The organism is Methylosinus sp. Sm6, from assembly GCF_019802345.1.
Classification (GTDB): Bacteria; Pseudomonadota; Alphaproteobacteria; order Rhizobiales; family Beijerinckiaceae; genus Methylosinus.
This window is the reverse complement of the sequence record NZ_JAINDZ010000034.1, coordinates 1-48,148: the sequence shown is the minus strand read 5'-3', so window position 1 is coordinate 48,148 and position 48,148 is coordinate 1. Positions and strand designations below refer to the sequence as shown.

51 protein-coding genes are annotated in these 48,148 nt (G+C 67.2%); 33 read left to right on the top strand and 18 right to left on the bottom strand.

Annotated elements, in window-relative coordinates:
- The first annotated feature begins 374 nt into the window (after positions 1-374).
- The 6 genes from K3F48_RS18955 to K3F48_RS18930 all read left to right on the top strand — a co-directional run bounded on the left by K3F48_RS18955 (position 375) and on the right by K3F48_RS18930 (position 7,737).
- The gene (locus K3F48_RS18955; RefSeq protein ID WP_222576999.1) at positions 375-923 is read left to right on the top strand and encodes a Dps family protein; all 549 of its coding nucleotides are present in this window, start codon (positions 375-377) and stop codon (positions 921-923) included.
- Positions 924-1,004: 81 nt separating this feature from the next.
- Positions 1,005-3,644, top strand: a complete 2,640-nt coding sequence (gene pepN / locus K3F48_RS18950) for an aminopeptidase N (protein ID WP_222576998.1) — start codon at positions 1,005-1,007, stop codon at positions 3,642-3,644.
- Positions 3,645-3,896: 252 nt separating this feature from the next.
- The gene (gene aroC, locus K3F48_RS18945) at positions 3,897-5,030 is read left to right on the top strand and encodes a chorismate synthase (RefSeq protein WP_222576997.1); all 1,134 of its coding nucleotides are present in this window, start codon (positions 3,897-3,899) and stop codon (positions 5,028-5,030) included.
- A 5-nt stretch (positions 5,031-5,035) separates the two neighbouring features.
- Positions 5,036-5,452 carry an ankyrin repeat domain-containing protein gene (locus K3F48_RS18940; RefSeq protein WP_222576996.1) on the top strand — a complete coding sequence of 139 codons (417 nt, stop codon included), beginning with the start codon at positions 5,036-5,038 and terminating at the stop codon, positions 5,450-5,452.
- A 267-nt stretch (positions 5,453-5,719) separates the two neighbouring features.
- Complete coding sequence (locus tag K3F48_RS18935; RefSeq protein WP_222576995.1) at positions 5,720-6,859, top strand: FIST N-terminal domain-containing protein; 1,140 nt, start codon at positions 5,720-5,722, stop codon at positions 6,857-6,859.
- Between the two features lie 11 nt (positions 6,860-6,870).
- The gene (locus K3F48_RS18930) at positions 6,871-7,737 is read left to right on the top strand and encodes an aldo/keto reductase (protein WP_222576994.1); all 867 of its coding nucleotides are present in this window, start codon (positions 6,871-6,873) and stop codon (positions 7,735-7,737) included.
- A 52-nt stretch (positions 7,738-7,789) separates the two neighbouring features.
- On the opposite strand, the gene K3F48_RS18925 is transcribed toward K3F48_RS18930, so the two are convergent.
- Positions 7,790-8,653, bottom strand: coding sequence for a formate/nitrite transporter family protein (locus K3F48_RS18925; protein WP_222576993.1), 864 nt, complete (start codon positions 8,651-8,653; stop codon positions 7,790-7,792).
- 39 nt (positions 8,654-8,692) lie between these two features.
- Between K3F48_RS18925 and K3F48_RS18920 the strand changes: the two genes are divergently transcribed.
- Both K3F48_RS18920 and K3F48_RS18915 read left to right on the top strand, forming a co-directional pair.
- On the top strand, positions 8,693-9,739 hold the full coding sequence (locus tag K3F48_RS18920) for a histone deacetylase family protein (protein ID WP_255609402.1): 1,047 nt from the start codon (positions 8,693-8,695) through the stop codon (positions 9,737-9,739).
- An 83-nt stretch (positions 9,740-9,822) separates the two neighbouring features.
- Positions 9,823-10,128 (top strand): hypothetical protein, encoded by a 306-nt coding sequence (locus tag K3F48_RS18915; protein WP_222576992.1) that lies wholly within the window; start codon positions 9,823-9,825, stop codon positions 10,126-10,128.
- Positions 10,129-10,137: 9 nt separating this feature from the next.
- On the opposite strand, the gene K3F48_RS18910 is transcribed toward K3F48_RS18915, so the two are convergent.
- On the bottom strand, positions 10,138-10,878 hold the full coding sequence (locus K3F48_RS18910; protein WP_222576991.1) for a phosphodiester glycosidase family protein: 741 nt from the start codon (positions 10,876-10,878) through the stop codon (positions 10,138-10,140).
- A 411-nt stretch (positions 10,879-11,289) separates the two neighbouring features.
- Between K3F48_RS18910 and K3F48_RS18905 the strand changes: the two genes are divergently transcribed.
- The 3 genes from K3F48_RS18905 (at position 11,290) to K3F48_RS18895 (ending at position 14,460) form a co-directional block, all read left to right on the top strand.
- The gene (locus tag K3F48_RS18905) at positions 11,290-13,167 is read left to right on the top strand and encodes a PQQ-dependent dehydrogenase, methanol/ethanol family (protein WP_222576990.1); all 1,878 of its coding nucleotides are present in this window, start codon (positions 11,290-11,292) and stop codon (positions 13,165-13,167) included.
- Between the two features lie 70 nt (positions 13,168-13,237).
- Complete coding sequence (locus K3F48_RS18900) at positions 13,238-14,107, top strand: quinoprotein dehydrogenase-associated putative ABC transporter substrate-binding protein (RefSeq protein ID WP_222576989.1); 870 nt, start codon at positions 13,238-13,240, stop codon at positions 14,105-14,107.
- An 11-nt stretch (positions 14,108-14,118) separates the two neighbouring features.
- A complete protein-coding gene (locus tag K3F48_RS18895; RefSeq protein ID WP_222576988.1) occupies positions 14,119-14,460 on the top strand; it encodes a c-type cytochrome in 342 nt (113 codons plus the stop codon).
- Positions 14,461-14,572: 112 nt separating this feature from the next.
- On the opposite strand, the gene K3F48_RS18890 is transcribed toward K3F48_RS18895, so the two are convergent.
- From K3F48_RS18890 to K3F48_RS18875, 4 genes are all read right to left on the bottom strand, one after another.
- Positions 14,573-14,992, bottom strand: coding sequence for a hypothetical protein (locus tag K3F48_RS18890; protein ID WP_222576987.1), 420 nt, complete (start codon positions 14,990-14,992; stop codon positions 14,573-14,575).
- Positions 14,993-15,137: 145 nt separating this feature from the next.
- Positions 15,138-16,964, bottom strand: a complete 1,827-nt coding sequence (gene glmS / locus K3F48_RS18885) for a glutamine--fructose-6-phosphate transaminase (isomerizing) (protein ID WP_222576986.1) — start codon at positions 16,962-16,964, stop codon at positions 15,138-15,140.
- Between the two features lie 115 nt (positions 16,965-17,079).
- Positions 17,080-17,607, bottom strand: a complete 528-nt coding sequence (locus K3F48_RS18880; protein ID WP_222576985.1) for a GNAT family N-acetyltransferase — start codon at positions 17,605-17,607, stop codon at positions 17,080-17,082.
- 4 nt (positions 17,608-17,611) lie between these two features.
- Positions 17,612-17,890, bottom strand: coding sequence for a DUF1778 domain-containing protein (locus K3F48_RS18875; RefSeq protein ID WP_222576984.1), 279 nt, complete (start codon positions 17,888-17,890; stop codon positions 17,612-17,614).
- A gap of 132 nt (positions 17,891-18,022) precedes the next feature.
- Between K3F48_RS18875 and K3F48_RS18870 the strand changes: the two genes are divergently transcribed.
- Positions 18,023-18,214: a twin transmembrane helix small protein gene (locus tag K3F48_RS18870; RefSeq protein ID WP_222576983.1), complete on the top strand. Its 192-nt coding sequence runs from the start codon at positions 18,023-18,025 to the stop codon at positions 18,212-18,214.
- A 15-nt stretch (positions 18,215-18,229) separates the two neighbouring features.
- Complete coding sequence (locus K3F48_RS18865; RefSeq protein WP_222576982.1) at positions 18,230-18,811, top strand: cob(I)yrinic acid a,c-diamide adenosyltransferase; 582 nt, start codon at positions 18,230-18,232, stop codon at positions 18,809-18,811.
- 38 nt (positions 18,812-18,849) lie between these two features.
- On the opposite strand, the gene K3F48_RS18860 is transcribed toward K3F48_RS18865, so the two are convergent.
- The 3 genes from K3F48_RS18860 to K3F48_RS18850 form a co-directional block, all read right to left on the bottom strand.
- Positions 18,850-19,347, bottom strand: coding sequence for a thiol-disulfide isomerase (locus tag K3F48_RS18860; protein ID WP_255609400.1), 498 nt, complete (start codon positions 19,345-19,347; stop codon positions 18,850-18,852).
- Positions 19,348-19,413: 66 nt separating this feature from the next.
- Entirely contained in the window at positions 19,414-20,637 is a 1,224-nt protein-coding gene (locus tag K3F48_RS18855) for a PepSY domain-containing protein (RefSeq protein WP_222576980.1), read from the bottom strand.
- 88 nt (positions 20,638-20,725) lie between these two features.
- Positions 20,726-20,908, bottom strand: coding sequence for a hypothetical protein (locus tag K3F48_RS18850; protein WP_222576979.1), 183 nt, complete (start codon positions 20,906-20,908; stop codon positions 20,726-20,728).
- Between K3F48_RS18850 and K3F48_RS18845 the strand changes: the two genes are divergently transcribed.
- Together K3F48_RS18845 and K3F48_RS18840 are read left to right on the top strand one after the other, a co-directional pair.
- Complete coding sequence (locus tag K3F48_RS18845) at positions 20,892-22,331, top strand: murein L,D-transpeptidase (protein WP_222576978.1); 1,440 nt, start codon at positions 20,892-20,894, stop codon at positions 22,329-22,331. The genes K3F48_RS18850 and K3F48_RS18845 overlap by 17 nt on opposite strands.
- 34 nt (positions 22,332-22,365) lie before the next feature.
- Complete coding sequence (locus tag K3F48_RS18840; protein ID WP_222576977.1) at positions 22,366-22,590, top strand: hypothetical protein; 225 nt, start codon at positions 22,366-22,368, stop codon at positions 22,588-22,590.
- A gap of 16 nt (positions 22,591-22,606) precedes the next feature.
- Here K3F48_RS18840 and K3F48_RS18835 read toward each other — a convergent pair whose 3' ends face one another.
- Genes K3F48_RS18835 through K3F48_RS18825 form a run of 3 tightly spaced genes read right to left on the bottom strand, consistent with a single transcriptional unit; the run spans position 22,607 to position 25,175 of the window.
- The gene (locus K3F48_RS18835) at positions 22,607-23,392 is read right to left on the bottom strand and encodes an ABC transporter permease subunit (RefSeq protein ID WP_222576976.1); all 786 of its coding nucleotides are present in this window, start codon (positions 23,390-23,392) and stop codon (positions 22,607-22,609) included.
- Positions 23,389-24,168 carry an ABC transporter ATP-binding protein gene (locus tag K3F48_RS18830; RefSeq protein ID WP_222576975.1) on the bottom strand — a complete coding sequence of 260 codons (780 nt, stop codon included), beginning with the start codon at positions 24,166-24,168 and terminating at the stop codon, positions 23,389-23,391. Before K3F48_RS18830 ends, K3F48_RS18835 begins: the two co-directional genes overlap by 4 nt.
- Positions 24,165-25,175, bottom strand: a complete 1,011-nt coding sequence (locus K3F48_RS18825; protein WP_222576974.1) for an ABC transporter substrate-binding protein — start codon at positions 25,173-25,175, stop codon at positions 24,165-24,167. Before K3F48_RS18825 ends, K3F48_RS18830 begins: the two co-directional genes overlap by 4 nt.
- A 76-nt stretch (positions 25,176-25,251) precedes the next feature.
- Between K3F48_RS18825 and K3F48_RS18820 the strand changes: the two genes are divergently transcribed.
- The 3 genes from K3F48_RS18820 to K3F48_RS24545 all read left to right on the top strand — a co-directional run bounded on the left by K3F48_RS18820 (position 25,252) and on the right by K3F48_RS24545 (position 27,480).
- Positions 25,252-26,049 (top strand): creatininase family protein, encoded by a 798-nt coding sequence (locus K3F48_RS18820; protein WP_222576973.1) that lies wholly within the window; start codon positions 25,252-25,254, stop codon positions 26,047-26,049.
- Between the two features lie 94 nt (positions 26,050-26,143).
- On the top strand, positions 26,144-27,148 hold the full coding sequence (locus tag K3F48_RS18815) for a tyrosine recombinase XerC (protein WP_222576972.1): 1,005 nt from the start codon (positions 26,144-26,146) through the stop codon (positions 27,146-27,148).
- Positions 27,149-27,345: 197 nt separating this feature from the next.
- Positions 27,346-27,480, top strand: coding sequence for a hypothetical protein (locus K3F48_RS24545; protein ID WP_003611363.1), 135 nt, complete (start codon positions 27,346-27,348; stop codon positions 27,478-27,480).
- A gap of 19 nt (positions 27,481-27,499) precedes the next feature.
- On the opposite strand, the gene K3F48_RS18810 is transcribed toward K3F48_RS24545, so the two are convergent.
- Positions 27,500-28,066 carry a hypothetical protein gene (locus tag K3F48_RS18810; protein ID WP_222576971.1) on the bottom strand — a complete coding sequence of 189 codons (567 nt, stop codon included), beginning with the start codon at positions 28,064-28,066 and terminating at the stop codon, positions 27,500-27,502.
- Between the two features lie 114 nt (positions 28,067-28,180).
- On the bottom strand, positions 28,181-28,642 hold the full coding sequence (locus K3F48_RS18805) for a helix-turn-helix domain-containing protein (RefSeq protein WP_222576970.1): 462 nt from the start codon (positions 28,640-28,642) through the stop codon (positions 28,181-28,183).
- 132 nt (positions 28,643-28,774) lie between these two features.
- Here K3F48_RS18805 and K3F48_RS18800 point away from each other — a divergent pair, with 132 nt between their 5' ends.
- Positions 28,775-29,692, top strand: a complete 918-nt coding sequence (locus tag K3F48_RS18800; protein ID WP_222576969.1) for an alpha/beta fold hydrolase — start codon at positions 28,775-28,777, stop codon at positions 29,690-29,692.
- Positions 29,693-29,712: 20 nt separating this feature from the next.
- Here K3F48_RS18800 and holA read toward each other — a convergent pair whose 3' ends face one another.
- A complete protein-coding gene (gene holA / locus K3F48_RS18795; protein WP_222576968.1) occupies positions 29,713-30,744 on the bottom strand; it encodes a DNA polymerase III subunit delta in 1,032 nt (343 codons plus the stop codon).
- A gap of 136 nt (positions 30,745-30,880) precedes the next feature.
- On the opposite strand from holA, the gene hemC reads away from it, so the two are divergent.
- The 13 genes from hemC to K3F48_RS18730 all read left to right on the top strand — a co-directional run bounded on the left by hemC (position 30,881) and on the right by K3F48_RS18730 (position 43,545).
- Positions 30,881-31,807 (top strand): hydroxymethylbilane synthase, encoded by a 927-nt coding sequence (gene hemC, locus K3F48_RS18790; RefSeq protein WP_222576967.1) that lies wholly within the window; start codon positions 30,881-30,883, stop codon positions 31,805-31,807.
- Entirely contained in the window at positions 31,804-32,511 is a 708-nt protein-coding gene (locus K3F48_RS18785; protein ID WP_222576966.1) for a uroporphyrinogen-III synthase, read from the top strand. The genes hemC and K3F48_RS18785 overlap by 4 nt, the downstream gene beginning before the upstream one ends.
- A 15-nt stretch (positions 32,512-32,526) precedes the next feature.
- Positions 32,527-33,018: a hypothetical protein gene (locus K3F48_RS18780; protein ID WP_222576965.1), complete on the top strand. Its 492-nt coding sequence runs from the start codon at positions 32,527-32,529 to the stop codon at positions 33,016-33,018.
- Positions 33,019-33,172: 154 nt separating this feature from the next.
- On the top strand, positions 33,173-35,509 hold the full coding sequence (locus tag K3F48_RS18775) for a TonB-dependent receptor domain-containing protein (protein ID WP_222576964.1): 2,337 nt from the start codon (positions 33,173-33,175) through the stop codon (positions 35,507-35,509).
- A gap of 182 nt (positions 35,510-35,691) precedes the next feature.
- Positions 35,692-36,162 (top strand): MarR family winged helix-turn-helix transcriptional regulator, encoded by a 471-nt coding sequence (locus K3F48_RS18770; protein WP_222576963.1) that lies wholly within the window; start codon positions 35,692-35,694, stop codon positions 36,160-36,162.
- 28 nt (positions 36,163-36,190) lie between these two features.
- Positions 36,191-37,492 (top strand): SCP2 sterol-binding domain-containing protein, encoded by a 1,302-nt coding sequence (locus K3F48_RS18765; RefSeq protein ID WP_255609394.1) that lies wholly within the window; start codon positions 36,191-36,193, stop codon positions 37,490-37,492.
- Between the two features lie 154 nt (positions 37,493-37,646).
- Positions 37,647-38,165 carry a hypothetical protein gene (locus K3F48_RS18760; protein WP_222576961.1) on the top strand — a complete coding sequence of 173 codons (519 nt, stop codon included), beginning with the start codon at positions 37,647-37,649 and terminating at the stop codon, positions 38,163-38,165.
- A gap of 12 nt (positions 38,166-38,177) precedes the next feature.
- Complete coding sequence (locus tag K3F48_RS18755; protein ID WP_222576960.1) at positions 38,178-38,609, top strand: hypothetical protein; 432 nt, start codon at positions 38,178-38,180, stop codon at positions 38,607-38,609.
- A gap of 306 nt (positions 38,610-38,915) precedes the next feature.
- Positions 38,916-39,284, top strand: a complete 369-nt coding sequence (locus tag K3F48_RS18750; protein ID WP_222576959.1) for a hypothetical protein — start codon at positions 38,916-38,918, stop codon at positions 39,282-39,284.
- A gap of 112 nt (positions 39,285-39,396) precedes the next feature.
- On the top strand, positions 39,397-39,954 hold the full coding sequence (locus K3F48_RS18745; RefSeq protein ID WP_222576958.1) for a hypothetical protein: 558 nt from the start codon (positions 39,397-39,399) through the stop codon (positions 39,952-39,954).
- 58 nt (positions 39,955-40,012) lie between these two features.
- Complete coding sequence (locus tag K3F48_RS18740; protein ID WP_222576957.1) at positions 40,013-40,765, top strand: haloacid dehalogenase type II; 753 nt, start codon at positions 40,013-40,015, stop codon at positions 40,763-40,765.
- Between the two features lie 156 nt (positions 40,766-40,921).
- Positions 40,922-42,574 carry an energy-dependent translational throttle protein EttA gene (gene ettA / locus K3F48_RS18735; protein WP_222576956.1) on the top strand — a complete coding sequence of 551 codons (1,653 nt, stop codon included), beginning with the start codon at positions 40,922-40,924 and terminating at the stop codon, positions 42,572-42,574.
- A gap of 128 nt (positions 42,575-42,702) precedes the next feature.
- A complete protein-coding gene (locus K3F48_RS18730) occupies positions 42,703-43,545 on the top strand; it encodes a shikimate dehydrogenase (RefSeq protein WP_222576955.1) in 843 nt (280 codons plus the stop codon).
- 67 nt (positions 43,546-43,612) lie between these two features.
- Here the strand turns inward: K3F48_RS18730 and K3F48_RS18725 are convergent, their stop codons facing one another.
- Complete coding sequence (locus K3F48_RS18725; protein WP_222576954.1) at positions 43,613-44,197, bottom strand: phasin family protein; 585 nt, start codon at positions 44,195-44,197, stop codon at positions 43,613-43,615.
- 101 nt (positions 44,198-44,298) lie between these two features.
- Entirely contained in the window at positions 44,299-44,658 is a 360-nt protein-coding gene (locus K3F48_RS18720) for a phasin (RefSeq protein WP_222576953.1), read from the bottom strand.
- A 297-nt stretch (positions 44,659-44,955) separates the two neighbouring features.
- On the opposite strand from K3F48_RS18720, the gene K3F48_RS18715 reads away from it, so the two are divergent.
- Positions 44,956-47,655 carry a histidine kinase dimerization/phospho-acceptor domain-containing protein gene (locus K3F48_RS18715; RefSeq protein WP_222576952.1) on the top strand — a complete coding sequence of 900 codons (2,700 nt, stop codon included), beginning with the start codon at positions 44,956-44,958 and terminating at the stop codon, positions 47,653-47,655.
- 49 nt (positions 47,656-47,704) lie between these two features.
- Here K3F48_RS18715 and K3F48_RS18710 read toward each other — a convergent pair whose 3' ends face one another.
- Positions 47,705-47,983, bottom strand: coding sequence for a hypothetical protein (locus K3F48_RS18710; RefSeq protein ID WP_222576951.1), 279 nt, complete (start codon positions 47,981-47,983; stop codon positions 47,705-47,707).
- Between the last annotated feature and the right edge of the window lie 165 nt (positions 47,984-48,148).

The window sequence follows — 48,148 nt, the reverse complement described above, 5'->3', positions numbered from 1 at the left end:
GACGCGGACGACCAGGACGCGCCGAGCGCGACGATCCACCGCCTGTCGCCGCCGCGCCGACGCGAGGCCGCCGAGCCGCCCGCGCCCGAGCCTGCCCCCGCCCCCCAGCTCCAGGGCGTTTCGCTGCGCTAGAGCGTTATCCGATCCATTCGGATCGGATAACGCTCTAGCGAGCTGTCGACAGCGAGCCCGAAGGCCAGTGGCTCGCGTCGACGAATGTGAAGCCTCTCGACAGCGAGCCTTCAGGCTCGCTTTTCGAGCGCTCACTCGTTTATCTGTACGCCGCGCGCAAAAAAGTCTCTCGTTCGCGGTGGGAAGGCGCCGCGGGCGGCATATTTGGTCTGTGTGATCCGACCATTCGGGAGACGAGGCCAATGACTCATAGAGACGCCAATCGCGGAGACGCCAGTCGTGACCTGCGTTCCCGCCAGAAGGCCGCGCTCGAGACGCCGACCGCCCTCGGCGCGCAAGCGACGCGCGACGTTTCCGGCGCGCTCAACGCTGTCCTCGCCGATATTTTCGCCCTCTATCTCAAGACCAAGAATTTCCACTGGCACATGTCGGGGCCGCATTTCCGCGATTATCATCTCCTGCTCGACGAGCAGGGCCAGCAGATTTTCGCCATGACCGACGACATGGCCGAGCGGGTGCGCAAGATCGGCGGCACGACCTTGCGATCGATCGGGCACATTGCCAAATTGCAGCGCATCCCGGACAATGACGCCGATTTCGTCGATCCGCAGGACATGCTGGCCGAATTGCGCGACGACAATGGCGCCCTCGCCGCCCGCATGCGCGAGGCCCATTCGATCTGCGACGAACAGGGCGATGTAGCGAGCGCCTCCCTGCTCGAGAATTGGATCGACGAGACCGAGCGGCGCGTGTGGTTCCTGTTCGAGGCCGGCCGCCGCGGCAATGCGTGAACGGGCCGAGACTTCGGCCCGCCCGTCGTCATTGCGCGGGGCGGCGCCCCTGGTGTAGGTGTTGCGGAGCTTCGAGGTCCCATGCGCAATCCACCGCCCCAGGCCATTCGCCTCGCCGATTATCGGCCGCCGGATTTCCTCATCGACTCGGTCGATCTCGATATCTCGCTGCACCGCACAAAGACGCGCGTCGTCGCGCGGCTCGCAATTCGCCGCAATCCGAAAGGACGCGCCGACGCGCAGCTGACGCTCGACGGCGACGGGCTGGTCCTGCGCCGCCTGCTGCTCGACGGAGTTCCCGTCGCGGCCGAGGCGACGCCGGATGCGCTGACGATGCGCGCGACGCCCGCCGCGCCGTTCCTGCTGGAGATCGAGACCGAGGTCGACCCCGCCGCCAATACGCAGCTCTCCGGCCTCTATCGCTCCGGCTCGGCCTATTGCACGCAATGCGAGGCCGAAGGCTTTCGCCGCATCACCTATTTCCTCGACCGTCCGGACGTGCTCAGCGTCTACACCACGCGCATCGAGGCCGATGTCGCCGAGGCGCCGGTTCTGCTCGGCAATGGCAACAGGGTCGCATCCGGCGCGCTCGACGGCGGCCGGCATTTCGCCGTCTGGCGCGATCCCTTCCCCAAGCCCAGCTATCTCTTCGCTCTCGTCGGCGGCGATCTCGGCCATATTTCCGAGCGCTTCACGACGGGCTCGGGACGCGCGGTCGAGCTGGCGATCTATGTCGAGCATGGCAAGGAGCAATATGCCGGCTATGCGATGGACTCGCTGATCCGCTCCATGCGCTGGGACGAGCAGGTCTTCGGCCGCGAATATGATCTCGACGTGTTCAACATCGTCGCCGTGTCCGACTTCAACATGGGCGCGATGGAGAACAAGGGCCTCAATATCTTCAACGACAAATATGTGCTGGCCTCGCCCGAGACCGCGACCGACGGCGATTACGCCGGCGTCGAATCGGTCATCGCGCATGAGTATTTCCACAATTGGACCGGCAATCGCATCACCTGCCGCGACTGGTTCCAATTGTGCCTGAAGGAGGGCCTCACCGTCTTCCGCGATCAGGAATTCTCGGCCGACCAGCGCTCGCGGGCGGTGAAGCGCATCAGCGATGTGCGCGGCCTGCGCCTGCAGCAGTTCCCCGAGGACGCCGGCCCGCTCGCCCATCCCGTGCGGCCGAACATCTACCACGAGATCAACAATTTCTACACGGCGACCGTCTATGAGAAGGGCGCCGAGATCATTCGCATGCTGAAGACGCTGATCGGCGAGGACGATTTTGCGAAGGGCATGACGCTCTATTTCGACCGTTTCGACGGAACGGCGGCGACGATCGAGGATTTTCTCTCCTGCTTCGCCGAGGCTTCGGGGCGCGATCTCGCGCAATTCTCTCTCTGGTACGAGCAGGCCGGCACGCCGCTCGTCACGGTCGAGAGCGAGTATGACGCTGCGGCGAAGCGGCTGACGCTCGCCTTCGAGCAGGCGACGCCGGCGACGCCCGGGCAGAGCGAGAAGAAGCCCTTCGTCATTCCGCTGGCGCTCGGCCTCATCGGCGAGAATGGCGACGAGATTCCGCTCGTCTCGCGCGACGCCTCGGCGCAGGAATGCGAGCGCGGCCTCATCGAGCTCTCGACGCAAAAGCGCGCCGTGACCTTCGAGAATATCGGGTCGCGGCCGGTGGTGTCGCTGCTGCGCGGCTTCTCCGCGCCGGTGCGGCTGGCGCCGCCGCAAGCGGCCGCGGATCTGCAGCGGCTGCTCGCCCATGACCGCGATCCGTTCAACCGCTGGCAGGCGGCGCAGAGCCTCGCTCTGCGCTCGATCTTCGCGCGCATCGAGGCGTTGCGCGGCGTCGCGGCGGGGGAGGACGACGCCGCCTTCTTCGACGCGCTCGGCCGGCTGGTCGAGGCGCCGGAACGTGATCCGAGCCTCGTCGCGCAGGCGCTGTCGCTGCCCTCCGACATCGACATTGCGCGCGAGATCGGCCGCGACGTCGATCCGGATGTGATCTTCGCCGCGCGCACGGGACTGCGCCGCGATCTCGGCCGCCATCTCGCGGGCGCGCTCGCCGAGGCGCGCGAGCGGCTCGCCCCGGCCGAAGGTTTTTCGCCCGACGCCGGGAGCGCCGGCCGCCGCGCGCTGCGCAACGCCGCGCTCGATCTGATCGCCGCGGGCGATGCGTCGCAGGGCGGCGCGCTCGCCGAGCGGCAGTTCGCGGACGCCGCCAATATGACCGACCGGCTCGCCGCGCTCGCGACCCTGTCGCTGCTGCCGGGCGAGGCGCGCGAAGCGGCTTTCGAGGCCTTCTATGCGCGCTATGCCGGCGATCATCTCGTCCTCGACAAATGGTTCGCGCTGCAGTCGACGATCCCCGAGGCGGAGACGACGAAGCGCGTCGCGCGGCTGATGAAGCACGCGGATTTCTCATTCGCCAATCCCAACCGGGTGCGGGCGGTCATCGGCGCTTTCGCCAATGGCAATCCGACGCGCTTCCACGCGCTCGATGGCTCCGGCTATGACCTTCTGGCGAGCGTGGTCCTGGAACTCGACCCGAAGAATCCGCAGCTCGCGGCGCGGCTGTTGTCGTCTCTGCGTTCGTGGCGCTCGCTGGAGGAGCGCCGCCGCAAGCTCGCCGAGTCGACATTGCGACGCATCCTCGCGGCTCCGGCGCTCTCGGCCGATGTCTCGGACATAGCGACGCGCGCGCTGGCGTGAGGAGATCACACCTCCCCTTCAGGGGGAGGGTCGGCCGGCGAAGCCGGACGGGGTGGGGTTCATGCTGCTAGAGCATTATCCGATCCGAATGGATCGGATAATGCTCTAGCATTCTTTAGTTTGAGCGAATTCTGATCGATCGAACGATTCCGTTCGATCGGAAAGCGCTCTAAAGACTCGGCGGCGGCGCCCCTCCCGTGCGCCGCTCACCGCCCGAATTGACCCGACCGCCCCCGGCGCCTAGAAACCAAAATGTCTCACAACAGCTTCGGCCATCTCTTCCGCATCACCACCTTCGGCGAGAGCCATGGGCCGGCGCTCGGCGCGATCGTCGACGGCTGTCCGCCCGGGATCGAGCTGACGGAAGCCGATATTCAGGGGTTTCTCGACAAGCGCCGCCCCGGCCAGTCGCGCTTCACCACGCAGCGGCAGGAGCCGGATGCGGTGAAGATCCTCTCCGGCGTGTTCGCCGATCCGTCGGGGCGCCAGGTGACGACGGGAACGCCGATCGCGCTTCTGATCGAGAACACCGATCAACGCTCGAAGGACTATGGCGACATCGCCGAAAAATACCGGCCCGGCCATGCCGATTACGCCTATGACGCCAAATATGGGATCCGCGATTATCGCGGCGGCGGCCGGTCCTCGGCGCGCGAAACCGCCGCGCGTGTCGCCGCCGGCGCGGTGGCGCGCAAGGTGATCGCTGGCGTCACCATCCGTGGCGCGCTGGTGCAGATGGGGCCGCACAAAATCGACCGCGCGCGGTTCGACTGGGCGGAAGCCGACAGCAATCCGCTGTTCTGCCCCGATGCGGAGGCCGTGGCGCGCTGGGCCGATTATCTCGACGACGTGCGCAAATCCGGTTCCTCGATCGGCGCGGTTATCGAGGTGGTGGCCGAGGGCGTCCCCGCCGGTTGGGGCGCGCCGATCTATGGCAAGCTCGACTCCGATCTCGCCTCCGCTTTCATGTCGATCAACGCCGTGAAGGGCGTCGAGATCGGCGCGGGCTTCGCGGCGGCCGCGCTCTCCGGCGAGGACAATGCCGACGAGATGCGCGCCGGGCCGGACGGACAGCCGGTCTTTCTCTCCAATCAGGCCGGCGGCGTGCTCGGCGGCATTTCGACCGGCCAGCCGATCGTCGCGCGCTTCGCGGTCAAGCCGACCTCATCGATCCTGACGCCGCGCCGCACGATCGCCCGCAGCGGCGAGGAGACGGAGATCGTCACCAAGGGCCGCCACGACCCTTGCGTCGGCATTCGCGCCGTGCCGGTGGGCGAGGCGATGATGGCCATCGTGCTGGCCGATCATTTTCTGCGGCACCGGGGGCAGGTGGGCGGGGGAGGCTCGGCCTGCTGCGATCCCGATCGGCTGACGATCAAGGAGTGACAATCATGTTCGACCTCACAAAATTTTGGTCGGACTTCAATGAATTTACAAAGCCGGAAAGCCTGGATGAATTTCTAGCTGCCGGCGGCGACATAAATTTCATACATCCAGACTCGGGTTGGTCGCTGTTGAATTTGGCGATAGAACATATGAACCGCGATTTTATAAAGGCGTTGGTCGAAAAGGGTATCAATTTGGACGCGCCGTCGACCAACCTTCCACTTTTTCACGCCGTCGATATTGATATTGATTCGGCTGTCCAACAAAATAGGGAGATAATATTTTCAAACACTCGTCTCGTTATCGAGCTCGGGGCTGATCTAGAAAAGAAGGATATGAACAACAAGTCAATTTATGATATGCTGTCAATATATGATGATATCGTCGGGAGGAAGTTTGAGCGAGAAATTGCCCAGCGATAAATTACTGATTGCATAGCCGCGATATTTAACCCTGCCGACCGCTGCGTCTCGACAGATGCGCTCGCGTTCGCAGATGCGCTCCTGAGCAAGACAGTGCATGAACGCGCGTCGCGCCGTTGACCGGGAATCTGGACTTGGCGTGCGAGCCGGGAGGCTCGCGGTCCGGGAGCGTCCCTGGACCGCGGGTCGCATCTCCAGACGCGGCACGGCCGTTGCTATCCCGCTTGCCGGAACGATTTTTCGTCGGTCGGGGGAGAAAAAGCGACAATGAGCCCGTTTCTCTGCGCCCATGCCGGCGATCCCGATTGGGGAGCGGCCTTGCGCTCCTGCCTGGAGCAGATCGGCGCCGGGCTGCGAGACGACCGCAGGCCCAATCTCGGCTGGTGCTACATCACCGATTATTACACCCCCGCTGCGGCGAGCATATTGGCGGCGCTGAAGCAGCAATGGCCCGGCGTGCATTGGGTCGGCACGGTCGGGGTCGGGATCGCGGCCGACGCGACCGAATATTTCGACGCGCCGGCCATGGCGCTGATGCTGGGCGAGCTGCCGCCCGGCTCCTTCCGGCTGTTTTCCGAGGCGAAGCCGTGGGACGGCTTCGAGGCCTTCACCGCTCTCGTTCATGCCGACGGCGGAACTCCCGATCTGCAGGCCAAGTTGAAAGCCCTGAGCGCGACGACCGCCACCGGCTATCTGTTCGGCGGCCTCTCCTCGGCGCGCAATCAGCATATGTGCTTTGCCGACGAGCCGCTGACCGGGGGCGTGTCCGGCGTCGCCTTCGGCCCGGAGGCGCCGGTGATCTCGCGCGTCACCCAGGGGTGCCAGCCGATCGGGCCGCGCCGCACGGTCACGCGCGCCGAAGGCAATTATCTCGTCACCCTCGACAATCGCCGCTCGCTGGATTGCGTGCTCGAGGATTTGGGCCTCGATCTCGAAATTTCCGATACGCAGCTCGGCCAGGACTTGGCGCAGACGCTGGTCGGCGTCGTCGCCGTCGGCGAGGACGCCGCCGCCAAGCCCGGCCAGTTCGGCGCCAACGCCGAGGTGCGCCACATCATCGGCGTCGGCCGCAAGGCGGGGCTGCTGGTCGTTCCGGAGCGGCTCCAGAACGGCTCGCAGGTCGCCTTCTGCAAGCGCAACGTCGAGGCCGCGCGCAATGATCTGCTGCGCATCGTCGAGGAGGTGCGCGCGCAGGCGTCGAGCGCCGGCGGCATTCGCGGCGCGCTCTATGTCAGCTGCTCCGGACGCGGCGGCCCGCATTTCGGCGCCCCCAACGCCGAATTCGAAATGGTGCGCGAAGCGCTCGGGCCGGCGCCGCTGATCGGCTTTTTTGCGGGAGGGGAGATCGCGCGGCATCATCTCTACGGCTATACGGGCGTGCTGACCGTGTTCGCCGGCGCCGCCTGAGGGAGACGACAATGGGTGTTGCGCCGCAGGGCGCCGACGAGTCGCGGATCGTTTCCGCGCGCGGCGTCGTCATGCCGCGGCTCGTCTATGGCACGGCCTGGAAGAAGGAGCGCACCGCCTCGCTCGTGGAGCTGGCGCTGCGCGCGGGCTTTCGCGGCGTCGACACCGCCTGCCAGCCCAAGCATTATCACGAGCCGGGCGTCGGGGAGGGGCTCGCCGTTCTCTTTGGCGAAGGTCTCTCGCGATCGGACGTCTATCTGCAGACCAAATTCACGCCGCTGCCGGGGCAGGACCCGGAGAATGTCCCTTATGACGCCGCCGCCGACATCGGCCGGCAGGTGCGCCAGTCCTTCGAGGCCTCGCTGCGCAATCTTCGCGTGGACCGGCTCGACGGCCTCGTTCTTCATTCTCCTTACGCCGAGGACAAGGACACTCTCGAGGCCTGGCGCGCGATGGAGAGCCTTTGCGAGCAAGGCGGCGTCCGTCAGCTCGGGATCAGCAACATTTATGAGCGGAGCCGGCTGGAATATCTCTGCCGAGAGGCGCGGATCGCGCCCGCCGTGGTGCAGAACCGCTTCTACGCCAAGACCGGCTATGACCGGGAGCTGCGCGCCTTCTGCCGCGAGCGCGGCATTCTCTATCAGAGCTTCTGGACCTTGACCGCCAATGACCAGCTGCTCGCCCATGCGCGCATGAAGGAGCTCGGCGAGACATATGAGAGAAGCCCGGCGGAAGTGTTCTTCCGCTTCCTCACCCAGCAGGACATCATCTGTCTCATCGGCTCCTCGTCGCGGGAGCATATGCGCCAGGATCTCGCGATCTTCGACTTCCGCCTGAGCGAGGCGGAATGCGAGGAGGTGAGCGCTCTGCTGCGCTGAGAAGCGCGAAGAGCAAGCCTTCAGGCTCGCTCACGACTTCTAAGACGCTGTCCTACAGCTCCTTCATCACCTGCGCATGGCTCAGCAGCGCGAACAGCGCGGTTCCGCCGACGATATTGCCCAGCAGCACAGGGACCATGAAGTCGAACGCCATGGCGCGAAGGCCGATCTCGCCGCTCGCGACGAGGAAGAAGGTCTCGACGCTGCCCGCGACGATATGGGTGAAGCCGCCGACGGCGATCAGATAGGTCATGAACAAGATGACGTGGAATTTGGCCGCGTCCGAGTTCGGGACCATCCAGACCATCGCCGCGATGAGGAATCCGGCGACGATGGCCTTGAAGAACATTTCGCTCCAATTGTTGCGCATCAGCTCGAGGCCGATATCGAGCGCGCCGGCGCGCAGCTCTGGCGCCAGGGCGGAGGCGTGGGCGAAGAACCAGGCGGCGAACCAGGCCCCGACCATATTGGCTGCGAAGACGACGCTCCATAGCCGCGCGAGCCGGCCGAGCCCGGCCGCGCTCACGCGTTTCATCACCGGCAGCACCACGGTGATCGTGTTCTCGGTGAACAGCTGCTGACGCGACAAGACGACCATCAGAAAGCCGGCCGTATAGCCGAGGCTGGCGGCGAGCGGGCGCCAATCCGCGTCCGGCAGATGGACGCGCAGGACGGCTTGCGCGACGAGCGAGAAGCTGATCGAAAGTCCGGCCGCGACGCCCGACCACCACAGCGAGGCGAGCGGCCGCGCCATCTCCTCCTCGCCCATGCGCCGGATCACTTCGTAAATGACCGGCGAGCGCGGCTGCGCTCGCTCTTCTATGTCGACGATCTCGCGTTCGGTAACGCCCTTGATCGGCTCGGGCGTCTCGTCATACTCGGATTCGGCGTCGTCTCGGTCCTGATCTGGGAGCATGGCAGGCGCCTCGGCCGCGGCGGCCCGCCGCTTTGCAACATGATGAGCCTCAACTTGTCGAGCCTCCCGGGGTTCCGCGACGGGCGAAGCCTGACGCTCACGCGGCGCGAGTGCCTGCTCGGGGCCGCCCTCCTCACGCTGGAGGCGCGCGCCGGCGAGAAAGGGACGCTGCTCGTCACGCACCCTTGCGGCCTCGCCCATGAGGTCGGCGCCGGCCGTCCCGATCAGCCGCGACGTCTCGCCGCCATCGCCGACTCCCTCGCCGCGCCGCGCTTTTCCGCGCTGCGACGCGCCGAGGCGCCTGCGGCGACGCGCGAGACGATTTTGCGCGTCCATGCGCCGGCGCTGCTGGAGCGGCTCGAGCGAGCGGCGCCGCAGAGCGGGCTCGCGACGCTCGGGCCGGACATGGTGATGAGCTCGGGCACGCTGGAGGCGGCGCTCCATGCCGCCGGCGGCGCCGTTTTCGCCATGGGCGAGGTGATGCGCGGCGCGGCGCAGAACGCCTTCGTCGCCATGCGCCCGCCCGGCCATCACGCGACGCGAGACGCCGCCATGGGCTTCTGCTTTTTCGACAACGCCGCCATCGCCGCCCGCGAAGCCATGCGCGCGCATGGCGCCGAGCGCGTCGCCATCGTCGATTTCGACGTGCATCACGGCAATGGCCTGCAGGAGATATTCTGGGACGAGCCGAATGTCCTCTACTGCTCCTCGCATCAAATGCCGCTCTATCCCGGCAGCGGCGCGCGCAGCGAGCGCGGCGCGCATGACAACATCGTCAATGCGCCATTGGCCAAGGGCGACGGCGGCGCGCGCTTTGCCGAGGCCTGGGCCGAAATTCTGCCAGTGGTGGACGCCTTTGCGCCGGACGTCCTCCTCATTTGCGCCGGCTTCGACGGGCATCTACACGATCCGCTCGGCGGGCTGCGCCTGCAGCGCCAGGATTTCGCCGAGCTCACGCTGCGCCTCATGGAGGTCGCCGCGCGCCGCTGTGGCGGGCGCATCGTCTCTCTGCTCGAGGGCGGCTATCGGCCGGAGGATCTGGCCGCTTGCGTCGCCGTCCATGTCGGCGCGCTGAGCGGCGCCTGACGCCTGCGCACGTGCGCTGGCGCACAGCGGGCGTGCGGCGCTCGCGGCATCCTCCGGCAAGATCGAAACTCGGAGGAACAAGAATGGCCACGACGAAACTGCTTTGCGACCCGCGCATGATCGGCAAGCGCGCGCTGATCGGCGTCACCCGCGTGACCCCGCGCGGCGCCGTGATCCGCCAGATGTTCGGCACCATCGCCTCGGTCGACGCGCAGAATGTCGAGATCGATCTCGAAGGCGCCGACGCCGGCCAGACGCTGCGTCTTCCCTCCGAGCAGGGCTCGCTGAAGGACGCCGGCCCCGGCGATTATCTGCTGTGGGAGACGGGCGAGATTCTCTCCGATCCGGATTTCGTCGGCGCCTGGACGCTGCACGAGGCGGCCGCCTGAGGGCGCGGTTCACCGCGCCTTTTCCACGACGCCGACGATCGGCCCCATGGGCCGGAAGCGATCGTGCCGGCCGAGCGGGGGCGCATAGAGCGCCGAGATCGAGCCGTCGAGAAACAGAGCGTCGGGACATTTCAGCCGCTCGCGAAAGAGATTTGCGAAGGCGTGGAAGGTGACCGGCTGGTTGGAGATGGCGAAAGCGACGACATGCCCGTCGCGCACGCCGACTCCATTGCGGATCTTCTGCGATGTGCCGGTCTCGTGGATGCGCGGATTGATGCGCCCGCTAAGAACCAGCATCGGCCCCGATTGCGTGGCGTAGGCCGGCCGCAGGCGCTCTTTGAGGAAGCGCTGCGTCTCGGCGACGCCGGCGCGCGCCCCTTGCACCCAAAAAATTCCGTTGGGCTTCATATGAAAATTGCCGGCGCCGGAAGCGGTGTTGGCGCGCTTCTCCATCTTGCCGTCCTCGATGAAGAGGCCGATGGGGCGCTGGTCCTCGCCATACATTCCGGCGTTCATCGCGAAGGCGAGCGTCTCGCCCTTGCGCGCGAGATCGGCGGCAAGCGCGGAGAAGGAGCCATAGACCTCGTTTCGCTCATCCGCGAGGAAGAGGCGGATGGCGTCGGCGCGCGTGTCGAATGTGCAAACGGTGTAGCTCGCGCCGGCCTCGTCCATGTCCTGGCAAGGGGCGGCCGCGGCCGGGGCGGAGACGAGAGCGAGCGCGAGGGGCAGGACGCGAAGCGGCGGAATCATGGCCCGACCATAGCATGGCCCGACCACAGCATGGCGCGGTCGGAGCATGTCGCGATCCGGCGCTGCGGCTCCACGCGCGATCGAAGAATTGCCGAGCGCGACCTCGGCAATTACAACCGCGAAGGGAAATCCCAGGCGCCTGAGCCATTTGCGTGTCGGTGATCGCGGCGGCGCGGCGAATCGTCGCGCGAAATGCAAGCAGCAGATCAGAAAAGATTTTGCTCGAGTGTTTCCACATGCCGGGACGGTCGCCCGGAAATTGCCACGGTTACGTTACGTTTTTGCTCAGCTTCGGCATGCCAATTGTTCCCGATCCCGGTCCTCGCGACTCGCCGAGGGTGGGAATGTGGTCGCCCTCCGTCGGGACGGAGACGCGATTTTTGGAAGACCCAATTTCAGGGGACGAGAGAGATGCGCAATTCGACGAGACCCCATTCTCGAGGATCGAAAGCGACGCGCGAGCCGGCGTCGGCTCGGGGACGAAGCCTTTCGAGCCGCCGGCTCCTCGCTCTGCCCCTGTCGCTCGCGGGCGCTTTGCTCGCCGGCGGCGCCGGCGCGCAGACCGCCGCTCAATGGACCACCGCCGGCGGCACGCCGCAGGGAACCCGCTACAGCACGCTCGCCGACATCACCCCGGGCAACGCCGGCGCGCTCGTCGAGGAGTTTTCCTATCCGACCGGCGCGAAAGGCAGCCATCAGGGCAGCCCGCTCGTCGTCGGCTCGGTGATGTATGTGGTGACGCCCTTTCCCAACAAGCTGATCGCCCTCGATCTCACGCGTCCGGGAACGGCCCTCTGGACCTTCGACCCGCGGCCCGCGGGCTTTGCCCGCGGCCTCACCTGCTGCGACATCGTCAATCGCGGCGCCGCCTATGCGAAGGGGCTCGTCGTCTATAATTTGCTGGACGGCAATGTCGTCGCGGTGAATGCGACGACCGGCAAGCAGGTCTGGCGCACCAAGGTCGCCGATCCCTGGACCGGCGAGACGCTCAACACCGCGCCGATCATCGTGCGCGACAAGGTGATCTTCGGCAGCTCCGGCTCGGAGATGGGCATTCGCGGCTCGGTGCGCGCGCTCGATCTCACGACGGGCGCGCTCGTCTGGCGCGCCTATTCCACCGGCCCCGACGCCGATGTGAAGATCGATTCGAGCTTCCATCCCTTCTATGCGAAGGACCAGGGAACGGACCGCGGCGCGAAGACCTGGCCAGGCTCGCTGTGGCAGCATGGCGGCGCCAGCTCCTGGACCTGGGTCACCTATGATCCCGCGCTCGATCTCATCTTCTACGGCACCTCGCAGCCGGGAACCTTCAATCCCGACATGCGCCCCGGCGAGAACAAATGGGCGGCGACGATCTTCGCCCGCAATCCCGACACGGGCAAGGCGGCCTGGGCCTATCAGACCGTGCCGCACGACAATTGGGATTTCGACGCGACCAGCGAGAACACCGTCGTCGATCTCGTGATCGATGGCGTGAAGCGCAAGACGATCGTCAACTTCCACAAGAACGGCTTCAACTACATCATCGATCGCGCCACCGGCGAGGTGATCAGCGCCAAGCCCTTCGCCAACCTCAATTGGGCGACCGGCGTCGATCTTTCGACGGGCGCTCCCTCCGTCGTGGCGCAGAAGCGCACGCATGAGGGCGTCGTCACCAGCGACATCTGCCCGTCCGCCTTCGGCGCCAAGGATTGGGAATATTCGACCTATTCGCCGAAGACGAAGCTCTTCTACTTCGGCGCGATGAACATGTGCATGAACTACGAGCCGCTGAAGGTGAACTTCATCGCCTCGACGCCGATCATCGGCGCGAGCCTCGCCATGTATCCGGGCCCGGGCGGCAACATGGGCGAGTTCGTCGCCTTCAATCCGGTCGCCGGCAAGCGCGCCTGGACGATCAAGGAGCCGCTGCCGGTGTTCGGCGGCGCGCTCTCCACCGCGGGCGGCGTGGTCTTCTACGGCACTCTCGACCGCAAGTTCAAAGCCGTCGACGCCAAGACGGGCCAGGTGCTGCTGTCCAAGGATCTCGAATGCGGCGTCGCCTCGGCGCCGATCACATTCTCGGGCCCGGACGGCAAGCAGCGCGTCGCCATCACCACCGGCCTCGGCTTCATCAATGGCGGCTTCGCCGGCGGCCCCTGTCCCGCGGGCGCGGTGTTCGGCGAGGATTCCGTCGCCGCCCCGGCCAGCCCTTCGGGCCGCGCGGCGATCGAATTCGGCGCGACGGCGACGCCGGCCGCTCCGAGCGCTGCGACCAGCGGCGTCGTGCATGTCTACAAGCTCCCCTGAGCGCGCCGGGACGCGCGATCGTCGTGGTCGCGCGTCCCGCGGATGATCAACCTTTCAGGGGAGAGACGCTTTGCTTCGCCACGCACTGGGTCTTACGACCATCGCGGCCTTGTCGTCGGTCTCGCTCGCCTTTGCGCAGCAGTTGCCGCCGACCGAGGCTCCGCATCGCGCCTTTCTCGTCTGCGCCGATCCGGCCAATCTGCCGTTTTCGAACAAGGCGAGAGAAGGCTTCGAGAACAAGATCGCAGCGGCGCTCGCCGCCGACATGAAGGTGGACGTCGACTTCTTCTGGTTCGCCGGCCACAAGACCTTCCTGCGCCGCACCTTGCTGGAAGGCATGTGCGACGCGGTCATCGCCATGCCGGAAGGGCTTCCGGCCACGGTGACGACGCGGCCCTATTTCGCCTCGAGCTTCGTCGCCGTCACGCGGACCAGCGACGCGCGGCGGTTCTCGTCCTTCGACGACGAATGGCTGCGCGACGCGCGCATCGGTCTCCAGCTCGTCGGCAATGAGGGCGCCACCACGCCGCCGGCGCTGTCGCTGTCGACGCGCGGCTTCACCGAGCACATCACGCCCTTTCCGATGTGGGCCGAGGATGGGGAGCCGCAGCCGCCGCAGGGTCGCATCATCGACGCGGTGGCCAATGGCGAGATCGATGTCGCCTTCGTCTGGGGGCCCTTCGCCGGCTTCTTCGCCAAAAAGCACGGCGAGGCGCTGCGGATCACGCCCATCCTGCGCGATCCGGGCCGACCGGAGGTGACTTTCGTCTTTCCGATGGCCGTCGGCGTGCGCAAGGCGGATGTGGCGTTGCGGGATCGACTGCAGCGCGCGCTCGACGCCCGCGCGGCGGAGATCGCCGCCATTCTCGAGGAAGCCGGCGCGCCGCTCGTTCCGATCGCGCCGCAGAGCAAGACGTTTCCAGAACCGGTCGACAAATGAGGAAGAACGATATGCGCCTGAAGCTCGTTTTGGCCGTTTCGGCCCTCACTCTCGCCTCGCTCTCGCCGATGTCCGCCTGGGCCGGCCCGCAGGAGGGCCGCAAGGCCTGGATGAAGCTCAATTGCAACGGCTGCCATGGCGACAATGGCGGCGGCGGCATGGGACCGAATGTGCGCCACCAGGAGGTCGGCGACATTCGTGAAGCGATGAACGGCGACAAGAGAGAGGGTGGGATGCGCTCCTACAAGGGCCTCGCGCTGGTCGGCCCGACCGACGCCGCCGACATCGCCGCCTATCTCGCGACGATCGGCACGTCGAAGGAGCCGAAATGGGTCGACTGGTGGCGCCACTGACGCGCCGGTCGCCTGCCGCCGCGACGCTCCTCGCGGCTCGCGCGGATTGAAGCGATCCGTCCCCATGAGGCGCGCCGCGTCGAGCGAGCCGCCGCATGGGGACGGCGTGTTCTCAAAGAGCGGACGCGGCCTTGCGCGCTTTTGCGATGAGGTCGTCGCTGGAGACGAGGACCTTGTCGCCCGTGTCGTAGACGATCGCGCCGAAGCCCGTCGTGAGCGCCGCGGCGACCGCCAGCGCGCTGACGGCCTCGCGTGGATCGCCGCTCCAGCGGAAGGTGACTTCGACGTCCCTGTCGCCGAGCGCGGCCTTCAGCTCCTCGGGACGTTCGGCTTTGGGATCGACCTCGAGAAATTTGATCGTGAAGCCTGCATCCTCGCCGTCGAATGTGCAGGGCAGATAGCCCGAGGTCTTCAGGGGGACATAGGCGTCGTCGATGACGACCTTGAAGCCGAGGCCGTCGACGGCCTTCTGGAGCTCGCTTCGTCCCGGGGCGTCCTTGCGGGCGAGGAAGGCCGATAGTGCGCGCGACATGAATGGATTTCCCTTGCCTGGGCGCCTCGCCGCCACGACCTTTCGCGGGGTCGCGTCGACGCGCCATGAGTTGCTTGCGCCTCGAATCCGAGCGGCGAGGCCCGCCGCTCGCGTCTCGAAAGCATCCATCAGGCCAAGTCGAGCGTCACTCCACCGTGACGCTCTTCGCGAGATTGCGCGGCTGGTCCACGTCCTTCCCCATGAACACCGCCGCGTGATAGGCGAGCAACTGCACGGGAATCGCGTAGACCAGCGGCGCGAAGGCGCTCGCCATTTCGGGCAGCTCGACGAAGCCGGCGAGATCGCTGGCCGCCGCCGCGCGCGCGGCCGCCGAGCCGATCAGGATCAGGCGACCGCCCCGCGCGGCCACCTCCTGGAGATTGGAGACGGTCTTCTCCAACGTGGCGTCGGGCGGCGCCAGCACGATCACCGGCATCGCATAGTCGATGAGCGCGATCGGGCCGTGCTTGAGCTCGCCGGCGGCATAGCCCTCGGCGTGAATGTAGGACAATTCCTTCAGCTTCAGCGCGCCCTCCAGCGCCAGCGGAAACGCCGCGCCACGGCCGAGATAGAGCACGCTCGAGGCCCGCGCCATATCGCGCGCGACGGGCTCGATCTCGGCCTCGCGGGCGAGCGCCGCGGCCATCTGCCCGGGCGTCGCGGCGAGCTCGCGCACGAGACGCTGCTCGTCCGCTTCGCTCAGCACGCCGCGCGCGCGGCCGAGCGCGATGGCGAGAGAGGCGAAGACCGCGAGCTGGCAGGTAAAGGCCTTGGTCGAGGCGACGCCGATCTCCGGCCCGGCGAGCGTCAGCGCCGCCGTATCGCTCTCACGCGCGATGGTCGAGGTCTCGACATTGACGATGGAGAGAATGTGCTGACCCTGCGATTTGGCGTAGCGCAGCGCCGCCAGAGTGTCGGCGGTCTCGCCCGATTGCGAGACGAGGATCGTCAGCCCGTTCGCGGGCAGCGGCGCCTCGCGGTAGCGGAACTCGGAGGCGATATCGATCTCCACCGCGAGCCGCGCATAGCGCTCGATCCAATAGCGGCCGATGAGCCCGGCGTAATAGGCCGTGCCGCAGGCGGAGATGGTCACGCGCGACAGCTTTTCCGCATCGAAGGGCAGCTCGAAGGGGAGCCGCACCTTGCCGGCGGAAAGGTCGAGAAAATGCGAGAGCGTGCGGCCGACCACCTCGGGCTGCTCGTGGATCTCCTTGGCCATGAAGTGGCGGTAATTGCCCTTGTCGACGAGAAAGGCGCCCGCCTGCAGCGGCTGCCGGCGGCGCTCGACCTCGCGGCCAGCGGCGTCATAGAAGCTGATCTTGTCGCGCGTCAGCACGACATGGTCGCCCTCTTCGAGATAGGCGATCATATGGGCGAAAGGCGCGAGCGCCAGCGCGTCGGAGCCGAGATAGACGCCGTCGCGCCCCCAGCCGGCGGCGAGCGGGGCACCGCGGCGGGCGCCGATGAGCAGGTCCTCCTCGCCCTCGAATAGAAAGGCGAGGGCGAAGGCGCCGTGGAGCCGCATCAGCGCTTTCGCCACCGCCTCGCGCGGGCCGGCGCCGGAGCGCCGCTCCTCGGCGACGAGATGGGCGACCGCCTCGGTGTCGGTCTCGGTGGCGAAGACATGGCCCTTGGCGGCGAGCTCCTCGCGCAGCTCGCGGAAATTCTCGATGATCCCGTTATGCACCACGGCGAGGCCGCCGCTCGCATGAGGGTGGGCGTTGGCCTCGGTCGGGCGGCCGTGCGTCGCCCAGCGCGTATGGCCGATGCCGCTCACGCCGAGCAGGGGCGCGGCGGCGAGCTTGTCCTCGAGATTGCGCAGCTTGCCGCTGGCGCGCAGCCGCGTCAGCCGGCCCTTCTCGAGCGTGGCGACGCCGGCCGAATCATAGCCGCGATATTCGAGCCGCTTCAAGGCTTCGACGAGGGCGGGCGCGACGGGCTCGCGCCCCAGAATGCCGACAATTCCACACATGAGCCATCTCCGGGCGCCGGAAAAAGTCTGTTGCTGTGACCTCTTCGCGCGGAACTTTTACCATCTTCGATCATGGACAGAGCATTAGGGCGATTCTGGGCGCCGACCAGCGGGGCTAGAGCAGATCCGGGCGATCGCCGCTTCGCAAGACGAGCCGCAGCTCGGCCATGCGGACGATCATCGCCCGGCGGGGATCGAAAGGGAGATCGGCAAAACCGTGCCTCGCGTAAAAGCTGCGCGCATTTTCGTCGAGCGGATGGGTGATAACGCCGACGCTGCCGACGATCTCGGCGGCGCGCAGAGACGTCGTCAGCGCGAACAACAGGAGATCGGCCCCGCAGCCCTTTCCCTGATAGGCCTTGTCGACGGCGAGCTGTCCGAGCAGCGTCGCCGGCAGCGGGTCGGGGCGATTGCGCTGCTGCGCCTTCGGCAGGAATCCGCGCTCGATCTGGGTGGCGCTCAATGTGACATAGCCGGCGATGCGCCCCGAGGCGGCGTCGACGATCACATTCACGCGAGACGCGCCGCTTTCATGGCTGATCCAGCCATGGCGTCGAAGCCAGGAATTGATCGATTCCCGCCCGCAGTCGAACGAGGCTCGGTCGTCGTCTCTCGCGAGCGGACGCGGGGCCGCGCCGACCATGCCGTCACGCATCCCAGGCGGGCTTGCGCCGCATCAGCCGGTCGAGCGCGGGATCGGGCTCGGCCGGCCGGCTCACCCAGGCCTCGAACGACTCCCAAGCTTCAGCTGGGATCGTGACGACGCTGCGCGCCAGCACTTCCGCTTCGGCGGCCTCGATCGCCTTCTTGCGCACGAAATCGCTGAGCGTCGTGCGCTGGTCCGCCGCCGCCGCTTCGAGCAGCGCGCGTTCCTGCGCCGTCACCCGGACGCTGAGCACGGCTCCCGTCTGCGTTTGTCTGGTCATGCGTATGACAATAGCATACATCGTTCCGAGGGACCAGCTCGGGGCCTTGCACCAGCGCCGCCCCTTGCTCCCCGGCGCCCGCTCCTCTAGTCATGGAGACGCCATAAAGCGCGCCTCCCGGAGAACGGGCCCATGATGTCGCACTGGTCCAATCTCCTCGTCCTCGGCGCGGTCGCCGCCGTCGCCGCGGTCGTGCTGCTGGGGCTGATCAATCTTTTGCGCAAGGGCGACCGCAACCGGTCGCAAATGCTCATGCGCTGGCGCGTGGGCTTGCAATTCTGCGCGCTTCTGCTGATCCTCGCCGTTCTCGCTTTCCGACACTGACGAGATTTCAACTCCATGGTGCGTCTCGATAAAATCTACACGCGCGGCGGCGATTCCGGCGCCACCTCCCTCGCCACCGGCGAGCGGCGCCGCAAGGACGATTTGCGCGTCGAGGCTTATGGCGCGGTCGACGAGGCCAATTCCGCCATCGGCGTCGCGCGCCTCGCCACCGCCGCCGAGCCCGCGCTCGACGCCATGCTGGCGCGCATTCAGAACGACCTCTTCGACCTCGGCGCCGAGCTGGCGACGCCGCAAAAGCCGGGCGCCGCGCCGGACGGCGCCGCTCGCCTCGCCATTCTGCAATCGCAGGTCGATCGGCTGGAGCGCGAGATCGATACGCTCAACGCCGCGCTCGCGCCGCTCAAATCCTTCGTGCTGCCGGGCGGAACCGCCGCCGCCGCGCATCTGCATGTCGCCCGCGCCATCTCGCGGCGCGCCGAGCGGGTGATGGTGGCGCTCGCCAACGCGCCGGAGGAGAGCGTGGACGCACCGGCGCTGCGCTATGTCAATCGCCTGTCGGATTTCCTGTTCGTCGCCGCGCGCTACGCCAATCGCGAGAAGGGCGACGTGCTGTGGACGCCGGGCGCGACGCGGTAGGGCGCGAATGAGCGAGCCTGAAGGCTCGCCCGGCGCCGTCAACGCGCCTTCGCTTCCCGCGCCAGCCAGGCCTTGATCTGCGGCGTGTCCAAGGCCCCGGCCGCGGTCTGCGCCTCGCCGCCGGGGCCGATCAGCGCGGTGAACGGCAATTCGCCGCCCCAATGGCGGTCGACCTCGAGATAGAGCGGATCGGCGATATCCTCGGCAAAGGCGAAATTCGCCTGCTGCTGCAGGCCGACCCTGTCGATTCGCGCCTCGACTCGCGGCCGGTCGCGCGCGCGGTCGGCGTTGACGAAGACGAAATCAATGTCGCGGCGCTCGCGCGCGAGCCGCGCCCAATCGGCGAGCTCGAGGACGCAGGTCGGGCAGGCGACGGACCAGAAATGCACGACGAGCGAACGTCCCGCATGGGCCTTGCGGATGACGTCGTAGGAGCCCTGCGCATAGGGCGCCGGATCGCTTCCCGCGGCCGCGGACGAGGCGGCGCAGGCGGCGATGCCGGCCGCGACCAGCGCATGTGACGGGGGACGCCGCATCGTCCAAATCTCCATATGGCGACCGCTCCCCGCATAGCGCAAAACAGCAACGTCCGCGAGCCTGCTCTAGGTGGCGCTCCGCCGTCGCGCGCGCCGTTTCTGCAGCCAGCGGATGAGGCCGGTCGCATAGAGCAGCGCCGGGACGAAGCCCATGGCGCAGATCAGCGCGCGGCCGGGATTGCCGAAGGCTTCCCCCGTGTGCAGCGGGAACTGCCATTCCAGGAACCGCTCGCCGGCGGTGTAGTCGTGCGGGTCCTGCACCCACAGAATGCGGCCGGAATATTGATCGATCGCCGCCCGGCGGCGCGGCTCGCTTTTGTTCACCTCGTCGTCGGCGCGCTTGCCGACGACATAGACGTCCTCGGGCCCGACGGGCAGGCGCATGTCCATCAGCAGCCCGTCGGGAAAGGCGCGGTCCATGATCGTCGCCGCCGCCGCCGCGCCGATCGGCGCGCGGCCGTTCGCGGGCTCCGATTTCAGCGCTTCGGGAAGCATATGCGCGTCGACCGGCGAGGCGAGCGCCACCATGGCGGAGATCTTGTCGCCGAAAATCAGATAGACGCCGGAGAACAGGATGACGACGAGGATCGGCAGCACATAGATCGCCGTCGTCTTGTGCAGATCGAGGACGAGCCGCTCCGCGCTGGCGCCGCGCTTGATGGAGAAGGCCTGGCGCCATTTGCCATTGCGCGGCCACCACAGATAGACGCCGCTCGCCAGCGAGCCGAACAGGAAGAGGCCGACGAAGCCGACGATCGTCTCGCCGATCTCGCCCTGCAGCAGCGTGTAATGCAGATGCATGACCAGAATGACGAAGGGCTCGGCGAAATGACTCGTCGCGTCGACGATCGCGCGGCGACCGATAAAGGAGGCGTCATAGGGGTTCATGAGATATTGGTCGATCGCCTCATGATCATGCCCCTCATGTGCTTCGCCGCCGACCCGCAGGATCACATCGGCCGGCTGGTCCGGCCGCTTGGAGAAATGCACATAGGAGGGAACGGCCCCCGCAGGCGCCGCGGCCCGCGCATGGGCGATGATGTCGTCGAGCGACGCTTTCTGAGCGCCGGCGCCGGGCGTCGCCGCGAGGACCAGCAGGTCCTTGTTCAGCCATGCGTCGATCTCGACACGAAAGGCGAGAATGGAGCCGGTGAGGCCGATCACCACGAAGACGGCGCCGGCGACGAGCCCGACATAGAGATGCGCGTCGAGCCAGAGGCGCCGAAGCCGTCCCTGCGCGGGGGCGCCCCCGGGGCGCGCGGCTTTCGATTCGAGAACATTCTGAGACATGCGTCTTCGCTCCTGCCGCTGGCGAAGATGAGGAAAACAAGCGCGCAAACCCGCGTCCGCGCGCAGATCGAAATCGATTGTGGCGACATCAAAGCGAGCGACGCGCCGGCTGGCAAGAAAAAACGCCGAAGAAAAAAACGCCAAAGAAAAAACGCGCAAACATTTGTTGACCGCGCGCGTGGCAAAGCGGAAAAGCTTCGGACAGGTCAGGTTCGGCGCCCTCTGCCGAATTTGCCGCGCCGCCTTCGGAAAACATGACGATCGTGAACAAGATTGGACGCATCGTTGCGCTGGCGGCGATCGCCGCGGCGCTCGGCGTCGAGCCCCTGGCGATTCGGCCCGCCTCCGCGCAAGAGGCCGCTCCCGCGCCGGCCCCGGCGGCTCCCTCTCCTGCTGCGGCTCCTCCTGCTCCCGTCGCCGCGCCGGCGGCCCCGGCGACGCCCGCGCCCGTGGCGACGCCGGCCGCGCCTCCCGCCGCCGCGCCGAGTCCGGCGGCCGCCGGCGAGACGGCCACGCCTGCGCCGCAGGCGCAGGTCGCGCCGAAACCAAAGCCGAAACCCAAGCCCAAGGCGCCGCCGCCGCCGCCGCGCGAGACGGCGCTGTCGGACGATCCGACGCCGGCGCTGCAGCCGGAGACCTTCTTTTCCACGTCGCTCGCCTCCGAGCGCTATGCGGCGATCGCCGACGCCGGCGGCTGGCCCAAGGTCGGAACGCCGCTGAAGCCGGGCGCGAGCGGCCGGGCCGTCGCGGCGCTGCGCAAGCGCCTCGCCGCCGAGGGCGATCTGCCGAGCGCCGCGGCCGGCGGCGAGTCCTGGGACGGCGCGCTGACGCAGGCGGTCAAGCATTTCCAATTTCGCATGGGGCTGAAGCAGACCGGCGCCGTCGCCGGGGCCACGCTGCGCGAGCTCGACGTGCCCGCCAGCGTGCGCTTCCGCCAGCTCGCGTCCTCGGCGCAGCGGCTCGCCGGCAATAATTTCCCGTTCGGCCCGCGCTATATCGTCGTGAACATCCCCTCCGCGGCCGTCGACGCGGTGGAGAACGGACGCGTCGTGCGCCGCTATACGGCGATCGTCGGCGGCGTCGACCATCCCTCGCCCGAGGTCGAGGCGAGGGTCGGCGCGGTCAATCTCAACCCGACCTGGACGGTGCCGGTCTCGATCATCAAGAACGAGATCATGCCCAAGATGCAGAAGGATTCGTCCTATCTGGCGAAGGCGCGCATCCGCGTGTTCGACAATCGCGGCGGCGAGGTCGATCCGAAATCGATCAATTGGGCGAGCGAGCGCGCCGCCAATTACACGCTGCGCCAGGATTCGGGCGCCGCCAATTCGCTCGGCTCGATCCGCATCGCCATGCCCAACAAGCATGCGGTCTATATGCACGACACGCCGACCAAGCGGCTGTTCGCGAGCGACTATCGCTTCCTGTCGCATGGCTGCGTGCGCGTCGAGGGCGTCTATGACCTCGCCGCCTGGCTGCTGCAGGGCGCCCCGGGCTCGTCGACCGGGCAATGGGACAAGGCCGCGATCATGGCCAGGATCGCCGGCGGGGAGCGGCAGGACGTGGCGCTGCCCAAGCCGGTGCCGGTCGTCTGGGTCTATATGACCGGATGGGCCTCGGCCGATGGAACGGTTCATTTCCGAAACGACATTTATGGTGTCGACGCGGTGGGGGAGGCGCGGAGAGACCGCTGAGCCCGCCCGCCGCGCTTTGCGAGGGAGGGTCGTCATGCGTATCGCCCTGTTCGTCGTTGTTTCCGCGGCGCTCGTCGGGACTGTCGCGGCCGAGGCCGCCGGCCGCCGCTCGCATCGGCCGCAATATGAGGACGTCGCCCCGATCGTCGTTCCGGTCGATCTGTGCGAAAAAATGTGCCCGCAGGATGTCTCGCCCTGCGATCCGATCCATTTCAAGATCGCCGACGCCCGCTGCGCGCAGATCGGCCCGGGCCGGTGAGGCGCGAGCCTTTTCTCTATTCGCTCTTTCCCCGCGCGCTCTCGTGCCAGCGGCGCAGGCAAAGATGGCTCAGCGCCGTCAGCGCCGCATAGATCATCACGCCTGCGGCGGAGACCAGCGCCAGCGCCGCGAACATGCGCGGAATATCGAGCCGATACCCGGCCTCCGAGATGCGGAAGGCGAGGCCGGCGCCTCGGCCCGCCGCGCCCGCCGCGAGCTCGGCGGCGATGGCGCCGATCAGCGACAGGCCGCCGCCGATGCGCAGGCCTGCGAGAAATTGCGGCAGCGCCGCCGGCGCGCGCAGAAAAATCAGCTTCTGCCAGGGCGAGGCGCGATAGAGATCGAACAGCTCGACCAGAGCGCGATCGACCGAGGCGAGGCCGAGCGAGGCGTTGGCGAGTATGGGAAAGAACGCGACGAGAAAGGCGCAGACCAGCACCGCGCGCGCGGGCTCGAGATAGACGAGCAGCAGCGGCGCGACGGCGATGATCGGCGTCACCTGCAGCACGATGGCGAAGGGCATGATCGCCCGCTCGAGCCAGCGCGAGCGCGAGATCAGCAGCGCGAGAGCGACGCCGCCGATCGTCGCCAGCGTCAGCGCCTCGAGCGCCGTCGTCAACGTCACCAGCAGCGCTGAAAAGAGGATCTCGCGATCCTTGACCAGAGTTTCAGCGACGAGGCTCGGCGCCGGCAGAACATAGGTCGGTATCGCGAGGACGCGCGCCGCCGCTTCCCAGGCGGCGAGCGCGCCGGCGAGCACGGCGAACGGCAGCAGCGCGTCGCGCGCGTTTCCCTTCGTCACAGACGCTCTCCCGCGGCGCCGCGCAGAGCGGCGGAGGCGCGCCGGCAGAGCCGCGCGAATTCTGCGCTCGCGCGGAACTCCTCGTCGCGCGCGACATGCGCGTCGATTTCGATCTCGTCGACAACCGCGCCGCCGCGCGCGGCGAGCGCGATGATGCGCGTCGAGAGATAGACGCTCTCATAGACCGAATGGGTGACGAAGACGATCGTCGTGCCGAGCTCCCGCTTCAACGCCAAAAGATCGTCGTTGAGCCTGAAGCGCGTCACCTCGTCCAGAGCGGCGAAGGGCTCGTCCATCAACAAGAGCCTCGGCCGCGTGACGAGCGCGCGCGCGATCGCCGCGCGCATCTTCATTCCGCCGGACAGCTCGCGCGGCAGGGCGCTCTCGAAATCGGCGAGGCCCACCTTCGCGAGCGCCTCGCGCACGCGGGGCGCTGCGGTTTCGCGCGCCACGCCGGCGAGGCGCAGCGGCAGATGGACATTGGCGAAGACATCGGACCAGGGCAGCAGCGTCGGCTCTTGAAAGACGAAGCCGATCGCCTGCGCCGCGTTCTCGTCGCGCCAATCGATGCGACCGCCGCTCGGCTCGGCGAGGCCGGCGATGAGCCGCAGCGCCGTCGACTTGCCGCATCCGGACGGCCCGAGCAGCGTCAGAAATTCGCCTTCGCGCAGGTCGAGGTCGAAGCCGTCGAGCGCCGCGACGCCATTGGCGAAGGCCTTGCCGATCCCGCGCAGCGCGACGAGCGGCGCCGCCGGCGTCGCGACGCGGATCGTCACGGCGCGCTCGCGGATTTCGCAGGCCGCAGCTCGAGGCCGATCTTCTTGTTCACGAAGCGCGTCGTATAGCCCTTCGCGATGTCGAGATCGGCGGGGAACACGCCGGCCTTGGCCATCTTGTCGAAGAAGCTCCTCACGCGCGCCTCGGTCATAGCGCCGAGGCCGAGCTCGAGCGAATCGCCGCTGTCGACGATGCCGCGCTCCTTCAGCTTGGCGAAGGAATAAGTGAGCTGGCCCTCGGACATTTCGGGATTGTCCTTGCGGATGGCGGCGTCGGCGGCGGCATGATCGCCGTAGAGATAATGATACCAGCCGATGATCGAGGCGTCGACGAAGCGCTGCACGAGATCGGCCTTGGCGGCGATCGTCTCGGGACGCGTCTCGATGGTCGTCGAATAGCTGTCGTAGCCATAGTCTGCGAGCAGGAAGACATTGGGCGCGAAACCGCCCTGCCGCTCGATCTCGAACGGCTCCGACGTCAAATATCCCTGCTGGATCGACTTTTTGTCGGCCAGGAAGGGCGCGGAGTTGAACGTATAGGGCTTGATCTTCTCTTCCTTGAAGCCATAGGCCTGCTTCAGCCATTGGAAGACAGAGACCAGATTGTCGTTGCCGACGAAGGCGGTCGCCTCGGGCAGATCCTCGAAGCGGTCCAGCCCCACGCCCGGATGCGACATGAAGATGATCGGGTCCTTCTGGAACAGGCTGGCGACGGCGACGATCGGCGCCTTCTGCTGCACGGCGGAGAAGGTCTGGATGAGATTGGCGCCCATGCAGAAATCGACGCGGCCGGCGGCGAGCAGCAGGCGCGCGTTGGACTGCGGGCCGCCCTGCACGATGGAGACGTCGAGCCCGTATTTGGCGTAGGTGCCGTCGACGACGGCCTGATAGAAGCCGCCATGTTCGGCCTGCGCCCGCCAATTGGTGGCGAAGGAGATTTTGTCGAGGGCGAGCGCCGGCGCGGCGAGGAGGAAGGCCGCGAGCGTCGCCAGAAAGCGTTTCGTCATCGATTGCCTCGTTTCAGTTTCTCATACGGTTGGGGCGCTCTGGCGAACCGCATTCGAAAGGTCTACCCTCTCCGCCATGCTTCCGTCCCGCTATTGGACCGACCTCGCCACCCGCGACTTCCGCGACCTCGATATGGCGCGTGTGATCGCCGTGCTGCCCATCGCCGCCGTCGAGCAGCATGGGCCGCATCTGCCGGTCGGCGTCGACAGCGCCATCATGCAGGGCATGATCGCGCGCGTCGTCGAACGTCTGCCGGACGATCTCGACGTTCTGTTCCTGCCGCTGCAGGCGATCGGCGTCTCCATCGAGCACGGCGACTTCCCCGGCACGCTCACGCTCTCGCACGAGACCGCGCTGCGGCTCGCGACCGACATCGGCGAAGGCGTCGCCCGCTCCGGCTGCCGCAAGCTCGTACTCCTCAATTCGCACGGCGGCAACACGCCGCTGCTCTCCCAGGCGGCGCTTGAGCTGAGGGCCCGCCGCGCCATGCTCGCCGTCTCCTGCTCCTGGCATCGCTTCGGCTATCCGGACGGGCTCTTCTCCGAGGACGAGATTCGCCTCGGCGTGCATGGCGGCGAGATCGAAACCTCGCTGATGCTCGCGCTCGCGCCGGATTTCGTCGACATGACGCGCGCAGCGCGCTTCCGCTCGGCCAGCGAGGGCTTCGAGCGTGAGTTCACCTGGCTGCGCGCCGACAAGCCCATCGGCTTCGGTTGGATGACCCAGGACCTCTCCCCCGACGGCGCCCTCGGCGACGCCGCCGCCGCCAGCGCGGCCAAGGGCGAGGCCGCCGCCGATTATTGGGCGACCGCCTTCGTCGAGCTGCTGCGCGACGTGGAGGCCTTCGATTTGGAGCGGCTGCGGGGAGCATGAGGCGGAATCGCGCCGTTCTCTCCTTCTCCCGCGAGCGGGGGGAGGGTGGCCCGACCTTAATTCTAAAGTCACGTTGTCGCGCGAGTCATGTCCGATGACCGACTCCCCTCCAGCAAAAGCCGCGCGCAAGCCCGCCGCATTCCCTGCGGCGCCGGAGATCGCGCAGGCGGCGCAGGCCTGGCTCGACTATCTCGCCGGCGAGAAGCGCGCCTCGCGCCATACGCTCGACGCCTATGCGCGGGACGCGCGCTTCTTTCTCGATTTTCTCGCCGAGCATAGAGGCGCGCCGGCGAGCGCGGCGATGCTCGGGGCGCTCGCGCCGGCCGATCTGCGCGCCTTCATGGCGCGACGTCGGGGGCAGGGGGTCGAGAACCGTTCGCTGCTGCGCGCGCTCGCCGCAGTGCGCTCGTTGATGCGCTTCCTCGAGAAGCAGGGTCTGGCCAAGACGGATGTCTTCGCCGCGATTCGTGCGCCCAAGCGGCCGCATTCGCTGCCCAAGGCGCTGACCGTGGCCGACGCGCGCGAGCTGGTCGATCCTGCAACGCGCGCGGGCGAAGCGCGCGAGCCCTGGATCATCGCCCGCGACGCCGCCGCGCTGGCGCTGCTCTATGGGGCTGGCCTGCGTATCTCCGAGGCGCTGTCGATCGACCGCGACGCGGCGCCGATCGGCAGGATCGACCGCGTCGCCATCAACGGGAAAGGCGGCAAGACGCGCGTCGCGCCGATCATCGAGCCCGTGCGGCGGGCGATCGAGGAGTATATTCGGCTCTGTCCTTATGATCTCTCCGGCGGGCCATTGTTCGTCGGCGCGCGCGGAGGCCGGCTCTCGCCGCGCATTCTGCAGCTCGCCGTGGAGCGCATGCGTGGGGCGCTGGGCCTGCCCGAAAGCGCGACGCCGCATGCGCTGCGCCATTCCTTCGCCACCCATCTGCTCGGCCGCGGCGGCGATCTGCGCAGCATTCAGGAGCTGCTCGGCCACGCCTCGCTCTCGACGACGCAAATCTATGCGGCGGTCGACAAGCAGCGCCTGCTCGACGCCTATCGCTCGGCGCATCCGCGGGCGGTGGAGCGCAACCGCGATCCTTCCACATCGAATTGAATTAAAGACGATTTGTCCTTGTCGCCGAAATGCGGATTTCGGCGCTGGCGAAGGCTCGCCTTTTCGCGGCTGCGCCCTTCCTTAAGCAGCGTGCCGGGGCTGCGGCGGCGTGCGGGGGCGCACGGCGCCGGCCGTCTCGACGGCGCAGGGTCGAACTGCTCGCGGGGGAGCGACGCAGCCGATCGCAGGAGGGGAAAATGCGCGAAACGCCGAGATTGTCGTTGCTCGGACTGCTGCTCGCAATGGCTTTCGCCTATGGCGTGTGGATCATCGTCACCTCTGGACAGGCGGTCTCGGCGGACGCCTGCCTGGGCTACGCCCTCTGCCGCTGATCGCGCGGCGGCGCGCCGATCACGACGCGTCGCGCCGCCGCACGATCGCGCGCAGCAACGCGACCCGGCGGAAAAATTGCGAGCGTCCCTCGCCGAGCGCGGCGGAAAAGCGCGCGGAGACGAAGGCCTTCGCCTCGCGCAGACGCCGGCGGACCGGGTCGACGAGGCCATGCGCCCAGGCGTTCACCCGCAGGACCAGCGCATAGAGCCGCGCGAACCAGGCGAGCTGCAGCAGCTTCTCGCGGCTCGCGTCGAAAAGGAACGAGGTGACGCCGAGCGCCAGAGTCTTGGCGCCGAGGATGACGCACAGGCCCGTCAGCACATGGCCATGGGCGATAGCGGCGACCGCCATCAGCTTCAAGGGCAGAATGGCGAGCGCCGGCAGCGCGAAGACGGCGAGCGTCGCGACTGGCGACAGGCCGCCGATGAAGGTCCTGGCGCGCGGCTCCAGATCCTTCAGTCCCGAGGCATGGGCGAGCCACACCAGAGCGACCTTCACATTGTCCCATAGCCAGCTCTCGACGAGGAAGAGCACGGCCAGCGCGAACCAGAAGGCGCGGGAGAGGCGTTGTTTCAGCTGGTCCATGATGGTTCTCCCATTTTCGCGCGCGCATTCCGCTGTTTCGCTCGCGCGCGGCCGGCGCGCTCGCGGCGGTGGGGCTACATAGTCGCGCCCGCGCGCGTCGGGTCAATCCGAACGTCAGGGCGCCCGCCGGTCGGGAGTCGGCGCCACGACGACGTCGTCCGGTCCCAGCAGGCGCCCGTCGTGCGAGCAGAGTTCGAGCCGCCGCACAGGGAGACGGTGCAGACGATCCCTCAGCTGCACTTGCGGCTCGTCGCGCTCGAAACAGAATTCCTCGCCCCATTGCCGCAGCGCGACCAGCAGATGAAACAGACCGCGCCCCTTCTCGGTCAGCACATATTCCTGATAGGCGCCGCCATCCGGCGCGGGAACAGCGGCGAGAATTCCATGCTCCACGAGATGGCGGAGCCGCGCTGCCAGGATGTTTCTCGCAAGGCCCAGATTTTTTTGGAACTCGCCGAAGCGGCGCAGTCCTGCGAAGGCGTCGCGCACAATGAGCAGAGACCATCCGTCGCCGATGGCGTCCAGCGGTCTCGCCACCGGACAGCCGGAGGTCCTGTGGCTGCTGCGTTTGACCAATCTCGTCTCCTGTCATGCGCGCGCCGCCCCGATGAGCCAATCTGGTTGTAAAATGAAACCATATCCGTTACAGATCGGATGGTTTCGTTTTAAAACCACATAGGCGCCATACCGGCGAGAGGGAGTCCCGCCATGATTCGACCGGACGAGAGCTTTGGAGGCGCCTATCCGTTCGCTCCGCATTTCACCGACGCGCCCGGCTTCGCCATGCACTATGTCGACGAGGGGCCGCGAGACGGCGAGATCGTGTTGTGTCTCCACGGGGAGCCGACCTGGGGCTTCTTGTTCCGTCATCTGACGCGCGCGCTCGCAAAGACTCATCGCGTGATCGTTCCCGATCACATGGGCTTCGGCAAGAGCGCGACGCCGCCGGATCGAACCTATTGGCTTCATGACCATATCGACAATCTGGAAAGATTTGTCGTCGCTCTCGATCTCGATAATGTCACGCTCGTCATGCACGACTTCGGCGGGCCGGTCGGCATGGGGCTCGCGGCGCGGCGTCCGGGCCTTGTGCGCCGGGTCGTTTCGGCGAATGGGCCGACGCCGTTCGGTCAGCAGGACCTGCTCGAGCGGCTGTCGGCCAATATTGCCGTCTCGCCCTGGTTCCAATGGATTTTGGCGGCCGAGCGGGAAGGCCGCCTCGAAGCCGTCCTCGGCCGACTGGGCGATGATATATTGAGCGTGCTCGATCTGAACGGCTTCGAGAACCGCAATGTCGTCAGCGACGTCTGGCTCGCGGCTTACGGCGCGCATTTCGAGACGCCGGCCGACTGCCTCGGCGCGATCGGCTGGGCGAAAGGCGTCGCCATCGGCGCGCATCGGTTCGAAACGCCGGACCCGGCGGCGGAGCGCGCCGTGCGCTCCAGGCCGGCGCTCGCCATTTGGGGAGAGGCTGATCGCACGCTGAGAAGCGAGCAGTTTCTGCCGCTCTTCGCCGAGCTGTTTCCATCGGCGCCGATTCATCGCCTTCCGGCGGTCGGCCATTACTGTTTCGAGGACGCGCCGGACGCCGTGACGGCGCTGATCTGTGGCTTTCTTCGCGAATAGAGTCGCCGACGGTCCGAGGACTATCGCCGCCCCGCCCGTGTCGCGATGGCCAGCAGCGCTCGCCCCGCCTCTATTTCAGCGACCGAGGCGTCGATCCTCGCGCGCCTCTGCGCGTCGCGCAAGGGGCCGATCACGCTCGCGATCTTCGCCGCGGTCCAGCTCTTCAGATGGCGCTCCAGCGCCGGACGCGGGAAGACGCCGAAGCCGCCGCGCATCAGAATCATCATCCCGGCGTCGACGCGGCCGTTCTCGCGGTCGGCGGCGAGCCGGGCGCGGTGCAGCGCCATCGCATAGCGGAGCGCGCCGCCGAGCAATTGCCCAGGATCGGCGCCGCCGGCGAGCGCGCGGTCGAGCTCCTCGCCGGCCGCGGCCGCTTCGCCGGAAAAAGCGTCGATCACCAGCCGGTCGGAGGCGATCGTCGAGGCGTGGGCGACAATGTCCTCGACGTCCCGCGCCTCGACCTTGCTCTCGCCGTGCTTGTAGAGCGCGAGCTTGGCCAATTCGGCGCGGCTCATGCGGCGGTCCTCGCCGAGCGCGGCGCGCAGCAGCATCCGCGCCTCCGGCGCGACGGAGAGGCCGGCGGCGCGCAGGCTGTCGTCGATCAGGCTCTCGAGCTCCTGCTCGGCGTCGGGCTGGCATTCGATCGCCGCGCCGAGCTTGGCCGGCTCGATCAGCTTGCGCAGCGGCGTATCGCGCTTCAGCGCTCCCGCCGTCACCACGATCGCGCAGTCCTTGGGCGGGGCGGCGAGCAATTGCTCGAGCGGCCCGACGATGGATTTTCCCCCCGCCTCGACGAGGATCGCCCGGCGTCCGCCGAACAAAGGGACCGTATTGGCCTCGTCCAGCAGCGACAGCGGATCGGCGGCGATGGCGTCGCCGCTCATCTCGACGCATTGGAACGGATCGCGGCGATCGTCGACCCGCTTCTCGATGAGCGCGAGCGCGCGCTCGCGCACGAGGCCGGCGTCGGCGCCGTGGAGAAGGAACAGAAACATCGCCGCGGGCGGCGCTTCGACGAAGCGCTGCGCCTCGCGGCTCTTGACGGCGACCATGGGGACCTCGGCGCGGGCGCGACCCTGTCTAGCCTCCGCGACGCGCGGCGAACAGCCCTTTTGCGAGAAGCGCGCCCGCCTTGTGGCGGGCGCGCTTTTGCCTATAGTCCGCCGCTCACGAGAAGGCGAAAGCGAGATGACCACGGCAATTTTGACGATCGGCACGCGCGGCAGCCCGCTCGCTCTGGCGCAGACCCATGAGCTTCGCCGGCTGCTGGCGGCGGCGCTCGGGGCGCCCGAGGAGGCGCTGCCGATCGAGATCATCCGCACCACGGGCGACATGATCCAGGACCGGCCGCTCGCCGAATCGGGCGGCAAGGGCCTCTTCACCCGCGAGCTGGACCTTGCGCTCGCCGAGGGGCGGATCGATCTCGCCGTGCATTCCTCCAAGGATTTGCCGACTCATCTGCCGCCCGAGATCGCCATCGCCGGCTTTCTGCCGCGCGAGGACGTGCGCGACGCCTGGATCGGCCGCGGCGGCGCGGGCCTCGCCGAATTGCCGCAGGGCTCCGTGGTCGGCACCGCCTCGCTGCGGCGCGGCGCGCAGGTGAAGCGGCTGCGGCCGGATGTGTCGATCACGCTGCTGCGCGGAAATGTCGAGACGCGGTTGCGCAAGGTGGAGAGCGGCGAGGTCGACGGCACGCTGCTGGCGCTCGCCGGGCTGAAGCGGCTCGGCCTCGCCGACCGCGCCACCGCCATTCTGCCGATCGATGATTTTCTGCCCGCCGCCGGGCAGGGGGCCATCGCCGTCACCAAGCGCGTGGGCGACGCGCGCATGCGCGACGCGCTCGCGCCGATCCTGGACGCCGCGACCGGCGCGGCGCTCGTGGCCGAGCGCGCTTTTCTCACCGTGCTCGACGGCTCCTGCCGCACGCCGATCGCCGCTCATGCGCGGCTCGACGGCGAGACGCTCGACTTCCACGGCCTCGTGCTGCGCGCCGACGGCTCCGAGGTCTATGAGGCGCGCCGGCGCGGATCGGCGGTCGACGCCGCGCTGATCGGCGACGACGCGGCCAATGAAATTCTGCTGCGCCTGCCGCATGGCGTCGCGGGCCTCTCATGAGCCGCGTGCTCGTCACGCGCGCGCGGGACGAGGCCGAACGCACGGCGGAAAAGCTGCGCCGCCTCGGCCATGAGCCGATCCGCGCGCCGGTGACGGAGATCGTCGCCACCGGCGCCGAGATTCCCCGCGAAACATTTCAGGCGGTTCTCGCAACGAGCGCGCGCGCGCTGCGCCATGCGGGCGATGACGTCGGGGCGCTGTCCGATGTTCCGTTCTATGTGGTGGGCGCGAAGACCGCCGAGGCCGCGCGCTCGCGCGGGCTGCATGTGGAGGCGAGCGCGGCGGATGTCGCGGCGCTGACCGCTCTGCTGCGCGAACGGTTTCCCGCGCCGAGCCGCTTCCTCTATCTCGCCGGCTGCGACCGCAAGGACGCGCTCGAGGATTTTTTGCGCGAGCGCGGGCATGAGGCGCGCGTCGTCGAGATTTATCGCGCGCGAGAGGTCGCGGCGCTGCCTGAGGAAACGCTCGCGCAGCTCGCACGCGGCGAGATCGATGTCGTGCTGCATTATTCGGCGCGCAGCGCGGCGCTGTTCGTGGCGCTGACGAGAGGTCGAGTCGAGCCGCGCCGCATCGCCGAACTCGCGCATCTCGCCATGTCGGAAGAGGTTGCCCGCGTCCTGCGCGCGGCCGGTTTCGCGAATGCGCGCGCGGCTGCGGCGCCGCGAGACGAGAAGCTGCTGTCGATGATCGACGAGCCTCGATGAGCGCTTCCTCGCGGATTGCGCCAAACCCTGTTGCAAAAACATCACGGCGCCGAATTCATTCGCGCAAGCTCGACAATCGTGTTGCCTCGGCCGAGCGGCGTTGTCTACATCTTTGTCATGCGGCAGGGATCGAGCGGAACATTGGCCTGGGCGCGCGTGCTCGTCACGCTTTGCGTGCTTGTCGGCCTGACGCCTTCGCTGTATCGCGCGCACCACTCCGCTCGCGCCGCCGCCGCCGATGCGACGGCCTTCAGTCTCTGCGAGAGCTTCCACGGCTCCACGAACGAGGAAGGGGGGCGGTCCGACTTCGAATGCTGCATCTTCTGTCGCGTCGACGCGCATGGTGACGCATTCGTCTCTGGTTCCGCGTTAGGCGCCGTCCTCTTCATCCTCCACCCCGAAGCGGATCGGGCGTGGCCGGAACATAAGCGAGCGCCGCCTCCAACTCGCGTCGATGGGTCTCTGACGACCTGGTCCGCCACGGCTCCGCCCGCATCTTTCGCCTGAGTCCGGCCGTCGCCATTCGATCTCGCCGAGGTCGACGACGGCCTATGTGACGATGTCGCCGATCTGGCGCGCGGCGACAGCCCGTCTCGGGCCGCCGTGACGGCTTCCTGCGCGCAAGCGGCTGTTCCCAACGAGAACTCGAGAGAGTTTCATCATGTCTCGCAACTCACTGTGGGCGGGCGCATCGCTGCTCGTCCTTTCGCTCGCCATGAGCGCTGACGCGTCGGCGCAGGAGGCTTTGCCGACGATAGACATCGGCCACGACGACAAGCAGCCGCCCCGCGAGGAGGCGTCGGCGCCGGGCTTCGACTCGAAGAAGCTGAAAGCGCCCATCGCGCGAGACCCGACCGGGCAGACCGTCACAAAGATCGACTCGAAGATCTTTTCGGCGCAGCCGCTGAGCTCCGTTGGCGACATGCTGCGCTATAGCCCCGGCGTGTCATTCAAGCAGGGCAATGGTCCAAGGGACATGACCATCTCGATTCGCGGCTCGGGCGCGCGCGTCGGGGGAGCCATTCAAAAGATCATTCTGATGGATGACGGCTTCCGGATGACCCTTCCAGACGGCTTCTCACGGACCGATTGGGTCGATCCCCGCGCCTATGCGGGCTTCGACGTCTATCGCGGACCCTCGTCGGCTCTTTTCGGCAATTACGCAGTCGGCGGCGCGATCAATTTCCGCACGCGCAGCGGAGCGGAGATCGACGGCGTCGAGGTCGGCAGCGAAGGCGGCAGCTTCGGCTATGTCAATAATTACATGATCTTCGGCAAGAAGCTCGGCAATTTCGAGTTCAACGGCTTCGCGAGCGATTCGCGCACGGAAGGCTTCACGCTCAACAACAACAGCAACACGCAGACGGTGAACCTGCGCGCGAGCTATGATCTGACGACGCAGGACCGGCTGACATTCAAGTTCATCCACAACCAGCTCTATGGCGAGCTGCCCGCGCGCCTGTCGCTCAATCAATATTACGCGAATCCGTTCCAGAGAGGCTGCTACGCCATCGCGCCCGGGCAGACCATCGCCGGCCAGTCATGCGGCGGCACGACGCTCAACCTCAATGGCGCAAATGGCGCGTCGCTTCCGGTCACGGCGACGCAGAGCGGCTGGTTGCGCAATGATCGCTTCGACGCTCTCGGCCTGAATTGGCGACACGAGATCGACGCCAGCACGACGATCAGCGCCACCGGCGTCTATTATGATAAGGATTTCTGGCAGCCGATCGACACGCCCGTCACCTATGGCGATGTGCCGGCGATGGATCTTAGAGCGGATGTGACGCAGCGCGGGCAGTTCCTCGGGCGCGACATGCGCAATAATCTCGAGGTCTATTTCAACCGCAGCCGCTTCACCACCTATACGAAGCCTCTGGCGGTCGACGGCCCCGGCAATCTGATGCCGCAGCTCGTCAACAAGCAGGAGATTCTCGTCGCCAATTACGGCGCGCGCGTCCGATCGGAATATGCGCTCGCGCCGACGCTCACTGCGGTCGTCGGAATGGACGTGGAAGCGAGCCGCAATAATTCGCAGTCTGACAATTTGACCTATGGCGATCCGACCAATCCGCTGGCAGTGACGGGATTCAACAGCGTGGTGTTCGGCAAGCAGTGGGTGAATTGGGCGCATGAGGCTTCGCTCACTTGGCAGCCCAACAGCGAATGGCAGCTGCGGGCGCGCACCTCGCGCGGCTTCGGCACGCCGAACTATCTCGCCTTTTTCGTCGACCAGCAGGGCAATATCGGACCCAACACCGGCCTGCGTCCGCAGACCAACACCGGCGTCGACGCCGGCGTCGTCTGGACGCCGCACGAAAAGCTGACGGTGTCTCTCTCCGGCTTCTATGAATGGTGGACCGATGAAATTCTCGCCCAGCGGCCGGGCGCAGGCAAGCTGACCTATCAGTTCAATGCGCCCGGCTCGGTCCATCGCGGCGCGGAGCTCGCGGCGGAATACGAGCTGCGCGACGGCCTCAAATGGCTCGTGAACTACACCTACAACAACCAGATCTTCACCGATTACGTGGAGCAGAGAAACAGCGCCGGCGGCGCGCCATATACCAGCAACACTTATTATCTGAACCGCGCGGGCAACAAGGTGCCGAACGTGCCCGCGCATCAGCTCACCACACGGCTGACCTATGATCATCCGACTGGAGATCTCAAAGGGCTCGGCGCGTTCGTCGAGTATATCTACCAATACTCGTATTTTCTCGACAACGGCAATCAGCTGACGATTCCGAGCTATGGCCTGCTCAATCTCAACGCCCATTACAAGCGCGAGGTGACGGACAGCGTCGTCAAGGAGTTCACCGCCTTTATTCAGGTCAACAACGTCCTGAATACGCGCTGGGTCGCCGGCGCGACGAACGTCACCAACTCGCTGAACGCCGGCGTGGAGAATCCCGGCGTGGTGTTGGCGCAGACCGCGACCGGCTCGATCTACGCAGGCGCGCCGATCTCTGTTCAAGGCGGCGTCAAATTGAAATTCTGACGCCTCGCGCTGTGTCCGACCGCTCCTCCCTCTCGCCGAACGCAAGTCGGGGGGAGGGGACCGCGCGAGCGAGCGGTCGGGCGGGCGAGGTTCGCGCTGCCGGGAAGGATGAGCGAAGCGATTTTACCAGGCTTTTTGGTTCCGTCTTGACCGCGCCGAAAAGCAAGCATATACCCCTATTTGTGACGAAAGCTCCCGACCCCGCCGAAGTCCGCGCCTGCGCGCAAAGCTGCGCGGCGGCCAATGTTCGCCGCGCCGCGCGCGCCGTCGGGCGGCTTTATGCAGAGAGCCTCGCCGAGGTCGGTCTCGAGCCGACGCAATATTCGCTGCTCGTCGCCTGTTCGCTGGCCGAGGGCGCGACTGTCGGCAGGCTCGCCGAGATTTTTCTGCTGGAGCGCAGCGCGCTCGCGCGAAATCTCGCGGTGATGGAAAAGCGCGGGCTCTTGCGCGTGAAGCCGGGCGAGGACCGCCGCACGCGCAAGGTCACGCTCACCGCGAGCGGCAAGTCGACGCTCGCCGCTGCTCTGCCGCGCTGGCGCGAGGCGCAGGCGAAGGCGGAAAAAGCCTTCGGCGCCGAACGGTTGGCGAAGCTCGTCGCCGAATCCCGCGCCCTCGCCGACGCGGTGCGGGACAAGGAATTTCCCCGAGCGTAAACGCTCGCGCAGAAAGGGGTATATGCATATGTCATCCGCCGTCCTCGAAACGATCCGATCGACGCCGTCTCCTTTTCCCGCGCGCCGGCTGCGCGAAATGGCGCTGGCCGCCGGCGCCGACGACGTCGGCTTCGTCGCGCTCGACGATCCGGCGCTCACCGGCGAGCGCGAGATCATTCTCGAAGCCTTTCCCTTCGCGAGGACGCTCGTCTCCTTCGTGATGCGGATGAATCGCGACAATGTGCGCAGCCCGGCGCGCTCGGCCGCCAATGTGGAGTTTCATCGCGTCGGCGACGAGACCGATGCGGTTGCCCATCGCCTCGCGCGCGCATTGGAAAACATCGGCGCGCGCGCCGCCTATCCGGCCATGGCCTTTCCGATGGAGGCGTCGCGTTGGCCCTCGCGCATGTGGATCGTCGCGCACAAGCCGGTCGCCGTCGCCGCCGGCCTCGGACGCATCGGCATCCATCGCAATGTCATTCATCCCAAATTCGGCAATTTCATCCTGCTCGGAACCGTCGTCGCCGATGTGTCGCTGGATTCCTACGCGCGCCCGCTCGAGTTCAATCCTTGTCTCGAATGCAAGCTCTGCGTCGCCGCCTGTCCGACCGGCGCCATCGCGCCGGACGGCGCGTTCCAATTCGACGCCTGCTACACGCATAATTATCGCGAGTTCATGGGCGGCTTCTCCGATTGGGTCGAGTCCATCGCCGACGCCGGCAGCGCGCGCGACTATCGGCGCAAGGTGAGCGACGCCGAGACCGTCTCCATGTGGCAGAGCCTCGCTTATGGGCCCAATTACAAGGCCGCGTACTGCATGGCCGTGTGTCCGGCCGGCGAGGATGTGATCTCCGCCTATCGCGACGACCGCAAGAAGTTTCTCGAGGAGATCGTCGATCCGTTGCGCCGCAAGGAGGAGACGATCTATGTGACGCAAGGATCGGACGCGGAGGACTATGTGGCGCGCCGCTTTCCGGCGAAGCGCGTGAAGCGCGTCGGCAACGGCCTGCGCGTGAATTCGATCGCGGGCTTCGCGCGCGGGCTCTCGCTGCGCTTTCAGAGAAAGCGCGCGGGGAGGCTCAGCGCCGTCTATCACTTCGTTTTCACCGGCGCGGAGCGTCGCGATCTCACCGTGGCGATCGACAATGGCAGGCTCAGCGTCGAGGACGGCCTCGTCGGAAACGCCGATCTGCGCATCCGCGCCGATTCGGAGGTCTGGCTGCGCTTTCTGCGCAAGGAGGCGAGCCTGCTGTGGTCGCTCATGCGTCTGCAGATCAGGCTGCGCGGCGATCCGCGCCTGCTCGCCGCCTTCGGGCGCTGCTTCGGATGACCGCTCGGCTTCGTCTCGTTCGCGTGTTGCGTCGGAGCTGCGAGGGACGCGATCTCGCGCCATTGACGGAGCTGTCGATGACGGCTAACCTCTAGGCAATTCACATTTTCATTGACAGGGCGCATCCATGCTCCGGCTCGGGAGACGTTCGTTCGTGTGCTTCATGCTGGGGACCGCTTCCGCCGTCGCGGAGAGCGGCGGGGCCGCCGGTCCCGTCTTCGGCTACTTCGACCCTGCGACCAACGGCTTCACGCCCGCGGGCGGAGCAGCGGCGCTTCTGATGAAGACGCATGACGCGGCGCCTCTCGCCGTGACGGCGGCGGTCGTGCGGCGCGGCACCCTCGTCATCACCGTGAATGTCGGCTTCCTCGCCTCCTTCCCCGCTGGCGCGACCGCGACTGCCTCCGTGACGGTCGAGACAGTGCCCGCCGCCTCGGCCGATCCGTCGACCGCGACCTCCATTCTCGCATCGGCGCAGATCCGGCGTTCCGGGTCGACGGGCGTGGCGACGCTGTCCATTCCCTATGCTTTCTCGACGACGGCCACGACCGACAAAGTGTCGCTCGACACGATCGTCTATTCCTCGAATGGCGACTATGCTTCCTTGCGACAGACCATCCCTCTTCCCGCCGATGGCGCGACGACGCGGGTGACGCTGTCGCAGCGGCTTTGAGGAGCGCGGAAAATGTCTCGTTTCGGCTCGCTCGGCGCCGCTCTCGCAATGACGGCCGCGCTGACGGCCAGCGGTCCTGCGACCGCGGCCCTGACGACGCGCAGCGGAACCTTCAAGCTGACGGTGACGATCGTTTCCGATGCGAATATCCCCAATGCGACGATGTTCACCGTGCGCGCGACCGTCGGCGCTCGCGGAGCCGACTATTCGCAGTCGGAGGCGGCGCAGCGTCAGGTGGCGAAGACTTCGGGCTCGCAGGTCGTGACGATAACGGTTCCCTATCTCTGGAAGTTGGATCAGCCTCTCGTTTCGACGGCGACGATCAGCGTCAGTGTATCGGCGGCGCTCGCCTCCCCGTTGTCGAACTCGGCGAATCGGTCGTTTTCCACGCCGCTTCCCGCGAATGGCGCCACGACGCCGCTCGCCGCGACAATTCGACTCTAGATCTGGCGAGCCCGAAGACTAGCGGTCCGGACGCCCTCTTGGACCGCGAGCCTTCAGGCTCGCACTCGAGAGATTGCAAATCGGCGGACGCAGGGCGCTCGCTTTTTGTCGGGAGCGAATTGCGATCGCTCGGACGATTCGGATCGCGCGGAAAGCGCTCTCGCGGCGCGCAGGAGGAGATGAGATATGCGCAGGAGCAGGGTTGGCGCGATCGCTTTAGGCGCCATCGTCTCGACAGGCGTCGCGCGCCCGTTGGCGTATGCGCAATCGCCGGCTCCCTCGATTGTCATCGAGCCGAAAGCCGCCGTGGCCAGCGTCAGCACGGGCGGAACGCTCTCGATCACGACGAGCGTCGCGGCGAGCGCCGATCTTCCCGACGGGACGATTGTTTCCTATTCGGCCAGCGCCAATCTGTTCGACGCGTCCTTCTCCAATAGTCATTCGGTCTCGGGTTCGGCGAAGGTGGCGGCGCGAAAGATCACGATCTCGTTGAAGCTTCCCTACTTCTGGAAGGTCGTGGCGACCGGCGAAAACATGACCGTGTCGATGCGCCTCAGCGCCAATGTCTCGGCTCCGAGCGGCGTCAGCCGTTCGCTTTCCACGAACTTCTCGAAAACGCTCGCGACGCCGGCGAACAATGCGACGACGTCGATCGCTTTCTCCGGCTCGCTCTGAGCGCTTTCCGATCGAAATCGTTCGATCGATCAGAATCGCTCAAACTAAACAATGCTAGAGCGTTATCCGATCCATTCGGATCGGATAACGCTCCAGAATCGCGGGGACGCCGATGAGCAGATGGCGAGCTTTTCTTCTGATGACGATGGGCGCAGCGCTCGCCGCGGTCACGGGGCAGGCAGGCGCCGAGGAAGCGCTGCCGCCGGGGTTGGTGTGGCCGCCGGCGCCGGAGCAGAGCGCGCCGGCCGGAGCGATCCCCGGCTATTACGATCCCGCGACGAAGACATTCCAGCCGCTCGCCTCGCCGACGGCGCAGCCGAAGACCTATCAGGTCCAATTCGTCATTCCCCTCGCTTTCAAATTCGCGAAATCCTCGGCGGCGGATTGGGGATCGATCTATTGCCAGGCGACGATCAGCTATCGCGCGCCGAACAATTCGATTGCCCGCGTCGATGCCGCGAGCGAAGGATTCGACGCCTTCTCGACCGATCCTTCCATCACCGCGCGTCACACGATCACGACGACCGGCGAAGCGAATCCACGCGGCGTCATCACCGTTCAATGCACGGCCTATGACGACGCCGGGCACGGCCAGAGCGTGAGGCAGGTGAAGAGCTTCCCCATCGCCGACGGCACGGTGACGACGCCCTTCACCTTCAACTTGCCCTGACCGTCTCCCGGCCGACCGAGAGCCGCGCATCCGCACGTCGCGCATTTCGAGAGGGGCGATGGACCGCCGACAGATTTTGACGCTGGGCGCCGGCCTCGCCGGCGCCGCGCAGCTCGGCCGTCCGGCGATCGCGGATGGCCGCCGGGCCTCGCCCAAGGCGATCCTGTTCGACGCTTTTCCCGTCTTCGATCCCCGTTCCATCGCGGCGCTCTGCGAGGCCGAGTTCCCGGGCCGGGGCGGCGAGCTCGTGACTCTCTGGCGCACGCGCCAGTTCGAATATGCTTGGCTGAGAAGCGTCGCGAACCGCTACGCCGATTTCGAGCGCGTGACGGAAGATGCGCTGAACTTCGCGGCCGAGGCGCTGAAGCTCGACCTCGGCGCCGAAACGCGCGCGCGACTGCTCGGGGCGCATTTCCGGCTGAAGGCCTGGCCGGACGCGCTTCCGGCGCTGACGAAGCTGAAGCAGTCGGGGCTGCGCCTCGCCTTTCTCTCCAATTTCACGCCGGCGATGCTGAAGGGCTGCAGCGAGGCGTCGGGCCTCGGCCCTTTCTTCGAGCAGGCGCTGAGCGTCGACGCCGCAAGGACCTACAAACCCGACGCGCGCGCCTATCATCTCGGCGTCGAAGCGCTCGCATTGCCGCGTGAGGACATTTTGTTCGTGGCCTTCGCCGGCTGGGACGCGGCGGGAGCCGCGAGCTATGGCTATCGGACCTTCTGGGTGAATCGCCTCGGGCTTCCCGCGGAACGTCTCGGCGCCGCGCCGGATGGGACGGGGTCGAATCTGGCGGATTTGCTGGCTTTCCTCGGGTAGGGCGAGCCCGCGTGGAGCGGCTCCGGTCGCGGCGCACGCATCCGCGGCCCGCCGCGGCGCTCGGGACGCCCCGACGAAAAAAGCCGGTTTTCACTTTGCGCCAAAAGGCGGTAAACAACGCGCCGAGCATTCCCACGCGAGCGAGACCGATCACCCATGGCGCGCCAATTCATCTATCACATGCAGGGTCTGACGAAGACCTATCCCGGCGGCAAGAAGGTTCTCGACAACATCCATTTGTCCTTCTACCCCGACGCCAAGATCGGCGTGCTCGGCGTCAACGGCTCCGGTAAATCGACGCTGCTGCGCATCATGGCCGGCATCGACAAGGAGTTCGTCGGCGAGGGCTTTGTCGGCGAGGGCGCCAAGGTCGGCTATCTGCCGCAGGAGCCGCAGCTCGATCCGGCGCTCGACGTGCGCGGCAATGTCATGCTCGGCGTCGCCGAGAAGAAGGCGATCCTCGACCGCTACAATGATCTCGCGATGAATTATTCCGACGAGACGGCGGACGAGATGACCAAGCTGCAGGACGAGATCGAGGCCAAGGGCCTCTGGGACCTCGACAGCCAGGTCGATCAGGCCATGGAGGCTCTGGGCTGCCCCGGCGAGGACGCCGACGTCGCCAAGCTCTCCGGCGGCGAGCGGCGCCGCGTGGCGCTCTGCCGTCTGCTGCTGGAGCAGCCGGAGATGCTGCTGCTCGACGAGCCGACCAACCATCTCGACGCCGAGACGGTGAACTGGCTCGAGGGGCATTTGCGCAATTATCCGGGCGCGATCCTGATCGTCACCCACGACCGCTACTTCCTCGATAATGTCACCGGCTGGATCCTCGAGCTCGATCGCGGCCGCGGCATTCCTTACGAAGGCAATTACACCTCTTGGCTGAAGCAGAAGCAGAAGCGCCTCGCCCAGGAGAGCAGCGAGGACAAGGCCCGCCAGCGCGCCCTCGAGGCGGAGAGCGAGTGGATCGCCGCCTCGCCCAAGGCGCGTCAGGCCAAGTCGAAGGCGCGCATTCAGCGCTATGAGGAATTGGTCGCCAAGCAGAACGAGAAGGCGCCGACGACGGCGCAGATCGTCATTCCGGTGGCCGAGCGCCTCGGCGCCAATGTCATCGATGTCGAGCATGTGTCGAAGGCATTCGGCGACCGCCTGCTCGTCGACGATCTCTCCTTCAAGCTGCCGCCCGGCGGCATCGTCGGCGTGATCGGCCCCAATGGCGCCGGCAAGACGACGTTGTTCCGCATGATCACCGGACAGGAGAAGCCCGATAACGGCGCGGTCGTCGTGGGCGAGAGCGTGCAGCTCGGCTATGTCGATCAGTCGCGCGACGCGCTCGACGACAAGAAGACCGTGTGGGAGGAAATCTCCGGCGGCAACGACATCATCTACCTGGGCAAGCGCGAGATCAATTCGCGCGCCTATTGCGGCGCCTTCAACTTCAAGGGCACGGATCAGCAGAAGAAGGTCGGCATGCTCTCGGGCGGCGAGCGCAACCGCGTGCATCTTGCCAAGATCCTGAAGCAGGGCGCCAATGTGCTGCTGCTCGACGAGCCGACCAATGATCTCGACGTCGACACGCTGCGCGCGCTCGAGGAAGCGCTGGTCGATTACGCCGGCTGCGCGGTCATCATCTCGCACGACCGCTTCTTCCTCGACCGCATCGCGACGCATATGCTCGCCTTCGAGGGCGACTCTCATGTCGAATGGTTCGAGGGCAATTTCGCGGACTATGAGGAGGACAAGAAGCGCCGTCTCGGCATCGACAGCGTGATCCCGCACCGGCTGAAGTATAAGAAGTTCTCGCGCTGACAGGCCGCGCCGGCCGTTTCGGCCGGCGCGGCGAGCCTTTAAGGCTCGCGGTCCGAGAGCGGCGTCTGGACCGCGAGCCTTAAAGGCTCGCTCTCGTCCGGGCGCCTGAACGCGATCGAGGAGCGATCATGCACGGCCAGGACCGATTTCTGCTCGCCGGCGTCATGGGTTGGCCGATCTCCCATTCGCGCTCGCCCATGATCCATAATTACTGGCTCGCCCGCTATGGTCTGACCGGCGTCTATGCGCCGCTCGCCATAGAGCCCGCCCGGCTGGGCGCGGCGCTGCGCGCTTTGCCGGCGCTGAATTTCTCGGGCTGCAACCTCACCATTCCGCACAAGGAGGCGGCGCTCGCCATCGTCGACGAGCTCGACGCGACCGCGACACGGGTGGGCGCGGTCAATTGCGTTGTGGTCGAGGAGGATGGATCGCTCGTCGGCCGCAATTACGACGGCTTCGGCTTCACCGCCGCGCTGCGCGCCGCCGCGCCCATGTGGCGCGCGGACGCCGGCCCGGCGGTCGTCGTCGGCGCGGGCGGCGCCGCGCGCGCCGTCGTCGCCGGGTTGATCGACGCCGGGGCGACCGAAATCAGGGTCTTCAACCGGACGCTCGAGCGCGCCGAGACTCTCGCGCAAGGCTTCGGACCGACGGTCGCGGCGCATCGCTGGGAGGAGCGCGAGGCCGCCCTCGCGGACGCAGCTCTCGTCGTGAACACGACCAGTCAGGGAATGATCGGCCAGCCGCCGCTCGATCTGCGGCTCGACGCTCTACCCGCGACGGCGCTCGTCTCCGACATTGTCTACGCCCCGCTGGAGACGCCATTGCTCGCCGCGGCGCGTGCGCGCGGCCTCGCCGCGGTGGATGGACTCGGCATGCTGATCCATCAGGCGCGGCCGGCGTTTCGAGACTGGTTCGGAATCATGCCCGAGGCCACGCCGGAGCTGCGCGCCAGGATCGAGGCGACGCTGTGAGGGGGGCGGCAGGCAGGCTGTAAGCGACAGCCTGCGTGCGAGTGATGCGTCCCACGGCTTGCCGGGTTCAGGCGACGAAGGTCGACACCCTGAGCTTGAACGGAGCGCTCTGGAACGTCAGCCGGCGCGTCAGCTCGGCGAATTCTCCGGCCTGGCGCACGAGGCTCGAGTAACGCTCGCTGGCGAAGCGGGACTGCAGCTCGAGCGCATCGCCGACCGATTTGGCCGCGCCGAGCGCCAAAGCGAAATCCAGCACGGCGGCCGCGTTCTCGTTGAAGAGATCGAGCGTCTTGAGGGGCAGGGCGCTGGCGTCGATCGTCGCCGGTCCGGCGGGCGGCGCGGGGCTTGCCGTCACCACGGCGACGACGACCTGCTCGGGCAGCGGCGCTTCGGGCTCGAGGACCACTGGCTCCAGGACCTGAGGCTCCAGGACCTGAGGCTCGAGGACCGCGGACTGGATGTTCGGCGCGAGGACATGAACCAGCGGCTCCTCGATTGGCGCGGCCGCGGCGGCTTCGATCTCGACAGGAGCGGCGAAGGGCGTGTCGGCGGGGGCCTCGACCGGCTCGTCGGCGTCGAGCTCGTCCTTCAGGGAGATCGGCGCGACCTTGGGCGCGCGCGGTTTCGTGGGACCTTTGAAATGGGTTGCCATCGCTGCGGGCTCCTTGTTGCGGGCTCTGGCGCGCCCGGCTCCTCTCGAAAACGCCGCCACTCGACGCTGCGAGCCGCGCGCACGGGGCGCGCGGCGGGAGATCACCGGCCGGTCGTCGCCTTCTGCAGCGCCGAGCCGAGCTCCTTGGCCTGCGACTGAATCGATTCGACCTGCGTCTTCACATATTCCGTCTGAAGGGTCAGCACCTCCTGCGGGTCCTTCGCATGCAGCAGCTTGCGGGCGAGCTCGAAGGCCGCGTTGACATTGGCCTCGGCATAGCCGAGCGCCTTGGCGCTCACATCGGTGGCGCCCGTTTGAAACGAGGAAGTGGTCGTCTCCAGAGAGCTGATCGCCTTCTGCGCGGCGCCGGCGTAACCCTCGAACGCCTTACGCGCCTGCTCCATGCTTTTTTCGGCGAAGTCGCGGACTTCATTCGGAATCTGGAAGATCGGTTCGTTCACGAAGAATTTCCTTCCCGTCACGTCGCTCGAAGGGGCTGGCCCGGCCGATCGCGACCATCGGCCCGGCAACGCCGCACCAACGCGCCCGATCCGCCTTTGCGAGGCGGATCGCCGCGACTATGGCGCAACTCATGCTGCAATGCAACATGCTTTCTGTCCGCAGTCGCGGCCGTTCACCATAATGCGGGAACTTTGTTGAAACGGCCTCTGCCGCATAGACCAAGCCGCGTGGAACCTTTAAATTTCTCTTAACCGATCGTTGGAGCGTCGATCGGCCGCGTTCGGGGCGCAGTCGAAATGAGCGAGCAGAACGATCTTGTCAGCGCTGGCGATGCGGCCGCGCAAATTCGCGAGGACCCCGCCTTCGCGGCGCTGGAGGATTCCGGAGCGCCGATCGTCGCCGCCGCCGGCGCGCCGCCGGAGATCGTCTATCTCAACCAATCGGCCCGCGCCGCTTTCGGCGCCGATTCCGTCGAGCTGGGCGACCGGCTGTTCCGCGGCGAGGAGGAGGGCGCGCGCCGCCTCGCCGAGCTCGCGGCGTCGTCGCTGCACGGCGCTGCGCCGCGGCTCGAGCGCCTGCGCTTCTCCTTCGGGCCGATCGCCCAGACCGTGACGATTCTCTGCCGCAAGACTCGCGCCGACGAGGCGGGCGGGCTGTTTCTGATCGCCGCGCTCGGCGTGCGGGCGCGACCGGAGGCCGAGCCCGCGCCGCCGGCGGCGCCCTCGCCTCAGCCTGCTCTCGGGGCCGAGCCTCGTCCGCTTCCGTCCGAGCCCGACGCAATGACGATCGATCGGCCCGAGCCCGCGCCACTCACGCTCGTCGACGCGGCGCCGGACCGGTCTCCTCGGCCGGCCGGAAAGCCGCCGCGGCCCGAGCGCTTTCTCTGGCGCACCGACGCCGAGGGATGGGTCGTCGACGTGACGGGAACGCTCGCCGATGTGGTCGGCCGCGGCAATGGCGACATCGTCGGCTCGAGCTTCGTCGAGACTGCCCGCCGCCTGCGCCTCGATCCGGTCGGCCGGCTGGCCGAGGCGCTCGCCTCGCGCCGATCCTGGAGCGGCGTCGAGCTCGATTGGCCGCTGCAGGGCGGCGTGGCGCGCGTGCCGGTGACGCTCGGCGCGCTCCCGATCTTCGATGACGCCCGCCGCTTCGGCGGCTTTCAGGGCTATGGCGTGCTGCACGTCGGTCGTCTGCGTGCGGAGCCGCCGGCGACGGCCGAGTCCGCGGCAGAGCCCGCGCCGCTTCCGGCGCCTTCGGACATCGCCGAGGCGGCGCCGGTCGTCTCGGCCGGGGCGAAAATCGTGCCGCTGCGCCCGCAGCTCGCTCATTCGCGCTTCGAGGAGGGCGGGGCGTCGCCGGCCGGCGAGTCGCTGACGCCGAGCGAGCGCGCCGCCTTCGAGGAGATATCCCGCGCGCTCGCCGCCGGGGCGAAGCCCGGCAAAAGCCCGGCGCGCGAGTTGATCGAGGCGGTGGAGCAGGCGACAGGCTGCGAGCCGCCGGCCGCGGCCGAGGACTTGGGTTCAATCGGCGCCGACCGCGCCCATGGTCTGCTGGACCGGCTGCCGGTCGGGGTGCTCGTGGCGCGCGGCGCGCGGGCGCTCTACGCCAATCGCACGCTGCTCGATTATCTCGGCTATGCCGATCTCGCCGCGCTCGCCGCCGAGGGCGGCGCCGCGCGGCTGTTCGTCGGCCCGCGCCTGCAGGATGCCGACGAGGGCGGCGCCAGCGTGCTCGAGCTGCGCGGCCGCGATGGCGAGCAGCTCGACGCCGACGCACGCCTGCAGGCGATCGATTGGGACGGCGGCCCAGCGACGCTCGTCACCCTGCGCAGCGCGCGACCTTCCGCCGGCGCCGCCGAGGCCGCGCGGCTGGGCGCGCTGCAGACCGAGCTGGCGCGCCGCCGCCGCGAGGCGGAGGAGCTGCGCGCGACCCTCGAGGCGACGGACGCCGCCTATGCGATCGTCGACCGCGACGGCCGCCTTCGCAGCGCGAGCAGAGCGTTCGGCCGGCTGCTCGGCGAGGAAGCGGACACGCTGATCGGCGAGCCGCTCGCCTCGCTGTTCGCCGAATCCGATCGTGGCGCGGTCGCCGATCATCTGCGCCGCAGCGAGTCCGGCGCCGATGGGCTGCGAACCTCGACCCGCGCGCGCCAAGGCGCGGCGCCGGCGTCTGTGCATTTGACGCTGGCTCCGCTCGGCGCGGACCAAAAGCGCTGCGCCGTCCTGCGCGAACTGGAGCCGCGCCGCGGCGCCGACGAAGCCCTCGAGGCTGCGCGTCGCGAAGCCGAGCGCGCCAACGCCGCCAAGACCGATTTCCTCGCGAAGGTTTCGCATGAGGTGCGCACGCCGCTCAACGCCATCATCGGCTTCGCCGAGGTGATGATGGAGGAGCGCTTCGGTCCCCTCGGCAGCGAGCGCTACAAGGAATATCTGAAAGACATTCACACGTCCGGCGGGCATGTGCTCAGCCTCGTCAATGATCTGCTCGACCTGTCGAAGATCGAGTCCGGCAAGATGGAGCTCGACGTCGAGCGCATCGACGCCAACGCCATGATCGCCGAATGCGTGTCGATCATGCAGCCGCAGGCCAATCGCAGCCGCGTCGTCATCCGCCTGTCCTTGTGGACGCGCCTGCCGCGCGTGCTGGCCGACGGTCGCTCGCTGCGGCAGATTTTGCTCAATCTGTTGTCGAATGCGGTCAAGTTCAACGAGGCCGGCGGGCAGGTGATCGTGTCGAGCGCTTTGACCGACGCCGGTTACGTCGTGATCCGCGTGAAGGACACAGGCATCGGCATGAGCGAGAGCGAGATCGAGACGGCGCTGGAGCCGTTCCGCCAGGTGGGCCCGCACAAGGCGAGCGGCGCCGGGCTCGGCCTGCCGGTGACGAAGGCGCTGATCGAGGCCAATCGCGCCTCCTTCTCGATCACCAGCCGCAAGAACGGGGGCACGCTGGTCGAGGTCGCCTTCCCGCCGCCGCAGGTGCTGGCGGCGGAGTGAAGCGCGGCGCGGAGAACGCGGCTTCGAACGTCGGCTCGCCGACAAAAATCTAGTCGCTCTTCTTGTTCGGCCTTCTGCGTCGCTCGAGATCCTCCTCCGGAAAGTCGAGCATCAGTCGAAGCTGCTCAGGGGTACGCCTCCATTCGCCAGTCGCGATATAGGCGCCCGGCCGTGGCGTGAGCACGGTCAGCTCCCGCACATTCGGAAAGCCTTCATAGGACGAGTCGAACACATCCATCGTTTGTATCGGCCCGGCGAGAAGGCAGACGCCGCGGCCGAATGTGCCGAAGCCGAAGACCAGATGCGCGGCGCCTCTCAAAAAGGTCACGTCGTCGATCAGGCTGCAGCCGATTCGAAGGCGAACCGGAACGTCTTTTGTCTGCAGATAGGATTCCAGCGCGTCGATGTGTGCACGGGGTCGTGTCCCCACCGGTGGTGTAGCAGTTCGGGAGCAAGCCGCTCGCGACGCGCGCTTTTCATAGCGCCGTAGCGA

Excerpts from the sequence above, each read along its gene's own strand:
- K3F48_RS18955 (WP_222576999.1), top strand. The coding sequence starts at position 375 with ATGACTCATAGAGACGCCAATCGCGGAGACGCCAGTCGTGACCTGCGT.
- pepN (WP_222576998.1), top strand. The coding sequence starts at position 1,005 with ATGCGCAATCCACCGCCCCAGGCCATTCGCCTCGCCGATTATCGGCCG.
- aroC (WP_222576997.1), top strand. The coding sequence starts at position 3,897 with ATGTCTCACAACAGCTTCGGCCATCTCTTCCGCATCACCACCTTCGGC.
- K3F48_RS18940 (WP_222576996.1), top strand. The coding sequence starts at position 5,036 with ATGTTCGACCTCACAAAATTTTGGTCGGACTTCAATGAATTTACAAAG.
- K3F48_RS18935 (WP_222576995.1), top strand. The coding sequence starts at position 5,720 with ATGAGCCCGTTTCTCTGCGCCCATGCCGGCGATCCCGATTGGGGAGCG.
- K3F48_RS18930 (WP_222576994.1), top strand. The coding sequence starts at position 6,871 with ATGGGTGTTGCGCCGCAGGGCGCCGACGAGTCGCGGATCGTTTCCGCG.
- K3F48_RS18925 (WP_222576993.1), bottom strand. The coding sequence starts at position 8,653 with ATGCTCCCAGATCAGGACCGAGACGACGCCGAATCCGAGTATGACGAG.
- K3F48_RS18920 (WP_255609402.1), top strand. The coding sequence starts at position 8,693 with ATGATGAGCCTCAACTTGTCGAGCCTCCCGGGGTTCCGCGACGGGCGA.
- K3F48_RS18915 (WP_222576992.1), top strand. The coding sequence starts at position 9,823 with ATGGCCACGACGAAACTGCTTTGCGACCCGCGCATGATCGGCAAGCGC.
- K3F48_RS18910 (WP_222576991.1), bottom strand. The coding sequence starts at position 10,878 with ATGATTCCGCCGCTTCGCGTCCTGCCCCTCGCGCTCGCTCTCGTCTCC.
- K3F48_RS18905 (WP_222576990.1), top strand. The coding sequence starts at position 11,290 with ATGCGCAATTCGACGAGACCCCATTCTCGAGGATCGAAAGCGACGCGC.
- K3F48_RS18895 (WP_222576988.1), top strand. The coding sequence starts at position 14,119 with ATGCGCCTGAAGCTCGTTTTGGCCGTTTCGGCCCTCACTCTCGCCTCG.
- K3F48_RS18890 (WP_222576987.1), bottom strand. The coding sequence starts at position 14,992 with ATGTCGCGCGCACTATCGGCCTTCCTCGCCCGCAAGGACGCCCCGGGA.
- glmS (WP_222576986.1), bottom strand. The coding sequence starts at position 16,964 with ATGTGTGGAATTGTCGGCATTCTGGGGCGCGAGCCCGTCGCGCCCGCC.
- K3F48_RS18880 (WP_222576985.1), bottom strand. The coding sequence starts at position 17,607 with ATGGTCGGCGCGGCCCCGCGTCCGCTCGCGAGAGACGACGACCGAGCC.
- K3F48_RS18875 (WP_222576984.1), bottom strand. The coding sequence starts at position 17,890 with ATGACCAGACAAACGCAGACGGGAGCCGTGCTCAGCGTCCGGGTGACG.
- K3F48_RS18870 (WP_222576983.1), top strand. The coding sequence starts at position 18,023 with ATGATGTCGCACTGGTCCAATCTCCTCGTCCTCGGCGCGGTCGCCGCC.
- K3F48_RS18865 (WP_222576982.1), top strand. The coding sequence starts at position 18,230 with ATGGTGCGTCTCGATAAAATCTACACGCGCGGCGGCGATTCCGGCGCC.
- K3F48_RS18860 (WP_255609400.1), bottom strand. The coding sequence starts at position 19,347 with ATGCGGCGTCCCCCGTCACATGCGCTGGTCGCGGCCGGCATCGCCGCC.
- K3F48_RS18855 (WP_222576980.1), bottom strand. The coding sequence starts at position 20,637 with ATGTCTCAGAATGTTCTCGAATCGAAAGCCGCGCGCCCCGGGGGCGCC.
- K3F48_RS18845 (WP_222576978.1), top strand. The coding sequence starts at position 20,892 with ATGACGATCGTGAACAAGATTGGACGCATCGTTGCGCTGGCGGCGATC.
- K3F48_RS18840 (WP_222576977.1), top strand. The coding sequence starts at position 22,366 with ATGCGTATCGCCCTGTTCGTCGTTGTTTCCGCGGCGCTCGTCGGGACT.
- K3F48_RS18825 (WP_222576974.1), bottom strand. The coding sequence starts at position 25,175 with ATGACGAAACGCTTTCTGGCGACGCTCGCGGCCTTCCTCCTCGCCGCG.
- K3F48_RS18820 (WP_222576973.1), top strand. The coding sequence starts at position 25,252 with ATGCTTCCGTCCCGCTATTGGACCGACCTCGCCACCCGCGACTTCCGC.
- K3F48_RS18815 (WP_222576972.1), top strand. The coding sequence starts at position 26,144 with ATGACCGACTCCCCTCCAGCAAAAGCCGCGCGCAAGCCCGCCGCATTC.
- K3F48_RS24545 (WP_003611363.1), top strand. The coding sequence starts at position 27,346 with ATGCGCGAAACGCCGAGATTGTCGTTGCTCGGACTGCTGCTCGCAATG.
- K3F48_RS18810 (WP_222576971.1), bottom strand. The coding sequence starts at position 28,066 with ATGGACCAGCTGAAACAACGCCTCTCCCGCGCCTTCTGGTTCGCGCTG.
- K3F48_RS18800 (WP_222576969.1), top strand. The coding sequence starts at position 28,775 with ATGATTCGACCGGACGAGAGCTTTGGAGGCGCCTATCCGTTCGCTCCG.
- holA (WP_222576968.1), bottom strand. The coding sequence starts at position 30,744 with ATGGTCGCCGTCAAGAGCCGCGAGGCGCAGCGCTTCGTCGAAGCGCCG.
- hemC (WP_222576967.1), top strand. The coding sequence starts at position 30,881 with ATGACCACGGCAATTTTGACGATCGGCACGCGCGGCAGCCCGCTCGCT.
- K3F48_RS18785 (WP_222576966.1), top strand. The coding sequence starts at position 31,804 with ATGAGCCGCGTGCTCGTCACGCGCGCGCGGGACGAGGCCGAACGCACG.
- K3F48_RS18775 (WP_222576964.1), top strand. The coding sequence starts at position 33,173 with ATGTCTCGCAACTCACTGTGGGCGGGCGCATCGCTGCTCGTCCTTTCG.
- K3F48_RS18765 (WP_255609394.1), top strand. The coding sequence starts at position 36,191 with ATGTCATCCGCCGTCCTCGAAACGATCCGATCGACGCCGTCTCCTTTT.
- K3F48_RS18755 (WP_222576960.1), top strand. The coding sequence starts at position 38,178 with ATGTCTCGTTTCGGCTCGCTCGGCGCCGCTCTCGCAATGACGGCCGCG.
- K3F48_RS18745 (WP_222576958.1), top strand. The coding sequence starts at position 39,397 with ATGAGCAGATGGCGAGCTTTTCTTCTGATGACGATGGGCGCAGCGCTC.
- K3F48_RS18740 (WP_222576957.1), top strand. The coding sequence starts at position 40,013 with ATGGACCGCCGACAGATTTTGACGCTGGGCGCCGGCCTCGCCGGCGCC.
- ettA (WP_222576956.1), top strand. The coding sequence starts at position 40,922 with ATGGCGCGCCAATTCATCTATCACATGCAGGGTCTGACGAAGACCTAT.
- K3F48_RS18730 (WP_222576955.1), top strand. The coding sequence starts at position 42,703 with ATGCACGGCCAGGACCGATTTCTGCTCGCCGGCGTCATGGGTTGGCCG.
- K3F48_RS18725 (WP_222576954.1), bottom strand. The coding sequence starts at position 44,197 with ATGGCAACCCATTTCAAAGGTCCCACGAAACCGCGCGCGCCCAAGGTC.
- K3F48_RS18715 (WP_222576952.1), top strand. The coding sequence starts at position 44,956 with ATGAGCGAGCAGAACGATCTTGTCAGCGCTGGCGATGCGGCCGCGCAA.